Genomic DNA, 57671 nt, shown 5'->3' on the forward strand with positions numbered 1-57671 from the left:
TCGGGATCGGTCTTGCCCATCACGATGAAGATCTTGCAGTTCGGATGCGCGGCGTTCGTGATGAACCACTTGCGGCCGTTGATCACGTACTCGTCACCCACGCGCTCGATGCGCGTCGTGATGTTCGTCGCATCCGACGACGCCACGTCGGGCTCCGTCATCGCGAACGCCGAGCGGATCTCGCCGCGCAGCAGCGGCTTCAGCCACTGTTCGCGCTGCTCGGGCGACGCGAACATGTGCAGCAGCTCCATGTTTCCGGTGTCCGGCGCGTTGCAGTTGAACACCTCCGATGCCCAGCTCACGCGCCCCATGATCTCGGCGAGCGGCGCATATTCGAGGTTCGTCAGCCCCATGCCAGGCTCGCTGGCGTTCAGGTGCGGCAGGAACAGGTTCCACAGCCCTTCCGCTTTCGCGCGCGCCTTCAGGTCCTCCATGAACGACACCGGGTAGCGACCCGCGTGCACCTCGTGGTGCCACTGGCGGATGCGCGGCACGATGTGTTCGTCCATGAACGCGCCCAAACGGCCGCGCAATTCTTCTACTTCCGGGGTGTAGCCAAAATCCATGATCGACTCCGTTCGGTCAGAAAACCGAGACACCACCGTCGACAGCGGCGGCCAGTCCGGTCAAACAAGCACATTTACGGACGAGATACCGACATCGCCGTGACAATGTCCTCCAGTCAGCCGAAGCACCTGAGCAGCGAGCCCTGCACAAGGGGCATCGTCACTACTCGCGAGCTTCGACATCTGCTTTCATTGCGGTATCAGATCGTCAGGCCGCCGTCGACGACGATGCATTCGCCGCTCGTATAGCTCGCCGCATCTGACACGAGGTAAAGCACAGTGCCTGCCATCTCGCATGGCTCCGCGTGGCGGCCCAGCGGGATCTTCGCCAGCCAGCCTCCATAGATATCCTTGTCCTCAAACAACGCACCAGCGAATTTCGTCTTCGTGAGCCCCGGCAGCAGCGCGTTCACGCGAATGCCGAACGACCCGCACTCCTTCGCGAACGCCTTCGTCATGTTGACGACCGCGGCCTTCGTGATCGAATAGATGCCCTGCCGGTCGCCCGGCTGTAGCGCGTTCACCGACGCCGTGTTGACGATCGCGCCGCCGCCGTTCGCCTTCATCAGCTTGCCGGCCTCGACCGACATGAAGAAGTAGCCGCGGATGTTCACGTCGACCGTCTTCTCGTACGCGGCGAGATCGGTATCGAGGATGTGCCCGAAATACGGGTTCGCGGCTGCGTTGTTCACGAGGATGTCGAGCCGCCCGTGCTTGCCGCGGATGTGCTCGAACGTCGCTGCGATATCCTCGAGCCGGCCGACGTGGCATGCCAGTGCTTCAGCGCGGCCACCAGCCGCAACGATTGCGTCCGCCACCGCCTGGCAGTCGTCAAGTTTGCGGCTCGACACGATCACGTGCGCGCCCTGCTCCGCGAGCAGCTTCGCGATTTCCTCGCCGATGCCGCGGCTCGCCCCCGTCACCAGTGCGATCTTGCCGGTCAGGTCGAACAGATTCGTTGCCATGTTTCACTCCTCCATTGATATACATGCGGCGCGTGCCGCTTCGGTTTGTTTCAGCGCTGCGTGTCGATCACTCGCACGGCCTCGTCAGCCAGCGACCTGGTCATGTCGCCGACCTGCAGTGCCTTTGAATTCGATGCGTTGCCCTGGAGGGCGCGAGCTTTCACTCCCTGCGCGATCGCCGCAAACCGGAAAAAGCTGAATGCCAGATAGAAATTCCAATCTCGGATCGGTTCGATTCCGCGCAGCTCACAATAGCGCGCGACGATCGCCGCTTCGTCAGGAATGCCGAGTTCGGCGCGGTCGTGCCCGGTTAGTCCGGGAACCAAGCCGTCGGACGGCAATCGTAGGCACATGCAAAAGTAGGCGAGATCCGCGAGCGGATTGCCGAGCGTCGACAATTCCCAGTCGAGCACAGCCCTCACGCGATAGCCGTCTCGCGCGAACATCAGGTTGTCGATCCGGAAGTCGCCGTGGACCAGCGCCGGCCGGCCCGTGCCGTCAGGGCATGCCTTCGGCAGCCAATCGATCAGCGTCTCCATCGCGTCGAGGCGTTCCATCTCTGCCGCGCGGTATTGCTTCGTCCACACACCGATCTGGCGCTCGAAGTAGTTTCCCGGGCGACCGTAGTCGGCAAGACCGACCGCGTTGACGTCAACGTCGTGCAGCGCAGCCATCGTCTGCAGCACCACGTCGTAGCAGGTCGCACGATCATCCTTCGGCAGATCCGGCAGCGCGGGATCCCAGAAAATCCGACCGTCCTCGAAGCTCATCACGTAGAACATGCTGCCGATCACGTCGCGGTCTTCGCACAGGTGATACGGACGCGCGACCGGCACCGCAGTGCCCGACAGCGAGGTCAACACCCAGAACTCGCGATCCACCGCGTGTGCGGACTTCAGCAGTTCACCCGGCGGCTGGCATCGCAGCACGTAGTGGCCGCTGCGCGCGGTCAGTCGGAAGGTCGGATTCGACTGGCCGCCGGCGAACTTGTTCGCTTCAACGGGACCTTCGAAACCTGGAACATGGTCTTCCAGATAGCGCACCAGCCTGTTGATATCGAGTTGCTGTGCCGTGTTCGTCATTATTCCGATCATTCAGTATTGTGAGTCAACCATAGGTCCGAATCGTGCTCGCCGGGAACGGCGTTCCCATCGCAACTCTCCATGCCGAAAGACGTCCGGCTGCTCATCACCAGATTGAGTTTGGCCATTGCAGCCGTGTTTTAAGGAATACTTATCATATCGATCGAGCTACTTTTTCTGAAATTTATTTTATGAATCTCACGGCATTCATGAAGCGAATCCTACGCGGCCAAATCAAGATTGTTGGGTCACGGAACTTCATCATGCTCCGGCGTTTTTCTCGCTACCGCAATTCTATCGGCGTTTTTGGCGCACTCCAGTGTGCAGTAGCGCGTAATACAGTTCGGCTGCGAAACACGACCACGTAAGAAGAGCCAGGAAAATAAAATTGAAAACGACGTTCGTCTCCTCACCGGGAAAAATAACAGGAGGCCCGCCAGCATCGATGGCTTGTATCATCGGATAGGTGATCGAAGAAGCCTCAAACTCCTTGATGAGGCTGGCCAATGCGCAGTGAATACAACACCTCCCGACCGGGTGAGCCTTCGCTCAAATCGCACACGTCAGTTCCGGTACGACGCTGAACAGATCGCCGACGAGGCCGTAGTCGGCCACGCTGAAGATCGGCGCTTCCGGATCCTTGTTGATCGCGACGATCACCTTCGAATCCTTCATGCCGGCCAGGTGCTGGATCGCACCCGAGATGCCGACCGCGATGTACAGCTGCGGCGCGACGATCTTGCCGGTCTGGCCGACCTGGTAGTCGTTCGGCACGTAGCCTGCGTCGACTGCCGCGCGCGATGCGCCCAGTGCCGCGCTCAGCTTGTCCGCCAGCGGCTCCAGTACCTTCGTGTAGTTTTCGCCGCTGCCCAGACCGCGGCCACCCGACACGATGATCTTCGCGCTGGTGAGTTCCGGACGGTCCAGCTTCGTTACCTCACGGCTCACGAACTGTGACTTGGCGGCATCGGCTGCCGCTTCGATTTTCTCGACCGACGCGCTGCCGCCTGCCGCTGCCACCGGATCGAAACCCGTCGCACGCACCGTAATGACCTTGATCGGGTCGCTCGACTGCACCGTCGCAATCGCATTACCCGCGTAGATCGGACGCTCGAACGTGTCGGGGCTGACCACCCTGATGATGTCCGAGACCTGCGCTACGTCCAGCAACGCAGCCACGCGCGGCGCGATGTTCTTGCCGTAGGCAGTCGCCGGCGCCAGGATGTGCGTGTATCCCTCGCCTGCCGTTACAACCAGTGCCACCACCTGCGCCGCCACGTTCTCCGCCAAGCCGTCGCCCAGGTGCGCCGCATCGGCGTGCAGCACCTTCTTCACGCCGACGATTTGCGCCGCTTGCTGCGCTGCCGCACCGGCGTTCGCGCCCGCGACCAACACGTGCACGTCGTCGCCACAGTGGAGCGCCGCCGTGACGGTATTCAGCGTCGCTGCCTTGATCGATTGATTGCCTCCCAAGGGGGCTTCCTTTGGGGCGTCAGGTTCTGCAATAACCAGAATGCTCATGTCGTCTCTCCTCCCTCTCACAGTACCTTCACTTCGTTTTTCAGCTTCTCTACCAGTGTCGCCACGTCCGGCACCTTCACGCCGGCCGCACGCTTCGGCGGCTCGACAACCTTCAGCGTCTTCAGGCGCGGGCTCACGTCAACGCCCAGGTCCGCCGGCCGCACCGTCTCCAGCGGCTTCTTCTTCGCCTTCATGATGTCGGGCAGCGTCACGTAGCGCGGCTCATTGAGGCGCAGGTCGGTCGTCACCACCGCCGGCAGCGACAGCGAAACCGTCTCCAGGCCGCCGTCGACTTCGCGCGTGACCTGTGCGCGGCCATCGGCCACCGCCAGCTTCGAAGCGAACGTCGCCTGCGGCAGCGTCGCGAGCGCGGCGAGCATCTGGCCCGTCTGGTTCGAATCGTCGTCGATCGCCTGCTTGCCGAGGATCACCAGTTGCGGCTGCTCCTTGTCGACCAGCGCCTTCAAGAGCTTGGCCACCGCCAGCGGCTGCAGTTCCTCGTCGGACTCGACCAGGATCGCGCGGTCCGCGCCGATCGCCAGCGCCGTGCGCAGCGTCTCCTGCACCTGCGCCACGCCGGCGGAGACAGCGATCACTTCGCTCGCCACGCCCGCTTCCTTCAACCGTACCGCCTCCTCGACCGCGATCTCGTCGAAGGGATTGATGCTCATTTTGATGTTCGCAACATTGACGCCCGAGCAGTCTGTCTTGACGCGAACTTTCACATTGGCATCCACTACACGCTTCACCGCTACCAACACCTTCATTGCCCCTCCAGATTCAATCTCATAGCTCTGTCCATTCGGACACAAAGGCATACCAACCGGATTGCCGATGTGTCCGCCCGACGCATCAATTTCAAGAGTTGCCCAACATAGGTCGTGTTGCATACAACTGATAGAACAGAAAGACTGAGTATTCCCCTGCACCTTGTGGTTGATGCTGCTGCGTTCCTGTTGCAGCGTCGCTCAGTAGACACCTTCGCCACTCCGGTCTCGTTTGTGCACCAGATTTAGATCGAAAGCCCTCCCGAAACTTCGATCGCTTCCCCATTGATAAAGCTCGCATCGTCGGACGCAAGGAATGCATAGACGTTTGCGATTTCTTTTGGCGAGCCCAGACGCCGCTGCCAGCAGTTGGAACGAAATCCGTCAAGAACCTTCTCGGGCATCGTTTTCAGAATGTCCGTCTCGATAAAGCCCGGGCACACGGCATTCACGCGGATCCCTTTCGGCCCGAGTTCTCGCGCCCAGGTTTTCGTAAATCCGACTACACCGAACTTGCTAGCCGCGTAGTTCGTCTGCCCGAAATTGCCATAGATACCAACCACGCTCGACGCGTTCAGGATGACCCCGGACTGCTGCTCAAGCATTGCACCGATCACCGCCTGCGTGCAGTTGAACACCCCTTTGAGGTTGACATCGATCACCCGGTCAAACTGCTCTTCGGTCATGCGCGTGACCTTCGCGTCCAGCGTGATGCCCGCGTTGTTGACCAGAATGTCGATGCGACCAAACTTTTCCACGACATCCGCGGCCAAGGCCTCGATACCCACGCGGTCGGTAACGTCCAACGAATAGCCTGCGGCCTTATAGCCCTCTGACCTCAGGCTGCTGGCTTCTTGCTCCACTGCCTCCGTCGCGCGGTCGCAAAGAATCACCGTAGCGCCTTCGCTTGCGAACTTGCGCGCAGTCGCCTGCCCAATACCCGCGGCCGCGCCCGTGATGACGGCCACCTTGTCTTTCAGCTTCATGACTTCAACATTCCTAAGAAATTGCCGGACGCATAGTCCAGCGGCTACAAGCTGGGCCAGTCAGGCCCTTACATCCAATTCAGTACGTGGCCGCCATCGACGTCGATCACCGAGCCAGTCATATGGCTACCGGCATCAGACGCCAGCAGCATGGTCGCCCCGTCGAGCTGTTCAACCTCGCCGATCTTGCGCATCGGGATACGCCTGATCAGGTTCTCGTCCAGCCCCTTCTCTTCGAAAGACGCATGCATCTCCGCCCTGAAGTTTCCGGGGCGAAGTGCGTCGACCTGAAGCCCCCTTCCTGCAAGTTCGAGCGCCATGAACTGCGTCAAACTGATCAGCGCCGCTTTGGAGGCTCCATAACTGGTCATGTATGCACCCGCACGCAAGCCGTCAATGTTTTGGTTCAAGGCTCGCCAGGTAGCTGGCGATTGCCTTGCGGTCTTCTGCTGTGGTGCCGTCCGCAAGGCGCTTCATCATGCCGGTCGGTTCGCTACGGGTGCCGGAGGCAAACGCGTCGAACTGGGCCAGGATGTAGTCGTAGCCTTGGCCGGCCAAGCGCGGAAACTGGTCGTGCCCCATCAGTTGCGCCCCGTGACATGCCGCGCAATTCCCGCCCGTCACCAATTGCTGCCCCTTTTCGCGCAATTGCGCATCAGGCTTGAAGTAGCGGTTTGCGATGGGCGAAACCTTGGAGAAATAGTTCGCCAGGTCCTTGATTTGCGCGTTGTCCATGGTCATCGACAACGGTCCCATGTTCGGACTGCGTCGCGCGCCGCTCGCAAAATTGTGGAGTTGGGTTTCCAAATAGGCAGCAGGCTGCCCCGCCAGGCTCGGATAGCCCTGATGGAGTGAATTGCCTTTGACGCCATGGCACATGGAGCAGGCATCGTTCACGTGCGGCCACGGGCCTCCGTCAGCCTCATACGCCTTGGCTGATGTGTCGATATAGCGATCCAGACGATGAAGATCGAGCAGACCCGGGCCAAAGACGACAAGCGCCACAGCAGCGGCAATGGCGGCAACGCTAATCAAAATGAGTTTCTTCATGTCCTTCCCCTCACGCCCGACGCAGTGCATTGAGCACCTGCAGAGCCGCTTGGTGACCGGAGCGCACCGCGCCATCCATGTAGCCGGCCCAGATCTCTGCCGTCTCAGTGCCTGACCAGATCAGGTTGCCGCACGGTGGGCGCAGTGCTTCACCGTGGGCGCTCCAGAAGCCGGGCGGAATGGCTGAGATGCAGGTGATCGTCCAGGGATCGCCCCGGCCCCAGTCATGATCGTGATAGGCCACCGGCGACAGGGCTTCACGGCCCCATGCCCGGGCGTAGAACTCGGTCAGGATTGACTTTGCGGCGTCCGGCTCCGACGGAAGCTGTGCATTTGCGACGAAGGCGTTGATGACTCCGATTTCACCGCCCGGAGGCGAGTTGTCGAAGGCCCAGATCACGGGCCCGTTGATCTGGATGATGTGACCATTCAGACCTTTCTCACGCCAGAACGGACGGCGGTAGACTATGGCCACCTTGCGTGCGGGTGAGTGCGCGGGCCATGCGCGTTGCAACGCGGCGCGCTTCTCCGGCAGTGGTGGGTCAAACTGCACCTGGTTACACAGGGCTGGATGGATGGCCATGATGACTTTGCGAGCGCGCACTTCGCCGTGGTCGGTATGCAGCGTGACGACATCGCTGTCCCAACCGGAAATCTGGCGCACCGGCGTCGACAGGCGCATCTTGTCACCCAATTGCTTCGCCATCTTGATACTGAGAATTTGCGAACCGCCGACGAAGCGGGTTTCCTGCGCGCTGTGCTTGATGCTGTCGAGCTGCGAGTAGTCGCGATCCGCTGAATTGATCATCGACAGAAAATGCAGGAGCCCCATCTTGGCCGGGGCCGTGCCGCCGGAAAGGGTGATGCTTGCGTTCCAACCGACTTGGTCTTCGGGCTTGATGTTCTGCTTTCCGAGCCAGTCACCGACCGAGAGCTTGTCCAGCTCACGGACTCTCGGCGATTTCCAAGGGGCGCCCGAAGGCACATCGCGCGACAACTGGCTGAGCTTTGCGCTGACCGCCTCATCGGTACCGAAGGTCCCCTTCAGATCGACCGCCACGAGGCCATCGCCACCCAGAATGACGGTCTTGCCCTCGTAGTAGCTCGGAAACGTGTCGACCTCCAGTTGGCGGGCGAGATCCGCCACGGCGGTCTGACCTGGCCCGATCCACTGGCCGCCGACCTCGGAAACGTAGCCGCCTTCGATGTTGTAGTTGAGCGTGCGCCCACCTACTCGGTCTCGCGCCTCCAGGACTACGAAGGAGTTGCAACCCGCCAGCTGCAGGTCGCGCGCGGCCGTCAAGCCCGCCAGCCCAGCGCCGATGATGGCGACATCAAGCACGCCGTCAGGTGTCTGTCCAGCCTTGGCGGTACCAGCATCGGCTTCCCGGGCGCCCAGAGCCAGACCGCCTGCGGCCGCCGCAACGCCAGCGTATTTCAGCCATTGCCTGCGCGGCAGGTTGGCCGGTGTGTCGGGGTGAGATTTCTCTGACATGGTGTTTACGTAACTGCGATGAATGGGTTGATGCTTCGAGTGCCTCATTGCACTTCGATCCCGAACCTGCGGACACGTCGGCCGCCGCGGATGCGTCGATGCTGCCTGACAGCCCAGACCAGATCGCGCAACGTCTGCTGATCAGCCTTCTGCACAGCGGCCGTGCACCGTTCCAGCACGTCGTTCTCCGGAAACAACATCAGCTCAGCCGCGCTGCCCAGCACTAAGGCAATCTCATACGGCGAACGCGTCATCAGGGCGTGTCGCAACAAGCTGGACAGACGCCGCTCAACGACAGAGCCATCTGCCAGCCGATCGTGGGCCGCATCCTTGCGAATGCTCTCCACTGACGCCCGGATGAAGTGGAGCATTTCCTTTGCGGTAGGCTGCCGCCCCCAAGACCCAGCCGTAGTGCCGGAACATGTCGTCATGACAACGTCTCCCATGCGAATACTGTGTCCGTCGCGGCTCGGTAGCTTCTTGATTGATGCTGCAGCCTGTACCCACTCCCGGCGCTTACTCCTTGGTCCAGCCGTTCTGATAAAGCTCTCCGGCAAGCACGCCCAGGCGCGACGTGAGGATGTAGTTCTCACCGTCCTCGATCAGCGCGGAGCGCACATCACGGAAGATTTTCTCGATCGGGAATTCGCGCGTCGTGCCGTTGCCGCCGAAAAGCTGAAACGCCTCGTGGGTGATCTTCATCGCCTCTTCTGTGACGCTCACCTTGGCCTGTGCGGTCGCATAAGGGTGGCTCACCGGCGACATACGCGAATACGCGAGGCTGCGGCGTGCGATCGCACGCGCCATCTCCAGCCGGCGCAGCATCTCGCCGACGCGCAAGTGCGTCATCTGGTGATCCATTAGCAGCGCGCCGCCTTGTTTGCGTTGGTGGCAGTAGTCGAGCGCCAGCTCAAACGCCGAACGCGCCACGCCGACGAAGGTCTGGCACATGTGCGTGCCGGCATACGACCACGTCGACGCCAGGTTGCCGAGATAGTCATCCTTCAGCGCAATGGCGAAGCGCTTCGGCACCTTGACGTTGTCGAAATAGATCTCCCCTTGTGGCAACGAACGCTGGCCGATTTTGTCGAGCGGCTTACCTCGCGAGACCCCCGGCAGATCGAGTGGAATGATTATCCCGATACCATTGGTAAACGTGCTGTGCTCGCCAGTGCCGTAAAACCCGTCGCCATAGTCGGCCGCCATGTAGGCGAGCGCGACCTGTGCCACCGCCCCGTTCGACACCCACGCCGAACTCTGGCCGTTGATGACGATTTCATCGGTGCCGACCTTCGCGGTGACGTTGCCGACCGGCTGCTTTCCGCCAGCGCTGAGTTCCTGGCGATACAGAATTGCAGCATCGGAGCCGCGGTCGGGCTGCGTATTCATCCAGCAGCCAACCTTGCCGGCACACATTTCGATCAGTTCCTGGTTACCGACCGTCTGGGCCATCATCATCGGCATGCTCGCGGCGCCAATCGAAATGGCGAAGCCCGCATCGCCCCAACCGAGTTCCTCGCCAATGATCGACTCGATGCGAATCGCGGCTTCGGGCGGGAACTGCGCGATTAGTTGCGGATCGAGCCCGAGCTTGGCGGCCTCAATAATCGCCGTCCAGTACGGAGACCCTGGGGCGATCGCTTCCTCCGGCGTCATGCGATCGAGCTCCCGGCCAATCGGGCGCAGTACATCGCGCGCAAAGCGATGGACTGTGCTCTGGATCGCGCTTTCCTCTTCACTCAACGGCGTCTCGAAACCGGTCAGGCCGACCGACGGCAACTCCACGTTTTTCTTCAGGCGAATCATGATGTGCTCCTCCATTCCTTTTTCAGTTAAAGCGCCCGCCTTCAGGCTGCAGCGTCGCGCACCTTTCGGTTCAACCAATCGTCCATCGCGGCTGCACCACCCAGTGCCCCGTTAAGGACACACCATCGGAACGGTTCGGGTAATGTCGAGGGCGTCTCGTGGCGCACCGCCGCGAGCAGCGGGGGCTCGGTTCCGCGAATCCGTTGGGCAATCAGGTGGCCGACCATGGACTGGGAGGCCACGCCATGCCCGGAGCACCCAGCGGCGTAGTAAATGTTCTGGTTCGCCCCGGTGGTGCCGACCACCGGAAGCGCATCGCCGGCAAAGCTGATATAGCCGCTCCAACACGCCCGCACAGCGATGTCTTTCAAGGTCGGGAAGCGGTCGCGCAGAGCGATCCTCAACTCGCGATACTGATCGTAGTCCGGCACGTTCGGCGTCCTTGATCCGTACGGATAGTGAAGTCGCTTGGTGGTGACCAGAAGCGTATTGTTCGCCGTCAAGCGATGGCTTTCCATGGTCCAGTGCGCCGTCACGATGCCTTCACGCCCGGGCCAGCCCAGCGACTTCAGTTGCGCGGGGGAAAGCGGTTCGGTCTCGATGGCCGACACCCGCAAGGGGACCACCTTGTCCGCGAGAAGACCAAGCTGCGGGGTATAGCCGTTCGTGGCGAACATCAGCACCGGAGCGCTCGCGCTACCCCGTGGCGTCTTCACCTTGATCACGGGACCTTCGGTGTAAGACAGCAGCGGCGTGTTTTCATAAATCTTGACGCCTGCGCGAAGCGCGGCACGCCGCAGACCCATCACGTACTTGCCTGGATTGAGCGTGCCTCCACGCGGGGTGTACTCACCAAACAGAAACGCCGGCGGAATGCCCCGCGCACGCATCTGGGCCTCGCCCCAAAATTCTGACTTGGCGCCAAATTCCGCGCTGGCGCGTACGCCCTCGCGCACCTTCTCTTCCTGCGACGGATGAATCCCTGCGCGAATCAACCCGGAGGGGTTGTAGTCGCAGTCAATCCCGTGCTCCTTGAGCTTGCCTTCAACAAAGGGGACGGCATCTTCGTAATAGCGGACGATCTCCTTCGCACGCTCCTTGCCGACGTCCTTGAGAAACAGGTCGTATTCGAGCGCTACACCGCCGCCCAGGTAGCCGGCGTTGCGGCCGCTCGCCCCGAAGCCGGCAAATTCACGCTCCAGGACGATCACTTTCGCGCCCTGCTTGGCGAGCTCGAGTGCGGCGGAAAGGCCAGCGAAGCCGGCGCCGACAATCACGACATCGGCGCTGACGTTGCCCTCGAGCGCCGGCTGCATGTCTTCGGGCTTTTCCACCCATCCGCCAAGCGCCCGATACTTTTCCAGGTCGGCTGCCTCTCTGCCGTCCGCAGCCGGCTCCGTGCGCGCACTTTGCATTGCCGCCGCAGCTGGTACAACGACGGCCGCGGCTGCCGCACCCTTCACGAAATTGCGCCGGGTGATCCCGGAATGGCCGGTCTGCCCGTCCGGCTTGGTATCGAGACCCTTGCTCATTTCTGCCTCCCTCAATCCTTTTCAAAACATGAACAGCAAACGCGGCCTCTTCGATGCCTTGCTACCACCGCCGTTTTCCTGAATCGCATGACCGGCGCGTACCCCTGGCGTGCGCCGGCCTGAGGGTCCCATCAGAGTCCGAGGTACGTCCCGACGTCGCCAACGTTCGCTTGCCACAAACCGATTGAACCGACGGGGTACTGCGAGCGGAAACCGAGTACGCGCTGCACACGTTCGGGCAACCCGCGTACCGTCTCAATATCAACGAGGAGCGGAACAGCTTCTTCCGGGGTGAGAAAACCCGGGATCAGAGGAATGGTCACGCCGCGGCGATAGAAGTCCTTGGTGCGATTCGCTCCACCACCGTGTACCAACTTGCCTGTGTACAAGACAGCGTCGCCGGCCTTCATCTCCACAGGAATCGTCATTTCCTGCGTGCCACGGTCAGCGTAGTCCGGCCATTTGTGACTGCCCGGAATCACTCGCGTAGCACCGTTCTCGTCGGTGAAGTCGGTCAGGGCCACGAGGAAGTTGATAACGACCTCCGGTGCTTGAGCGCCCATCTTGAGGAAATGGGTCCAGCCCTCGAGGTCGCGGTGCAGCGGTTGCGCTCGGCTGTCCGGGCCAATCTCGATCACCTGGGCGGTCGTCAACCAGCAGGTACCGGACTCTTCCTGGAAAATCGCATCACCCATGGCGTGAAAGACGTCAATATCCAGGATTTCCTCGCGGAATGTCCTGCTTATCTTGGCCAAAGCAGTCAGTCGCTTGGTATTCACGCCATGAAATTCAGTCATGATTTCATATTCGTCATTCTTGCAGCCCGGCGAGAGCTTTTGCATCTCGACTTCGATATCGTCGTTAAACGATCTAACCTGTGCCTCAGTCAGATAATTCTTGAGGATGACACACCCGTCTTCCTGAAAAATTGCATGAATGTCTTCAACCGATGACGTGCTCGGCACCGTTTTAATAACAGATTTCGCTACGTTGCTCATTTTGTATTCCTCCAAAAATTGGTATCACTGACGATACAAACAGATAACGATTTACAAAAAAATAATTGGGATCAAACCTGCCTTCAAAAACCGTTCACATCTAGAACCTAACTCTTCGTGCAATTTACGCTCGCACCAAACCCCCACGCCTCAAATCACCCCGCTCCAATGCGCAATAGGCGTAATAGATTGAAGTCGAGAAATATCCCCACGTGAGCAGCGCGAGAAATGGGAAGTTCAATACCAAATTGGTTTCATCCCCTGGTATTTTGTAAAAATCGTAGATGCAAGCAATCACCAAAGAAGTCACCAGCGCCACAAACGTGCTCAAAGCCTGAAATGACTCGCCAATTTCCATCAACTTGACGATGAAATAGACGAGATGCCCCGATAACCAAATCCACATCACCACATAGAAGTAAGGAAGAATCCCGACCATGAAATCGGCCGTCACCAATACAATCCCACCAAGAATTGCACCTGTGACCAGCAGGATGTCTTGAACCACCGACAGCTTGCGCTTCCGAGTGACATCCATCAAACCAGCAACTGCAACAACCGGCAAACCGAATCCTCTGGAAAACGCATCCAGGAAATGCATGACCTCATACGAAACGTGCGAATTAGTCAGCAAAAACACGATAACGTTTAAGCCGGAAATCCCCAGGGCAAGCCATTCCAGCCCAACAAGATAGTTTCGCTTTATCAAAAACTTCATGCCATAAATGAGTGAAGCAAACGCAAATACCGAACAGGAAAACAAAATGCAATAGAGTCTAAGATTCATGATCAATCTCCGGCGAGTATCAGAATTCCGATTTGAAACGACGCGTTCTGGGAAATCGTGTGTCGGTGCTCGTCATATCGGTTCACTGCTCCGCTCGGTCAGCGATGGACCGCGCCTTGCTGTTCACCCGATCGTCCAGAAGGTTCGCCATGCTCAATGCGCCATTGACGAAGCACCATCTAACCGGCTCGGGCAGCGTCGATGGGGTCTCGTGGCGTAGCGCCGAAAGCAGAGGGGGCTCAGTTCCGCGAATCCGCTCGGCGAGCAGATGCCCCATCAAGGATTGCGTGCCGAGGCCGTGTCCGGAACATCCTGCGGAATAGAAGATGTTCTGCTGAGCCCCGGTTTCACCCACCACGGGTAGCGCATCATTGGCGAAGCTGACGTAGCCGCTCCAGCACGCCCGGATAGCGAGATCTCTCAACGTCGGGAACCGGTCATGCAGTGCCTTCACCAGCTCGCGATAGGCCGTGTTATCCGGCACATTGGGTGTTCGCGAACCGTAGACGTAACGGAGGCGCTTTGTCGTGAGCACGAGCGTGTTGCGTGCCGTCAAGCGATGACTTTCCATCGTCCAATGGGCTGTCACCACGCCTTCGCGCCGCGGCCAACCTAAGGCGGCAAGCTGTGGCGCGGACAGAGGCTCGGTCTCGATCGCCGACACGCGCAGCGGAATCACCTTGTCTCCGAGCAGGCCAAGCTGCGGTGTGTACGCGTTGGTGGCGAGCACCAGGAATGGAGCGCTCGCGCTGCCGCGTGCCGTTCTTACCTTAACAATCGGACCCTGGTCGTAGGACAAAAGCGCCGTGTCTTCGTAAATCCTCACACCAGCCTTAAGCGCGGCACGCCGCAACCCCATCACATACTTTCCTGGGTCCAGCGTGCCCCCTGTTGGGACGTGGTACCCAAATAGAAACGCAGGCGGGATTCCACGCGCGCGCATGCCGGCTTCGTCCAGAAATACCGCAGGAGAGCCGAGTTCGATACCCAGTTGCATGGTCTTGCGGACATGCTTCTCCTGTGATGGGTGGACGCCTGCCCGGATCAATCCGGATGCGTTGTAGTCGCAGTCGATGTCGTATTCGCGCAGCTTTCGTTCGACGTACCTAACACCTTCGTCGTAGAACCCGACAATCGCCTTCGCCCGCTCGAGACCCACGCGTTTCACGAACAGGTCGTATTCAAGTCCCTGGCCACCCGCGAGGTAGCCAGCGTTTCGACCGCTTGCACCGAAACCGGCGAACTCACGCTCGAGGACGATCACGTTCGCCCCTTGCGCGGCAAGCTCCAACGCGGTGGACAAACCGGCGAAGCCAGCGCCAACAACGATCACGTCAGCGTTGACATCGCCCTCCAGCGGGGGTTGGAGATCAACCGGCTTTTCCACCCACATGCCGATCGGGCGATACTTCCTCAGCGCAGCGGTGACTCTCGCCTGTGCCATCGGACTGTCGGACGGCGCTTCTGCCCCCTTGTCCAAGGGGCGCGAATTCACTCCAGTGAATTCCTCCGCCCAGCTCTGCTTTGCATTCGCTTCAATCATCGCTGCCTCCGTCAAGGCTTGCTCAAGATGTGCACGGCGAGCGCGGCCTCTTCGATACCTTGCAGCCCACCGCCGTTTTCCTGAATCGCATGGCGGGCACCCCACACTTGGCGTGCTCCCGCCTCTCCACGCAATTGCGTCACCAGTTCATGGAGCTGGCCGATGCCCGTCGCGCCCAGCGGGTGCCCTTTCGATTCGAGGCCGCCAGAGGTATTGATGGGGATCCGCCCACCGATCGTGAAATCGCCGCGTTCAGCAGCCAGACCGCCCTGACCGAGCTTCGCCAGCCCGAGGTTTTCCGCCTGGATGATCTCGCCCATTGCCGATGCGTCGTGCACCTCGGCCACATCCATGTCCTCAGGGCTCAGGCCGGCCTGCTCATAGGCTTGCAGAGCGGCCAGGCGGCCGATGTTCTTTTCCGGCTCGTCGATGCCCCGATGCGTGAAGCTGCGAATCACGCTTGCGGCGACTTTGATGCAACGGCTGCGATCGGCACCAATGCGCCGCAGTCCCTCTTCGGTACAGAGGATCGCTGCAGCCGCACCGTCCGTAACCGGCGCACACATCGGCAGCGTGATCGGATAGGTGATCGGCGGCGCCGCAAGCACCTCGTCAATGGTGAAGGGCTTACGGAACTGCGACAGCGGGTTGTGTACCGAATGCCCGTGGTTCTTTGCCGAGACGGCGGCGATCTGGCGTTGCGTCGTGCCGTATGTCTTCATGTGATACCGGCACAGCGCGGCATAGATCGACATGAAGCGGCTGTAGGGCCGGTCGGACTCGGAGCCACTAGGCGGCTCGACGCCCTCGCCTAACTTCACCAGGTTCGCGAAGTTTTCGTCGACGCGCGACACATCCCACCCGCCCTCGAACAGCGCGAACGACTTCGCCTTGTCCGGAACGTTCATCTTCTCCGCGCCGATCGCCAATGCCACGTCGCATGTGCCGGCTTTCAGGCTCTGCACCGCCAAATGCACAGCGGTGCTGCCCGATGCGCAGGCATTCTCGACGTTGAACACCGGAATGCCCTCGAGCCCGATCTTGCTGAACACAACCTGGCCCGGGATCGATATTTGCCCCTGCAGGTGTCCATTCGTAACGCCCGAGTAATACGCCGCGCCGATCGCGTCGGTATTGCAGCCTGCGTCATGCAAAGCGCCGCGCAGCGCCTCGCCGGCCAGATCGTCGATGCTGCGCTCGATGTGCCGACCGAACACGGTCATGGCGATACCGACAATGTAGATGTTGTTCATGGTGTGTCGCTCGTAGAAGGCCTGTTAGATCTTGCGTTGCTGGCCTTGCCAGTACTGCTCGCGCAGATCTTTCTTCAGCACCTTGCCGACGGTGCTGCGCGGCAGCGCGGCGACAAAGTCCACACTCTTCGGCGCCTTGACGGAACCGAGCCTGTCCTTGCACAGCGCGACGAGTTCCTCGGCGCTCACGTTTTGGCCGACGTTAAGCTCGACGACCGCCTTCACCGCCTCGCCCCACTTGTCGTCGGGCACGCCGATCACCGCGCAGTCCTGCACCGCCGGGTGCGCCCAGATGACCTGTTCGACTTCGCTCGGGTACACGTTGAAGCCGCCGCTGATGATCATGTCTTTCTTGCGGTCCGTGATGTGCAGGTAGCCCTCGGCATCCAGGTGGCCGATGTCGCCGGTGTGCAACCAGCCGTCGACGATGGTCTCCGCAGTCTTGTCCGGTGCCTTGAAATAGCCCTTCATGATGAGATCGCCGCGCACGCAGATTTCACCGGTCTCGCCTTGCGGCAGCAGTTCGCCCCGATCGTTCAGGATCTCGACGCGGATCAGCGGGTTCGGACGGCCGACCGAAGACAGCCGCTCATCCGACGCAATCTTTCCGTCGACGAAATGCTCGGTTGGCGTCAAGTACGAAATCGACGCTGCGGCCTCCGTCTGCCCGTAACCGCCGGCCATGACGGGGCCGAATACCTCGATCGCGCGCTTGAGCTTCTCCACCGACATCGGCGCTGCGCCGTAGAGGAAGTACTTGAGCGACGAGAAATCCTGCTGCTCGATGCCCGGGATATCGAGCAGGCGGTAGATGACTGTCGGCGGCAGGAAGAATTCGGTGACTCGATGCTTGGCAATGGCGGCCAGCAGCAGCACGGGATCCGGTTTGGTCAGTACGACCACCGTGCCACCGCGTGCGGTACAGGGCAGAGACAACATACCCGCGGTATGCGTCATCGGCGCCGCGGCAAGGTTCACCGGACGCTGCGTGCCATACGGGAACGCGATCATGAACTGGGCGAAGTACGTCTGGAACGCGCGGTGCGAGTTCATCACGCCCTTCGGTGCGCCGGTCGTGCCACCGGTGGCCGACAGCGTGACGATGTCGTCCATGTCGTAATCGACACGCGGCATCGTCGTCGGCTGGCTTGCGCTCCACGTTGCAAGCGACGGAGCCCATGGTAGCTCGGCATCGATGCACACCCAGAGCTTCACCTTTGGCAAGCTGGCGCGCAGCTCTCCGATGATCGACGCGAAGGCTTGGGTGAAGAACAGCGCCTCGCAGTCGAACGCGTCGAGCACGTACTGGTTCTCGGCAGGTGCGTTGCGCCCGTTGACGGGGATGTACACCATGCCCGCGCGCCACATGCCGAGCGTGCAGCCCCAACCGATCACGTCGTTGTCCGCCCATACTGCGGCCTTCGCTTCCTTCTCGAACCCGCTGGCAAGCAGCCCGTTCGCAATACGGCAAGAAAGCTCACCGATCTCCCGGAACGAGAAGCTTCGCTCATCCTGGACATAAGCGATGCCGTTGGGGTTGATGCGCCACCCACGGTCGAAAAAATCAATGATTGCCATTTACGTATTCCTTTGAATCCATGCCAGGTCGATGACGGGGTGATCCATGCCTTCCGTGTACGGGTTGAACCAGCCCCGCAGTGCCCTTGCGTGTACGGTTACAGCTGCGAGATCGTTGCGCGCGCCAGACCGCGTTGCTCGAGGAAGCCGAGCAAGTACCGGTGGCCGAACGCCTTCGAGCCAGATGCAAAACCGACCTTGGCGGTATCGCCATCGAGGAGCTTGATGGCGCCGGCGGCATGAAGCGCTCCGGTGGCGATGTACGGCGTGATGCCGTGCAGCGTTGCGCGCACCGCTGCGAGCTGGCCACGGCTGATCGCGAAGTCGACCGTGCGATGCAGCGACGTGCGCTCGCGCGGCGGCATGGCTGGCGTGGTCGAATCGACGAGCTGCTTGAGCACCGCTTCCTGTTGCTCGCGCGGCAAGTGCGCGTACTCGGCATCCCACTTCTGGCCGAGCGCATGCACCATCTGCATCGCGTTGTTGTCGTAGAAGCCCACGCACGAGATGCAACTGCGCACGCGCGCGTCTTGCTCGAAGTACACCGGCAGCGACGTACCGCCCCACGGCAGCGCAAACACGGGCTGCAGGAAATCCGGGGAGGAGACGTTGAACGAAGCGTGCTTGTCATGCGGCACCAGCTTCTTTTCCCACAGGTAGCACGCTTCCTGGCGGTAGCCACCGAAGATGGTCGCAGTGGAGCCCACGCTCACACCGGCGCCCGCCCCACGTGGGCCGCGCGCCAACGTAGCCGTCTCCAGTGCATCGACGCCCGGCGTCTCGAGCGCCAGCTCGGCAGCGATTTCTGCGAACGAGTACATGTACGCATTCGACGGCGACACCAGCAAGCCTGCCTGCCGGTACAACTCGCCAAACTGCTCACGTACCTGACGCATGTAGTGCTGCTCGCCGGTGGTGTCGAGGTAGTGACAGCCAGCCTTGAGTGCCGCCTCCACCGCAACCAGTCCGAAATCGAAGAACGGCCCGACGGTGGCACACACAACTTTGGCGCCACGGAATGCATTCACGAGCGCGTCGACGTTATGTTCCGCCTCGATGATTTCGTAGTTCGCCGACTCAAGGCGCACAACGCGCTGCGCCATCATTTCCTTCGTCCGGGCAGCGTTGCGTGCCACGGCAGTGAACGGAATGTTCTGGTCGATCAGCCAGTCCATGATCAGCATGCCGGTGTAACCGCTTGCGCCATAGACGACGACGGGGTGCTTTGCCATGATTTGTCTCCTGATAGTTCGGTTGTTGAGAGTTGATTCAATTCATCGCGATTTGGTACAGGGATCCACTTCGCACGTCAGATTCCGAAGCGTGTCCACCGTGATTCGAGAGCACGAACATCTCAATTCATGAAGGACACCGAATAAACAATGTGTCATGATGAAAAACTAATGGCGCAGTAATCGACTGAGTTTTCGATGGCGTACTCTGCCGCTTCCGCTAGTTGTCTCCGCTAGTATTGATGTGCTGGTGAGACTTGAACCAAGGGGCGTTCAATGCTCTGTCAGCACCCCCTCACGCGCAAACAAGATCGTTTTTCCTACCGCGTTCATCAGAGATGCAGTCAGCGTCGCGCGATCCTCGCGCTGCGTAACATCGAACGACGCGCCGTCCGCCTTCTGCTGCAGCACCAGACCGTCGAGCCCGACGCCGGCCAGGCGACCGTCATTGACGAACAGTTCGGTGATCGAGCTTTTCGTGCCTGAACTCACCGGCGCCCAGCTCCCCCCTCCGTCCGTGCTCTGGAACATGCTTCCCAGCAATCCGGCCACGACCACCTTCCCGTCCGGCAGCACCACGCCTGTCCACAGCGTGCCCTTGCCGCCCGTCTCGCCATACGTCCAGTTCGCTCCGCCGTCGGTCGACTTCAGCACCGTCCCCTGCTCCGACACGATGTACAGCGCGTTCTTCCCGTCCGAGAAGATGTGGTACAGGTTCCGGTCCGCCTTCCCGCCACCCGGAGGCTTAGGCAGCGTCTGCTTGTTCCACGTCTTGCCACCGTCGTGCGTCACCAGCATCAGCGACCACAGGCCGACTGCAATCCCGTCCTGCGAGCTCGTGAAAATGACGGAGAACAGCGGCTGGTCGACCGACGTGTCCATGCGCTGCTTCTGCCAGGTTTCCCCACCGTCGCTGGTCGCGAGAATCGTGCCCCATTGACCGACCGCCCAGCCGTGGTGCTCATCGGTAAACCTGACGGCCGACAGCGTTGCCGAGTTCGGCACGGCATGGGCTTGCCGGAACGACTTGCCGTCGTCGTCCGACAGCAGGACAAGGCCGTGCTCACCCACGGCGACGATGCGCTTTCCGGCGCGCGTCGCATCCATCAGCATCATGTGGGTCGGCGCGGCCCACGCATGTGCCGGCACCGCGGCCCAGTCAGCCACGGTTCCTGGTGGTTGTGCGAGCGCGGTCGCAGCTGCGCAGAGCGCGGTACAGGCAACGAGAATCTTGATCATGGTTGCATCTCTGTTGTGGTGTGCACGGACGTCAGTGGTTGAACAGGTCGGCCCAACCCGCCTTCGCCTCGCCGATTGCGACGGTCGACGACTCGGTCGATGTCTCCGCGGCCGAGGCCTGCCGTGTGAATCTGTCGTCGTTCAACGACTGTGCGATGTTCGATTCGCCGACGGCAACCGCGCGTGCACCCGCGAGTTTTGCAGTGGTCAGGGGCGTCTGGTTCGGCCCGGCCCCGTTCACGATCGGCCCATGGAATCGGACCAACGCCGCTACGGCTGCGCAAAGTACGGTACAAACAACGAATGTCTTGATCATGGTGGAATCTCCGTCGGGCGGTGCGCGAGCGTCAGTGGCTGAGCAAGCCCGGCGCACGCGCCGGCTTGCGACGCGGGAACCAGCGCTCCAGCACCGAGGCCAGCGCCGGCAGCGCCGTCATCGCCATCACCAGGTTGACGATGAACATGAACGCGAGCAGCTTGCCCATGTCCGCCTGGAACTTGAGCGCCGAGAAGCTCCACGTCGCCACGCCGATCGCCAGAGTGATCGCCGTAAAGATCGTCGCCACGCATTCGAACTCGAGCGCACGCTCCATCGCCTTGAGGATCGGATCGCCCTCGGCCAGGTGTCGCTGCAGCCGGTTGTAGATGTACAGCGCGTAGTCCACGCCGATGCCCACCGCCAGCACCATCACCGGCAAGGTCGCCACCGTCAGGCCGATCTTGAGTTCCTTCATGAACCAGTAGCCGATGAAGGTAGCCACCGCCAGCGGCACGCAGCAGGCCAGCATCGCGCGCCAGTCGCGGTACGCGAGGAACACGAGGGTCACGATGGCCGCGTACACGTACAGCATCATCGGCAACTCGCTCCTCTCCACCTCTTCATTGGTGGCTGCCAATACCCCTGCATTGCCCGCCGCGAGGCGGATGTTGATACCCGGGAACGGATGCGACGCGCGGTACTGCTTGATATCGTTGAGAACCCGGTTGATCGTCGTCGCCTTGTGATCGGTCAGGTACAGGTGGACGGCAGTCATGCTGCAATCGGCCGTCATGAAGCCCTTCAGGCGCGACACATCGACCGACACCGCGCCGTAGTTCTCGGGGTCGATCGGGACGACGTTCATCTTGGGATAGTCTTCGTTGTAGCCCGCGTTGTAGGTGCGCAGCATCGCCGAGTAGGACTGTACGGACACCACGCCCGGTTCGGTGCGCATGGCGGAGGTGAATTCGTTCTCGTACAACCCGACGGCCGGGTTGTCGCACGCCTTGCCGTTCGACTCGATGGCCACCGAGAGCCAGTCGAGGCCCATGTCGTAGTTGCCAGCGATCGACGTCGCATCCCGGTTGAACCGCGCTTCTTCACGCAACTCCGGTGCGCCCGGCTGCAGCGTGCCGATCACGCGGTCGCGGCTCTGCCAGACGGCAAGTCCGAAGACCATCAACGTGATCAAAAGCGTGACGCCTGCGAGCTTCGGCTGGGCCACCCGCGACAACGGTCGCAGGAACGCCGAGCGCCAGGCGCTTCGCTTGAGCGCGCGCTCGGCGTACGCCTGGCTGAAGTTGAAGCACGATGCGGCAACCGGCAGCAGGATCAGGTTGGTGACGATCTTGTAGGCCACGCCCAGCGACGCGGTGATCGCCAGCTCGCGCACCATCGGAATCGGAATCAGCAGCAGCGTGACGAACGACACGAACGCGGTGACGAGTGCCAGCACACCCGGGATCAGCAGGCCACTGAAGCTGTGGCGCGCGGCATCGTACGAGCTGTTCCCGCGAGCGATCTCGCGCACGATGAAGTTGACCTGCTGCACGCCGTGCGACACGCCGATGGCGAACACCAGGAACGGCACCAGCACCGCGAGCGGATCCAGACCGAAGCCCAGCAGCCTCAACGTGCCGAACTGCCAGACCAGCGACGTCAGCGAGCAGACGATCAACAGCACCGTGAAGCGCACCGAATGGCAGTACCAATACACCGCCAGCGCGGTCAGCAGCAGCGCGATCGCGCAGAAGCCCAGCACGGCCGTGGCGCCATCGGCAATGTCGCCGATCTGCTTGGCGAAGCCGATGATCTGGACTTCGTAGCCGGCGTCTTCGAACGGTTTGCGGATCTTGTCTTCGAGCGTATGGTTGAACGCCACGTAGTCGAGCACTTTGCCCGCGCTATCCCGTTCGTTCAGCTCGGCGGTGATCATCGCGCTGTCTTCGTTGTGCGAGACGAGCGTACCGACGTACCCCCCCAACGTCGTCGCGCGACGAATGTTCGCAACGACCTCGGGCGTCAGTTGATCCGGTGTGATGCTGCCCGAGATGATCGGTTCGGCGCGAAACCCTTCGTCGGTGATCTCGTTGACGAACGCGTTCGGCGTCCACAGCGAGCGCACACCGATCCGGTCCACGTTCGGCAGATACGTGACCGCCTGGGTCACCTTGTACAGGCGCGTCAGCCCTTCCGGCGTCCAGATGGAACCCTTCCTGGCGCGCACCACCACCGTGATCCGGTTTGCGCCGAGCAAATTGGACCGGTACTTCTGGAATGTCCGGATGTATTCATGACCGATCGGCATCTGCTTCTCGAAGCCGGCGTCCATCCGGAGTTGCACGGCGAATACCGCCATCACGACGGTAAACAGGCCGATCACCACAAGCACGATCGCGCGATGGGCGAAGAAGGCCTTTTCCAGCCTGCTGACAAGACGATTGAGCACAACGTTACCCCTTCAAGTATTCCGGCGGCGCGCGATGCGCGCCGTCTCTCACCGGTTCATGCGTCAGAAATTCCGGGTGACGAACATCCCGACGAAATTGCGATCCGCGTATGGCTGCCCCACCGTGTTGTGCCCGCCGAAGAATGCCGAAAAGTTGATGCCCGCCTGCCAGACGGTCGGATTCTGGTTGAACAGCACATAGACGTTCACCGACTTCGCGCCCTGCAGGTAGTTGCCGGTGAACGTCGGTGTATAGCCGTAGAGTCCGGTGGAGAAGGTCACCCCGGGTGTCACCTGCCAGCCGTGGATCAGCGTGCCGTCATAGGTCCAGTTGAAATCGATCGTCGCGCCGACCGAACTCGCCGTGCCCTGCGCTGCCACGATCGGATAGCCGAGCCCCGAGTTGTTGTTCAGCCACGCCAGATAACCGGCGGCAGGTACCTGCGTGATAGTCTGTCCGTTGATCGTGCGCGTGACGCCGTTGGCATTCAGGCCCGGGTAATGGATCCACGTCAGTTCCCATGTCAACGTGGCCGAATCCGCGCCGAGCAGCTTCAGGAACGGATACCCGCTGCGCGTGAGCGCAAGCAGGCCGTTGATGTCGAGCTGGAATTTCTTCTTGTCGGCCCACTGCTGGCAGTCGATGCCCGACACTCCATTCGTATTCAGGTCGAGCGGACCTCCGGCGCCGAAGCAGCTCGACAGCGCCACCGCGTCTCGCGGGCGATACGACAGCTCGGCGCCGATCGCCCAATCGCCGAGCGCGAAGTTGGTGCTGGCGCCGAAGAGCTGGCGGTTGCCGAGATACGACCATTGCGCGACCCCATTCGCCGTCGACGTCAGCACCGGCGCCTTGTCGATATAGTTGACGTAATACAGCGCGAAGTTCGCACCGAGGGAAGCGGGCGCGAAGCCGAATTTCACACCGAATTGCGGCCGGTATTTCGCCGGCAGGTTTGTGGTGGTCGGAAAACCGATGTCGTTGAGCGGCGGCCCCGCGAATGCGCCATTGACGAGACCGTTCTTGATCGCGTTGAGCGTATCCTGATTGCCTGCCGCTCCCGGCCCGCCGATCGCGTTCGCGATCGTGCCCGCGCTAGGCCCGGCCACGTTCAGGTTGGTCGTGTTGAGCGTGAACGGTTCCGCGCCGCGGCCAAAGCCGTTCGTGGTCGACCAGAATGTTCCAACGGGCGGATAGCGGTTGCCGTTCCACTGAAACTGGTAGTAACCCTCAGTGCTGACCCCGTGCGAGAGATCCGCGGCGAAGCTCACCATCGGTGCCGGAAGCAGACCTTGCTTGAGCTGCGTGCCTGGAATCAGCAGCTTCTGGATATCAAGCGAGTTGGTCGCGTTGATACCGTTCTGCGCGAATATGCTCTCACCCCAGTTGATCACCTGGTTCCCGATCCGCACATGCGCGGGCCGCCCGTTGATCGTGAAATCCTTCTCGCCCCACAGGTCGAGCAGTTGCGCGTTGTACACCACCTGCGCCGCCGCGGTGCTCGACAGCGGCGTTCGCTCGGTGTTCTTCGCCATGAAGTCGTACATGCCGGTGCCGCGCACCATGAACTTCAGCCCTGCGCTCGGCATCTTCAGCAGCAGCTCGCTGGTCGCGCTGATGTAGGTGCTGAACGGCTGCCCCTTGCGGTAGTTCAGGTCACCGTTGTCGCCGAAGCCCCATTGGTTGGTATTGGCCGCCGCACCGCAGCCGTTCGCGTTCGGGTCGCCGGTGAGCGAGCAGCTCGGGCTCTTGGTCCGAATGCCGGCTCCTGCCGTGATATTGCTGACCAACGACCCCTGCACGGCGCCATCGCCCAACGTGAAATCGTACCCGTACGCGGTCGATGTCGCGGCACCCAGCACGGAAATAGAAATTGCAGTATGCCTAGCTATTTTTTTCGCTTTCATGTCTCCACCCCATCTCCAAACTGGATGCCGGCGACGCATCCGTGCGCGCGGGCCCCATTTTTATCTACTCGACACGCGTCAGCGTTCGCTGACCGAGCGCAACGTTTCTGCAGTAAAGAAGTCCGCCTTGAAGCGTGGATCATTGGCTTGCTGAAACCAGCGGAGGTCTTTGCCTTGGCCGATCGACGATGAATCGGTTACATAACGCCCATTGATCAAGTCATATTGCGCGAACGGCTCGTTATCGCAGGTGCCGCCCAGCTCCCACACCGGGATCGGGTAACTCTCGCGTACCCTCCACAGCTTGCCTTGGGCGTCGTAGTCCTCGCCGGCGAGCGCCAACCAGCTATCCTCATCCAGATAGAAGACCTTCTTCGATGCAACGTGGCGCGCTGTGGTCTTGAGCGTCGCCTCCACAACCCAGACGCGGTGCATCTCATAGCGCCGGTTAGCGGCGGCGACGCCATCAGGCCTGATCACGTCGTGCAACTTCTCGTTGAATTTGTACATGCCGAAGACGTTGTACGGCACGATCATTTCTTTCTTGCCGACGAGCTTCCAGTTGAACCGATCGAGGGAGCCAAAGAACATATTGGCTTCATCGATCAGGTACTGGTTTTCGAAACCGATGACCGGCGCATCGTGCGTATAGGCCGGCATGCGGCGCACGCGCCTCTGTCCGGGGAAGTAGTAGAAAGTTTCCGGATCCTTGTTGAAGAATTGGCGCTGAACAAAGGCCTGCCCGGCCAGCGCCGGCGGCGATTGCATCTGGAAGAAGGTGCCGCTGCTGAACTGGTCGACGTCCTGAGGTGTGTGTTTGCCAGACTTGCTCGGCGGGAAATATTGAGTTGCCGTGCTGATTGCATCGATCCATTCGCTGCCCCCCGGACGTGGGGAAACCGTCGTCACCACAGCCGGCCATTCAATGGCTTCGCCCCGGTACCGCATGAGATAGTTCAGAATCGCTTCGGCGCCGTTCTTCGGTTGCGGAAATGCGACCCCTGGAAGATTCGCAGTCTGCAACTGCTCGCCCGTCGAATCGAGCTTAGCCGCCGTGAAGTTCGCCTTGGAGTTCTGCGCGACAAAGTCCGGCACTTGGCATTCGCGATGCGACGGATACACGTCCATCCGGTAGCCCTTCTTCTGTTTGACCAGCGCGATCTGCCCAGGTGTCAGCTTGTCTGCGTACTGGTCGATGTTCGACGCGTCGATCGAGTACAGCAGCTTCTCGTTCTTGTGCTTCCAGAAATCGCCGCGAACCTTGCCCCACTCCCAGCCTGCGTCGGGCGATTGCTTGCCGGCGTAGGCCGCCACCGCGCCGTCCTTGCTCGCGGCGTGTTCAGCACCTTCCGGGGTAAGGTCTTCCGCCGCGACAGCGCTGCCTGCCGAAAGTAACAAGACGGCTGCAATAGCAGACGCAGCTCCAATTTGGTGCTTCTTCATCATCGCCTCCTTCCGATTCCACATTCATTCGCCGATCACGCCGCTGGCTAACGATCGGCACTCCTTACAACACGATCACTGACGATCCGGCTTACCTACTTCCTGATGATTCACATCTCGCCGGATCCCGCAACTGCCATTGCCCGAATTTCAACGCAAAGCTCGGGAAGACCGAGTTGCGTCACGCCGACCGCCGTCCATGCGGGGAAGCGGTTCGGAAAATATTCGTCTTTGACGGCGGAGAACAGCTCAATGTCGGCTTGCAGATTCGTGTGGAAGGTCGTCAGTTCGACGACGTCGGACAGGGTCGCCCCGGCCGCCGCAAGAATCGTCTTCAGGGACTCGAATGCGATTCGGGTCTGTGCCTGCACGTCCTCGCCAACTTTCATCTGTGCGTCGACTCCAACTTGGCCAGACACCCAGATCGTGTCGCCCACACGGGTCGCCGGCGTGAAGTGGTAGGTATCGTGCCAAGCCAGAAACTCGGGAGGAACGATCGATTGCCGTTGAGTACCAGATGCCATGGTGCATATACCTTCGATTAAACGAGTTGATGGACCCTATGGTGCGCGGAATGGATCGGCGCCGTGCACATCGAGGCTCTCTTTTGCCTTCCGCCTCGCAGCCCGCGCCCTTCGATACCCAAGGCACTGCGCATTCGACCGACTATATACGCGCATGCGACCTACAATTAACGCGCCAACAACCTAAGAGTAACGCGTCACCGACCTAACAACAAGGTAAACAAAAATAGGGAAAACACTGACTTGAGTGTCGGGTCGCCCGGAAAGATTCTTGATTTCAAGGGGTAGCCACGCGGCGGCGGCCCACCTGCGGACTGCGAGGTTGAACCGGCACGGGCTTCCAATCGCGATATGCCTGCAGCAGCGCACCGCTTGCCTGGCTACACGATGGTGTATCCTCTTACTAGGTTGCGACCTATAACTTACGATAGATCGAAGTGAATCTCTTTTCTTGAGGGGGAGTCAACGTGCAACAAAAGGCGGTAAGGCGAGCAGCCGTGAGTGACCTTGCCGAGGCAAGATCAGCGACGGGATCGACTGCGCAGGGAAATCGGGAACGGCGCCTTGCACAGATCATTCTTGCGGCGCAGCAAACGTTTCGCGAGGATGGCTATGCCGCGTTTGCTGCACGCAGCGTAGCTGCGCGCGTAGGGATCACATTAGGAAACCTTCAATACTACTTTCGAACGAAAGGGGAGTTGCTGAGCGCGGCACTGATGGCATACGTGTCTCAGAAGATTAACGACTACACCACCATCGCAAACCAGCCGGGCATGAGTGCTCAGCGGCGTTGCTCAGCGCTGGTAGACCGCATTTTTTTCGATATCAACGAAACCGATCTACCGAAGTTCTTGTTTGAAATATGGGCATTCGCCCAGCAAGAACCCTACGCTGCCGAGCTCGTTGATGACATGTATACCGAGCATCGAAGCACCTTCGCGAAGTTGTTATCCGAGATCCACCCGACTTTGACTCACGAAGAGTGTCTTGCCCGTGCATCTGTGATTGTCGTGCAGATGGCAGGGATCATGATATTCGCCTACAACGGCGAAGATTCGGATAAGGACTATGCCGACTGCGTTCGCGTGACAAAGCAGTCTGTAAAAATGATCGTTGACCTTTCGCCAGGAGTACTGGAGAACGACGTAACGCTTCGCGGTTTGCCCAATCTGGAGACTCATGGCACGAACAGTGCGCACGGCGCCATCTTCAATTCTGACAAGGATGGCCAGGACCTGTTCGAGTTGAGCGCGCGACAGACCGGCCAGGATTCGCCTTATTACCGACCAACAGTTCAAGGGAAGCGACGAAAGGTAAAGATCAACGAAATCGTCTCCACTGCCGCGAACCTATTGGCGACGGAAGGATACGTGAACTTTACCCTCGCGGGAGTAGCCAGGGAACTGGGCATCCCGGAATCCGCGCTCCGGAACTACTTTCCAACACATGATGATCTGCTGCGATCGACCACGAGCGCGCTCATGAACGTTTATCAGGACCGGTATGCGGAAATGGGCAAGCCAAGCGACAAGCCTGCGTTGGAGCGACTGTGCGAGATCACGGTTGATGCTTTTGAAGAGGCTCGCGATTCAAGAGTGTGCCGATTCTTGTTCGAAATACTTGCGCTGGCCCAGCACTCGGACATTACGCTGGAACTGACGAAAACGCTCTACTCGGCCTATCGGGCACTCTATGTGGATTTAGTACGCGAGCTTGACGCTTCTGCCACCGCCCGCGAATGCCACGCGCGCGCGACGCTCATCGCAGCTCAGACAGAGGGAGCACCAATTTTGTTTTTCGGTTCAAAGAAGCAACCGTTAGAGGCGAATCGCATTTTCGAGTTGATGAAAGCCGTCACGATACGCGTCGCGCAAGGCAACGTTGGCACCAAGAGAGCGACAGAGAGTGGCCAGAGGAGATCGACGGCCTAGTTGGGGCAGCGAGAGACTTCCGAATCGATACGGTCGACTTGGTCACTGTCATGGATTCCAGGCTCCGGCTAAGCTGACATCCGGCTGCTCGATGCAGGCGCTGCCCGCAATCCGCCTATTGCTGATGTAGAACCCAGCCCGCCCCAAGGTCGACAAAGGCAGGCAAGCCGGCAAGCGAAAACTGCCGGAGGTCACTACCTTCGGAGCGACGCGGCCGTCTGGACAACACAGTCTCAAAGACGGCGAACGTCGCTCTCTGGCCGATTCTGGGCCATCCGCATCGCTCAACGGGCATCCAAGGCGCCTGACGTCCTACCGACCACGAATGTCCGCTCATCTCGTATCCTGGCCCCGTAAAGGCTCACCATCAACCGATGTCGGGACCGATACCGACGCGAGCCGGTGCGATCAGCCGCGCGGCAGACTGGGCCGATGGCAAAGGCTGCCAGCGCCCTGCCTCAATCGACGCGATCAGACGGCACGGGATCGCGCGACGGCTCGACAAGCCGACCTCCCCGCTTCGCCGTGCGCGCGCTCGGAGACAATGGCACGCTGCCGATGATGAGATCGAGCGCATTCGCCTACTGGCCTGATTGGCACGCCAATCGGGCTGGCGTGACAAGCCGGATTCCGGCGATACAGTGAACCGCCATTCGCAACCACTCAAGGACAGTCGCATCAGCTGCGAGCACCCATTCACCACCTGCCGCCTGAGTTCATAACCCAGATCGCGGCACAGCTTGCCCCCCCACATCGGCTCCCTCGACGTGCGCCACCGCTTCGACATGGAGGTTCCGCCAGACAGCACGCCGTCGCACCGTGTCACACTGTGGGTGTAGGCAAAATAGCGCTGATGAAATTGGAAATCTCTCGACATGCTCCCGAAAGCGGCGCCCGCGCGGCAACCCAAGCAGCAACGATCGCAAGCGACTCAAAACCGGATTGCGCAGGCAACCATACACCTGCTGGGTGAAATCGGTGAAGCCGGCCTGACGCATCGCGACGTCGCGAAGTGCGCGGAGGTTTCCCTGGCAGCCACGACTTACCACTATGCGTCGAAATTCGATCTCATCGCTCATGCGTCTTCCGTCATCCTCGAAGACTACGCGGCACGATTTCGCAATTTTGCGTCCCGCCAGGCGGCCCGCACGTCGGATCGACCGACGTTTGAGCAATTCCTCGTCCGCTTATTGCGCAATGCCGCGGGACGGGATCGGCTGCGCACAATCGCCTGGTGCGAGATCATGCTCATCGCCGCACGAAACTCCGATACCCGTGCGCTCGCAAAAAACTGGTACGCGCGCCTGCGCGAGGTCTGGACAGATATTGCGTCGCTCCTCGGCGCAAGCTCCGGACCACTCCACGTCCAGGCTGCGATCGACCGGACAATTGGCCTACTGTTCATCGTCACGGCGCTCGGCCTCACACCTGACGAGGCCGCGGCCTGCTTTACCAGCGGCCTGGACTGTGTCATGCCCGAGCCTCTGTCTGATGTCCCGGCGCCCGCTTTGGAGCGCATATCCAAGCGCGGCAAAGGGCTCGAAACCCGCAAGCAATTGCTCGATGCCGCCATTCGGCTGATGGCGGCCCGCGGTGCCGGCGCAGTGACCGGACATGCGGTTGCCGCCGAGGCCGGCGTCACCCCGGCTCTGCCATCCTACTATTTCAAGCCGGTCGGCACACTGATCGACGCAGCGCGCGAACAACTCTATGAAGCAGCGAAGGCGCGTTATCGCGAAAGTGTGAACGGGATCGACCTCACGGTCGCAACGGCAGACCAGATCGTTGATCTGACCACCGCCGTACTAGTCCGCGAAGTCACACAGTTCAGCGACTTCAACCTTGCCACCCTCGCGATCGAAGTGGAGGCAGCGAGACAGCCAGCGCTGAGACCAATGGTAGGCCGATGGTTCAGCGACCGAAGCCGGGCCTGGCATCGGCTCCTCGCCGGCTTCGACAGCACGGCACCCGCAGCACTTGGGCTGCTCATGTGCGGTCTCTTCACGGGCATGCAAGTCCGCTTGCTGGCAACCGGCGCAGAGATCGCGGCGTTGGGCGACCTGCGACTCGAGTTTCTGGGCGCCCTTGAAGCAATGAACTACCCAAAACCACTCTCCTCGCACAAATCGGTACAAACATTCAAAAATTGATTGACGCGAGCTAGCTGACCACCTAGCATGAACTCAAGTTACCGCCAAAACTCGCGTTTTCCCGTCTGTTAGGCTGGTTCACGGTATCTGTACAACTAGATTGTTTCGACTTTCACAGGACATGATCCGCCGACTCGGCTTCGTCGGCGAAAGTCTTCAGGAAGCGTAGCAACCGGTCGCGCCCGCAACCCGCGTTGGCGCATCTACAGGCCATCTCGGAGTTCATTTCAAGGAAAGCAAGCCATGACGATCAATCTGACTAACCGAGTTGCCATTGTCACGGGGGCCGGTGCGGGCCTCGGACGAGAACATGCACTGCTGCTCGCGCGATTGGGCGCGAAAGTCGTCGTGAACGATCTCGGTAGTGATTTGAATGGCCGTGGCGGATCCGGTACCGCCGCACAGAACGTTGTCGACGAGATCATGGCTGCTGGTGGCGAGGCGATCGCGAATGGTGCGTCGGTTACTGACGTCGACCAAGTACAGCAGATGATTGACCAGACGCTGTCGCGCTGGGGCCGTGTCGATATTCTCGTGAACAACGCAGGCATCCTGCGAGACAAGACCTTCAGCAAGATGACGCTCGACGACTTTCGCGCAGTCATCGAAGTCCATCTGATGGGCTCGGTGAATTGCACGAAGGCCGTATGGGACGTCATGCGAGAGCAGAAATACGGCCGCATTGTGATGACGACGTCGTCGTCGGGCCTGTACGGCAATTTCGGGCAGTCCAACTATGGTGCGGCGAAAATGGCCTTGGTCGGCCTGATGCAAACACTGGCGATCGAGGGGGAACGACATAACATCCGCGTCAACTGTCTCGCGCCTTCTGCTGGCACTCGAATGCTGGAAGGTCTCGTTTCTGCCGACGCTTTCAATGCCCTCTCACCCCGTGCCGTCAGCCCGGCCGTAGCCGTGCTCGCCAGCGATGATGCGCCTACCCGCATGGTGCTTTGCGCGGGCGCAGGCAGCTTCGAGGCTGCACACATTACGCTCACGCCGGGGATCTACCTTGGAACCGGCGAAAATGTGCCGCACACGCTCGCTCAGCGGCTCGACGAGGTAGCCGCCGGCAGCGGTGAATCCGTTCCTGCGTCGGGTGCAGCACAGATCAATATCGAGCTGCGCAAGGCCGGCTTTGTTGAACCGAAAACCAGCGAGCATGAGCATGCGTGACACGATCCGTCCGATTGCGGACGTAACCGGCATCGACCAGGACCACCACGCGCCTGATGCGCAGCATCACGGTCGTGCATCGCTATCGCCGGCGCAATTGTCGGCCCTCGTCGGCGAAGAGCTGGGCGTTTCCAAATCGTTATGCGTCGACCAGGCCTCGATCAACGCCTTCGCCGATGTCACGCATGACTGGCAGCCCATCCATGTCAACGAGGAAATAGCACGCACGGGTCCGTTCGGTAGCACCATCGCTCATGGGTTCCTCACCCTTTCGCTGCTCTCGGCAATGGCGTACGACGTCGTTCCCGTACTCGAAGGCCAACGCACAAGCATCAATTACGGCCTGAACAGTCTGCGCTTCTTGACGCCCGTCCGCAGCGGCGAGCGTGTGCGTGGACGATTCAAATTGAAAGAAGTCGTAGAACGAAGCCCGGGCAGCTATCAGTTGACCGTGGGCGTCACGGTGGAAATCGAGCACCAGCCCAAGCCCGCGCTGGTAGCCGAGTGGGTGATGCTCGTCAACACCTGACAGCAATGGACATCCAGACATCCTGCTTTATCGTCATTTTATTAAGCATTCCTTTTTACTTATACGGTGATGGTCGAGGCTTCGATCAAAAACCGGGCACATTCACAGATCAATGCCATGACCAGCGAGCTCATCCTCTGTCGCCACGACCTGGATTTCATTCTGTTTGACTGGTTGCAAGTCGAATCGCTCACCGTCCGCCCGCGCTTTGCCAGCCAGGACCGGTTCGACTATGCGTCGGTGCTCGACGTCTACGAACTCCTTGCAGCTGACTTATTCGCGCCCCACAACAAGAAGAACGACAGTCAAGAACCCACGTTCGATGGAGAGCGCGTGACCGTCAACCCGGAAGTCGGTATCGCATTGCGTGCGTTTGCCGATGCCGGCCTGATCAGCGCGTCGTTTCCCGCGGAATGGAACGGTATGAGCCTGCCCGCTACCGTCGAGCGGGCAGGCATGGCGTACCTGCTGGCAGCGAATCCTGGCACGGCCGGCTACGCATTTTTAACCATTGCCAACGCGAACCTCCTGATTGCACACGGCGAGCACGAACTGGTGTCCCATTACGTCGAAGCGATGTCGGAAGGTCGCTGCTTCGGCACAATGTGCCTGTCGGAACCGCAAGCCGGCTCGAGTCTCGCGGACATCCGAACCCGCGCAGTGCCAACCGGTGACGGCCGCTACCGACTGTTCGGCAACAAGATGTGGATCTCGGGAGGCGATCACGAGATTACCGAGAATATCGTCCACCTGGTGCTTGCAAAGATCCCGGACGAGAACGGCCAGTTGCCCGCTGGCGTGCAGGGCATCTCACTGTTCACTGTCCCTCGCAGGCTCGTCGGCAGCGACGGGGCAGCCGGGGAGCGCAACGATATTGCCTTGGCTGGCATCAATCACAAGATGGGCTATCGCGGCACCGTCAACTGCGTGCTGAATTTCGGCGAAGGCCGCTTCCGTCCAGAAGGTGAAGCCGGTGCGCTTGGCGAACTCGTGGGCGAACCCGGCAAGGGGCTCGCCTACATGTTCCACATGATGAATGAGGCGCGCATCTCCGTCGGCCTCGGCGCAGCCGCGCTCGGCTATACCGGCTATCTGCATGCGCGTGACTATGCGAAGACGCGGCTGCAGGGGCGCCCACGCATCGAGCGCGATCCCACGACAGCCCAAGTGCCGATCGTTCGTCACGCCGATGTGCGTCGCATGCTGCTTGCCCAGAAGGCGTATGCATCGGGAGCACTGGCGTTGTGCCTGTACGCGGCTCGCCTCAGCGACGATCTTCATTCACTGGACGACACCCGCGCCTGCGCGAATGCGCAAGACCTACTCGACCTGCTCACGCCGATCGTGAAAAGCTGGTCTTCCCAATGGGGGCTCGCGGCCAATGATCTGGCGATCCAGGTGCATGGTGGATACGGTTACACGCGTGAATACAACGTCGAGCAGTTCTATCGGGACAATCGGCTGAACCCGATTCACGAAGGCACCTTCGGCATCCAGGCACTCGACCTGCTTGGCCGAAAGACCCGCCAAAACGGTGGGGCGGCCATGGTACTGCTTGGCGAGAGGATTGCGCATACCGTAGCGCGGGCGCAGGCGAGTAGGTCACTGCAGCGGCACGCCCTCACGCTCGAAGCTGCGTGGTCTCGAATCCGCATGGTGACGGGCGCGCTGCACGCCATCGACAACAGCGAACTGCAGCTCGCCAATGCTGCGCCCTACCTCGAAGCATTCGGCCACGTCGTAGTCGGCTGGCTGTGGCTCGACCAGGCGGTTGCCGTAAACGCGCTGGCGTCCGATGTGCAAGCAAGCGACTTCCATCGCGGCAAGCTCGCCGCCTGCGATTATTTTTTCGGTTGGGAGATGCCCAAAGTTTCCGCATGGCTCGCGGTGCTGGACCCCGTCGAGACGACCCCGCTGAACACGCCCGTGGAATGGCTCTGAGCGGCGCCGCCGCACTGTTATCCGCATGGCCAGGTTCGCCGTTTTCCATTCGACCAAGGACGCATCATGATCGACGCAGTCATCGTTTCCACCGCCCGCACGCCGATCGGCAAAGCTTATCGCGGCGCATTCAACGCCACGCGCTCGCCCACGCTGCTGGGGCACGCGATCCGGCACGCGGTATTGCGTGCCGGCATCGAGCCCGACCGTATCGAGGATGCCGTGATCGGCTCCGTGCTCAACGCCGGCACGGCCGGCGGTAATCTCGCCCGGCATGGCGTGTTGGCAGCCGGGCTTCCCGCTTCGGTGGGGGCGCAGACACTCGACCGGCAATGCGCGTCCGGCCTGATGGCAATTGCCACCGCTGCCAAGCAGATCGTCTGCGACGGCATGCAGGTTGTCGTCGCGGGCGGGCAGGAAAACATCTCGGCAGTGCAGGCCCGCTACTTCGAGTGGGTGAGCGCAGAGCGGGACCCCAACGTGGTGTCCGCGCAGCCGGCGGCCTATATGCCGATGCTGGAAACCGCCGAGTTCGTCGCGCGCAAGTACGGTATCTCGCGAGACGCACAGGACCAGTACGCGCTCGAGTCGCAACAGCGCACCGCCGAGGCCCAGGCAGAAGGCCGCTTTGCGGACGAGATCGTGCCGATCACTACGCAGATGTCGGTCATCGACAAGGTCACCGGGCAGACGTCGCTCAAGGAGATCACGCTCGCACGCGACGAAGGCAATCGTCCCGGTACGACGCTCGCCTCGCTCGGCGAGCTGGCGCCCGTTATGCAGGGCGGCGTCGTCACTGCCGGCAATGCCAGCCAACTGTCAGACGGCGCCAGTGCCTGCGTGTTGATGAACGGCAAAACGGCGCAACAGCTCGGCCTCGAACCGCTAGGCGTTTATCGAGGAATGACCGTTGTCGGTAACGCGCCGGAAGAAATGGGCATCGGTCCCGTGTACGCGATTCCCAAGCTGCTGAAGCTGCACGGACTGACGGTGCAGGATATCGGCCTGTGGGAGCTCAACGAAGCGTTCGCTTGCCAAGTGCTGTACTGCCGCGACAAGCTCGGCATCGATCCGATGCTGTACAACGTGAACGGCGGCAGCATAGCGATTGGGCACCCGTACGGCATGACGGGGGCCCGGCTGGTCGGCCACGCGCTGATTGAAGGCAAACGACGCGGCGCGCGTTATGTAGTCGTGTCGATGTGTGTCGGCGGCGGCATGGGGGCTGCCGGATTGTTCGAAGTGGCCTGACGCGTCTATTCGTAACACGCCTGGCTTTCGGTTTTGCCAGCCTATCCGGGCCTGCAGCGGACTATCGGGCGTGTATTGAGCAATGTTCGGCGCATTCACTCCGCGGGCAGCTGCCGCGCGCGTGGACGCCACAACCACAATAATTTCCCGGTGCAGGCCCTCGCCTCTCACCGCTCTGAATGTGGCCGCTCACAATTGAGCTTCAACACCGCCTGAGACGAAGCCCGCCTCTCCAGCAACCCGCCCGGATCGAAGCCCCCGAGCCCGCGTGTGACGCAATGCCCAATGAACCGCGCGTCGGAGCGTCGTTCGCTCGCGCCAGAAATACAGGGGCGTCGAAACGGTAACGGCACCGTCTTTCGATCGCTGCAGTGGGAGCGCTCAGTTCCCTATGGGAGTGCCGCGCACGCGGGGGCTTCCTCCACGTCCCGAAATGAAGGGTAACATAGCCCTGACTATGTTACCCTTCATTCCGTCGGACCTCGCCATGGAATCAGCCAGTTCGGCGAAGAGCACAGTGGTGTGCTTTCACTACACAACTACCCACTTCTAAGCCGCTTCCTAAAGTTTCTACGTAGAAACTGTCGAAATCGGCGTCCACGCACGCACCACGGGTTGCTGCGCCAGCCTGCAGGTTCATCCGTGCGTACCAGGCGCTCGGCGCATTCGCCATCGCAGGCAGACAACGCTTGGGTATCAGTCCGACTCGATCGGCAGGGCGAAGGCCTGCATGCTGTCCCTGCTCCAGCGCTTCAAGGAAGCGATGGGCAGGCACTGCAGCAAGTTGCTCGTCATGGACAAGACGCAACGGTTCGAATGCAGTCCGCTCAGCGTCCGTTAAGGCCCACGCGCCCCACTCTACCCGCGCAACGCATTGCGCGAGGGCGGAATCCGCGCAGCGATATAGTTCGGCATTGCAGCCCGCACGCAGGTGCGAGCATATTGGACAGCGTGGCGATCGACTCAACGTCGCCGCATCCGCCACATAGCGCTGCAAACGCGAGATGGTGCTTGAGCGACAAGCGGCGGACTTGGTCGGCGGGAAGTGGGGGCAATTGCGCTTCGTCATCGCGCGGCGCACGGGACAGTGTTTTCGCATTAATCAACGGCCCAAACAACAGAACGAGCGGTCCAGCGGGTATCGCTGACGCTACAGAAAAGCACCTGACAGTGACTGGGCCGATGTGTCGCACGCCGCGTTGTCGTCCGACGAGCGTTGCGCGTCACTGCGGCCCGACCAGCTCATGCGGCCGCGATCGGAACAAGCACGGCGCCTGTCGCGCGCACGCATGATTGCCCGGCCGCATTCATGATGGATCCGTCGAGGTCGAGCAAACGTCCGTTACGGTGGGGCCGAATGGCCGAAACTTCCCATGCGAGATTGATCCGCTCGTCCGGAAAGACCGGCAGCAACAATTCGAACTGGAAGCGCACACCGACCACCTCGCCTTTTCGGGCGAAGTGCGACGCCGCGAGTCCCATCAGCAATGCGACGGTATAGGTCCCACTGACAATGGGTCGTCCAAAGCGCGTAGCCGCCGCGTAGGCCCCGTCGTGGTGTACGGGGTTGTCGTCTCCGCACGCAAGCGCAAAGGCTCGAGCCTCACTGTCGCGACAAACATGGTTGCGTGAACACCGATACCCGATTTCAATCGCCGAGGTGTCGCGTCTCATCTGCATGGATCGAAGTCAAAGATTGGTTTCAAACACGTCCGCCGCGAGCCCGGTGGACGAAGCCGCAGTCCTCGATGAAACCCATGGCGGCGACGCACGCCATGGTGGACTACACGCCCGACAAAGCCGTAATCGCTTCCCGGCTTCCAACCAGCTCCCGAAGCCGGAATTTCTGGATCTTTCCCGTGCCGGTCTTGGGCAGTACCCCGTAGACGACACGAACGGGGCATTTGTAGTGGGCAAGCCGTTCTCGGCAAAAGCTAATGATCTCGGCTTCGGCCGGAACCACGACGCCAGGCTTCAACTCGATGAAGGCGCACGGCGATTCACCCCATTTGGCATCGGGCTGAGCGACTACGGCCGCAATCAGCACCGCCGGATGTCGATGAAGAACATCTTCTACCTCGACCGAAGAAATGTTCTCTCCACCCGAGATAATGACGTCTTTCGAGCGGTCGGTAATCTGGATATAGCCATCCGGATGCACCACGGCGACGTCGCCCGTATGGAACCACTCGCCGCTGAACGCAGCCGCAGTAGCGGCCTCGTTCTTGAGGTACCCCTTCATCACGACATTGCCGCGAATCAGCAGTTCGCCTTGCGTCTTGCCGTCCCAAGGCACGGATGCACCGCTACCCTGATCCGCGACCCTGAGCCCCTCCAGGCCGGCCGCGCGACTTCCCTGTCTCGCCATGCGGTGCGCCTTGTCGTCCGACGACAGGTCGCTCCAGGCCGGCTCGACGAAACAGCTCACGGGCGTACCCGACGCTTCGGTGATGCCGTAGACGTGCTCCACATCGAAGCCCATCTCCGACACCGCCTTCAGTACAGCCGCCGGCGGAGGCGAACCTGCGGTTCGCACACGAACCGTATGCGGCACCGGCAAGCGCTCCGATTCGGGCGAACTGGCCAACGACGCAAGCACGATGGGCGCCGCGCAGAAGTGGTCGACTCGGTGCTGCCGCACGGCCTTGAAGATGTTAGAGGCAGTCACCTTTCGCAGGCAAACATGCGTGCCCGCCGCCGCCGTGACGGCCCATGCGAAACACCACCCGTTCGCATGAAACAACGGAAGTGTCCAGAGGTAGACGGGGCGGCGCGGCATGCCCCAATCAGTCAGTTGAAGCATGCTCATCAGATAGGCGCCGCGGTGGCTCGGGACCACACCCTTGGGGTCGGAAGTCGTTCCCGATGTGTAGTTCAGCGCGATTGCATCCCACTCGTCCGACGGCCAGACGCCGGGAAATTCCGGATCGCCTTCGGCCAGGAACGCCTCGTATTCGATTTCCCCGATCGGGTCTCCCGACGTCGCCTCGATATCGGCAATATCAATGATCAGTGGCCTGTTCTCGAGCTGTTCAAGCGCGCTTGCCGCCAACGAAGAAAACTCGCGGTCCACCAGCAGGATCTTGCATTCGCCATGACGCAAGATGAACCGAACGCCGTCTGCATCGAGCCGGCAGTTGATCGCGTTTAGAACAGCCCCGGACAGCGGGACGCCGTGATGCGCCTCGATCATTGCCGGCGTGTTCGGCGCGAGGATGGATACCGTATCCCCACGCTGGACACCGCGCCTGACCAGTGCGCTGGCAAGACGGCGGCATCGCGCCCTCGTCTCTCGCCACGATTGCGTCGACTCTCCATGAATGATGGCAATGTGATCGGGGTACTGGTCCGCGCATCGGTCAAGAAAATGAAGCGGTGTGAGCGGCACGTGATTCGCCTGCGTGCGCTCCAGCCCCTTTTCATAGATGTTTTCGCTCATTTCCATGTCTCCTCATCGGTTTATGACTGCGCGTCGGTGGACGTATTCCGCCCTTGACCTGCCGAAGCAGTCTAGAGAAGGTTCGGTACTCGAAATGTCACCCCCGAGACATTCCCACGGGCCTCGCCGATTTCAACGAAGCGAGACGCCGATTGTCTTGCGCAAGACATTGGTGTCGCGCGTAGATGGCTACTCTCGTCGTGTGGACGTGCGGTTCGCACGACTGGATAGCGAGGTCATGGATGGAACGAGCAGCAGCACCGCCGCAGGAACTGTCGTCGATCAGATCGGCGGTCGAATGGGCAATTGCGACGCGCCGCAGCGTCAGGGCTTATCTTCCGACGCCGGTGCCCGACGCGACCATCACGGCAATTCTTGATGTGGCCCGCTACGCCGCGACTGGCGTGAACATTCAACCGTGGAAGGTCCACGTCGTCACCGGCGCGGCTCGAGACCGCGTATGCAACGCGATCGCGAAAGTCGACGCCGATCCGTCGCTGGCGGACATGCACGCCGACGAGTGGAACTACTACCCGAACGAATGGGTGTCTCCATACATCGACAGACGGCGCGCGCTTGGATGGACGCTATATGGGTTGCTCGGCATCCGGAAGGACGATAAACCGAGGATGCACGAACAGCACGGGCGCAACTACCAATTCTTCGATGCGCCCGTCGGGTTGTTCTTCACCATCGACCGCGTGATGCAGCAGGGCAGCCTGCTCGACTACGGCATGTTCCTGCAGAACATCATGATCGTCGCGCGCACCTACGGCATCAGCACGTGCCCGCAGGCCGCGTTCATGAAGTATCACAAGATCATCGAGGAGGAACTGGCCCTCGGGTCCGACGAAATGTTCCTGATCGGAATGAGCATGGGCTACGCGGACGAAAGCCGTATTGAAAACACCTTGGTATCCGACAGGGCACCGTCTTCCTCTTTCACCGTCCATCACACCACCTGAGCCCGCCGGCAGAGCAGTCGTCGCTTGCAGTACCCAATATCCACAAGGAAATGGAGGAGACAATGCGTCACGAAATCGATGTCGAGAAAGTTGTGCACGGTGCAAGATTCTCCCGCTTTCATGGCTTGATCCTGTTCTGGTGTGGCCTGATCCTGGTTCTCGATGGCTACGATCTCGCCGTCGTCGGCGCGGCGCTCCCGTCGATCATGAAAGATATGGGCGTCAACGCGGCAAAGGCCGGCTTCATGGCAAGTTCGGCACTGTTCGGCATGATGTTCGGCGCCATTTATCTCGGAACGCTGGCCGACAAGATCGGTCGTCCGGTTTCCCTCTGCGCGTGCATCGGGTTATTCAGTACATTTACCGCTGCGGCAGGCCTCACGCATGATCCCGTGTCCTTCAGCATCACGCGGTTTCTGGCCGGCCTCGGAATCGGCGGCGTCCTGCCGATCGTCACCGCGCAGATGGGCGAATTCGCACCGCGCGCCATCCGGGCACGCCTCGTCACGATCGTGTTTGCCGGCTATTCGATCGGCGGGATTCTCGTCGCGTTGACGGGCAAGCAGATGATCGAATCCTATGGCTGGCAATCGGTCTTCTTTCTCGCGGCGACACCGGTGCTGCTCATCCCGTTCATCCTGATGACGATGCCCGATTCCCTCGCGTTCCTGGTGCGTAAAAATCGTGCCGCGAAGCTAGAAGCGACGATCCGCAAGATCGCGCCGGACGTGCGGCTTCAACCCGGCGACCGTTTCGTCATGCCGCAGCAGGCTATGAGCAGCACGCCCGTGGCGAGCCTGTTCCGCGATGGCCGCGGATTCAGCACCGTCATGATCTGGATCGCGTTCTTCATGGGGCTCTTCATGGTGTACGCGCTGAGCTCGTGGCTGACGAAACTCATGGCAATGTCGGGCTACAGCCTGGGGTCGGCATTGACGTTCGTACTGGTCTTCAACGTCGGCGCCGTCGCAGGCTCGATCGGCGGAGGCTGGCTTGGTGACAAGTACAACATCAAGTACGTGCTGGTGGCGTTCTACGCCACCGGAGCCGTCTCGCTGGCGCTGATGGGATACACCAGGTCCGCCGAACTGCTGTTCCCGATCGTATTCGTGGTCGGCGGCTCGACGCTCGGCACCCAACTCCTGGCGTACGCGTATGCCGGGGGGTTCTACCCTGCGGTGATCCGGTCGACGGGCGTCGGGTTCGCGTCCGGCGTGGGTCGCCTCGGCGCGATTGCCGCCCCCTTGCTGATCGGCGTGCTGGTCACGATGCGCCTGCCCCTCGAACAGAATTTCCTGGCGATCGCGCTTGCCGGCGTGCTGGGTACCCTCGCGGTCACGATGATCGACCATCGCCGCAGCGCGGTATCACGGCACGATGTGGACGTGGCGCCCACGCGCGTCGATGCGACATCGTCCGCCAGCAGCTAGACGGCTCATTTCCCGCCGGGGGCTGGTCGAAGCAGTTTGCAGCGCGCGTTCAGGCGCCGACGGTGCAGGATCGGCGGCGCGGAACGCTGCAAGCGGGCAGCAGAAGCCGGCGTTCGCGCGGGGCGCCGAGCACGGGCGGCCGCCCCGCGCGCACCGCCCGTGCAGGCAATGCGAGATCACGCAACCGTCACCGGCAATACTGGAGAGCCGGACACGCCACGCAAACAAAACGTGATGATCGCCGTCACGTGGGCGCTGGCCTGCTCGGCGTCGGGCGCGGCGCTGCCGGTGAGCGGGACGACTAGTCCCTCGAACAGACACCCGACGATACAGTCGGCCGACGCCATCGCATCCTGTGCCGGGAACTCGCCGTTCGCCATCCCCTGCTCGATGATCGTCTTGAATACCCTCGCCAGCGCTCTGTGAAAGGTCAAGCGCATTGCCTCGACATCGGGCTCGACGGGTTCGGCGACCAGCGAATAGGCGAGGCGCCGCCCCTGCAACGCTCGGGTGGCGAACGTCCAGACGGCGGCACCGAGACGCTCCGCCGCCGTGCCGTCGCGCATGGCAATGCCGGCGACAACATCGACTTCACGCTGTGCCGTCGTCCTGACCACCTCGACCATCAGGTCCGTCTTCGACGCGAAATAGCGGTACAGCGTGCCGATCGCGATTCCGGCGGCTTCCGCGATCGCATACATCTGCGCGTCGCGAAACCCCACTTCGGCCACCAGATCGCGCGCAGCCTTCACGATCAACGGATGCTTGTCGGCCCCTCTGCGGCGAACGCGAACACGCGCCGGACTAACTGGAATTTCCATTTCATTTACCGTCACATCCGAAGCACCCTCAGCCATCCTGCAGTGCGTCCCTGCACCCCACGATCGTCAACGTTGAATCGTCTGACCGTTGGCGCCCTGTACGTTGCAAATGATACGCCTATGCGGAAAATCACGTACCGGTTCGTGATATGCCGGTACAAATACCTAGCGCGCGCGCCTTGACTGTGAGTATGCCGGAACCTACCCTTAAGCGAATTGCAATTCTATTTAACGGGCCGGCCGGTACATCCTGATCTTGCGAACGGCCCATGCACCACGTGATGCGTGGCGTCGGGCGCCCTTGCGCAACGGCACGCTACTGTTCCGAACGATGAACCAACTTTGTGGCATGCAAACCATCGACGCAAAGCGGGAAGCGGTGCCTCCGGCCGCGGAGATGGCACGGCCTTACGACCGTGAGGATCTCGGCATCCGAAAAACCGACGACGACTCCGGCAAGCCGGCCGCCGTCACCGTCGACGCCTTTCTCGCCCGCTGCTCGTGGTACGCCAATCTGACCGACGGCCAACAGGAAATGGTCAAGCGCGATTGCTTCGACAGGTCCTACACCCCCGGTGCGGTCGCCTGCCACCGGGGCGACGCCGTGGATCATTGGCTCGGTGTGATCGAAGGCATCGTCAAAGTCGATACCGCATCGAAAAAAGGCCGTGTCGTCACGTTCGCGGGCATCCCGGCGGGCTCGTGGTTCGGGGAAGGCAGCGTCCTGAAGGACGAACCTCGCGCCTACTCCGTCACCGCAGTCCGGGACAGCCGGTTGGCCTTCATGCCGCGTGCGACGTTTTTCCAGCTCCTGGAGAACAGTCATACATTCAGCCGCTATGTGATCGACCAGCTCAACGCCCGATGCGGCTACTACATCGGTCTGGTTCAGAACTTGCGGATACAGGAGGCGCCCGCTCGTGTGGCATTTTGCCTGACCGAGCTTTTCAACCGGCAGTTGCATCCCGCCACGACGACGACGCTCGGCTTCTCGCAGGAAGAGATCGGCAGGCTTTCGGGGCTCTCCCGCCAGAACGCCAATCGCGCGCTTCGCACGTTGACCGATGCAGGCCTGATCCTCGCCGAATACGGAGCGGTGCATATTCTGGATCTCGAAGGCTTGAGGGAATTCGCACATTCGGAGGATTGAAATTCCCGAGTGTATTGTTGTTTCGGTACTACCTTCTCCGTCATGATCTCCTCCATAAAGACCTTGTTTCCCTAACGCGCCCGGCGCGACACGTTCATGGCGAAGTACACGTATAGTTCTCCTCGAGCGTCGCGGCCCTTGCATCATTCGCGGGCCCGGTGTAGCGCGGGTACTGCGGATACTGGCACAAGGGTCGCGTGAACGCCACGCTGCCGTCCGTGTTCAGCTTCGATGCAACGAGGTTCCCTGGTGCCGTGCCCTTCGTCACCCACTGATCCAAGGCGGCCACCAGGTTTGTCGAGTCCGCACCCGGGCCCCCCGAGCAATGGTTAACGCCTGGAGCCTGGTAATAGCGAGCGAATGAGCCGACGGCTGATGCCCCCATCGTGTGTTGCAGTTCCTGGTAATACGCCGTTGTCGCACGGTGACTCAACGCCATGTCCGCAGTGCCGTGCCACAGGAGCAGCTTCCCGCCATGGCTGACGAACGGGCTCAAGTCAGCATTCGTCGCGCTATTGAGCGCGGCCATCGTGAACAGTGCCGCCGGGTTCGAATTCCAGTCGTACGCCAGGGAATTCGCGTTCGCGTCATGGGTCAGATACGACTTCACCGTCGCATCCTGAAACAGGAACTGGAGCGAACCGCTACCGTTGCCCGTGGGGCCGGTGAACCACCGCGACCATCCGCCCGGGTCGTCTTCGTTGCCCGTCAGCGCCCAGCCCGGATAGGTATACGTGCCGTTGGCGAAACTCGATGCGCTCGTCCAGGTGTTCGCCGCCGCAATCTGTGCGTCCGACAAGCATGAATCACCGGCATCGGTACCGCTTGGGCAGCGAAGGACAGAAGGGTCGAAATTGCATGCGGATTGATTGGATACCACCCCGTCCACGATCCCGTCTGCCGCATCACATTTGTCGCGAATCGCTTTCGCGAGCAGCGAAATCTTCCCAGGCGTGAACGCCGCTCCGGGTGCGGAAACCGCTTTCACATTGCGATTGAACGCGCCCATGAATGCCGGCCAATCGTATGCCGGTGCGCGGACGACCACACCGTCGAAAAGATCAGGATTTCGCTGGATCGCCATCAATCCCTCACGCCCACCATTGGAACACCCTTCGTAGTAAGACTGGTCTGGCGCTTTGCCATAGATTAGATGCAGCATCTCTTTCGCAGCGGCCGCAGCCGTCGGAACGGAACCTGACCCGAACAGGGATGCCAAAAATGGATCTGTAGCGAACGAGGCATCCGTTACAGAGGAACCGATGTGGCCACCGTTGCTTTGAACGATCGCGTATCCCGCTTTCAAGACTTCCGGCCCGCTCCACAGGAAATTCTGGATCGAACCATCGTAACCGCCGCCGCCTTCATACAGCAGTTTCCCGTTCCAGTTGTCCGGCAGTTGCACCTGCATCGCGAGTTGCGGCGAGATCAGCGCCGATACCTTGCAGTAAGCCGGATCCGCACCTGTCGCCGCCACCATCAATGCATCGGTTACCGACGCACCGCCAGCTGACTTTCCCTTCACCACGTCGCAAGCCTGTTGCGCGGTCAGCAATACCGGCGACGCAGGCGCGTCATCACTTCCACCACAACCCGATATCCCCATCGACGCAATGGCGGCCAGCGTGATCGCCACCACCGGACTTCCTGGCTTCGTTCTCACCTTCGTCTCCTCTTGATTGGAATGGCATCGCGTCACGGTCGAGGACGCAAGGACATGCTGTCTGCGTCGGGCGTCCGCATCTCACGAGTGACTTTTAAACGTGACGTACGCCATTTTTGGAAAAACACCTAACAGAAAGTGGCACGATGTGTCGCACACAATGTTGTTGTGCGACAAGAGTTTGGGGGCCACTTCGTGGACCGGCTGGCTCATTTGGTAGCGCACGGAACAAGCACGGAGCCTGTCTGTCGTGCGTACGCACGATTACTCTCCTCTGGGATGGCGGATTCGATAGCAACGACGCACCCGATGTAGGTGTCCTGGGTCGGAATGACGTTGCCCATATCCATCCGGCCCACCCGCGCCGGGTCGACTTCGCTGCGGCGAAGCAACTCGCGAACCACGGTCACCGCAAGCTGGCTCGGGGGCACGCCAGCAATCGAGCCGCCAAAGGTACCAATCGCGGTACGAGCCGCACCCACCACATAGATTTCGCGCTCCTTCATATTCGTAGCTGTCTGATTCACTGGTTTCTCCGTCAATGTCCGTCGGGAAGCGTATTGGGCGCGGGCGTTGTCGATACGCCCTGTGCCACTGCCGCGGCTTCCTGCGACCGCAGGGCACGCAGATACCCGTCGCGCTGTTGCAAGCGCTCCCAGTACGCTGACACGGCCGGCGTAAACCGCTCGGCCAAGCCAAGGCACTGCGCCAGCATCAGCGCGTAACCAACAGACACGTCGGCAGCGGTAAAGCGCTCGGCACACAGGTATTCCTGCTCGATCAGTCGCGGTTCGAGTGTGCGCAACCTGGCTAGGAACCACTTGGTGTAGTCCTCTGCGACGCCCGGTTGCCTGCGCGACGAGGGCTCGAAGCGCGAATAGCGCAACACAAGCGTCTGCGGAAACGTTAGCGTCGCCTCGCCGAAGTGCAGGTAGTTGAGGTAAGCGCCAAAGTCATCTTCAGATGGCAGGACCTGTAGCGGCGTTGGCGCGTTGCGCGCACACAAGTACTGGCACATCGCTGCCGACTCCGTCATGCGTGTCGATCCGGCCACCAGAAGCGGAATCGTGCCCAGTGGGTTGAGGTCGAGATACGCTCGGGCATGAACACGCGGCGGAAAGGGCAGCATCACCAACTGGTAGTCCAGCAGGAGTTCTTCCATAATCCACAGCGGGCGGAACGACCGCGCGCTCATGCAATGGAACAGAGTGATCATGATGTGACTCGCTTTGCAAGAATGGCGCGCGCAACGCGCGAACGCGATGTTCGTCCCAACGCGACGCTGATCCAGGCCGAGCAGTCCACCAACCGTTCGAGGTCAACGCCCGTTTCGGCTCCAAGACTGTGGAGCAGATAGGCGACATCCTCGGTGGCGACATTGCCCGAGGCGCCCTTCGCGTACGGGCAGCCACCCAGACCGGCAACCGAACTATCGAAGCAGCGCAGCCCAAACTGCCACGAGGCCAACACGTTGGCGATTGCCATGCCGTATGTGTCGTGGTAATGGCCTGCCAGACGAGATACGGGCACCCTATTGGCCACGGCTTCCAACATCCGCTGAACGGAAGCAGGCGTTCCGGCACCGATCGTGTCGCCCATCGACACCTCGTAGCAGCCAAGAGCGATCAGGTCGGCGGCCACTGCCGCCACGGCGGCAGGCTCAATGACCCCGTCATAGGGACAGGCGATCGCGCACGACACGTAGCCGCGCACCCGCACGCCGAGGCGGCGCGCCGCTTCAACGATGGGAACGAAACGCTCGATGGATTCTTTGATCGAGGAGTTGATGTTCTTGCGCGAGAATCCCTCGGATGCTGCGGCGAAGACGGACACTTCGGTCGCACCGGCAGCCACTGCTGCCTCGAAACCCTTCAGGTTCGGTGTCAGGACCGGGTAGCTGACGCCCTCACGCTTGGGCAGGGCAGCCAACAACTCCGCATGGTCCGCCATCTGCGGTACCCATTTTGGCGATACAAACGCTGTAGCCTCGATGTTCCTTAAGCCCGCCCCCGCCAGCCGCTCGATGAACTCGAGCTTAGTGCGGGTAGACACGATACCGGGTTCGTTTTGCAGCCCGTCGCGCGGGCCGACCTCAACAATGCGTACTGCCTTTGTCATGACACGACCTTGAACTCGATCAACTCGACACCATTAGCCACCGGATCGCCAGCGGCGCAATGGAAAGTCTTGACGACACCGCGGGCGCGCGCCACCAAAGTGTGTTCCATCTTCACGGCCTCCATCACCAGCAGCGATGCTGCCCCTTGTTTACCGCGGAATCTAATTCGGCGAGTAACGCGATCACCCTCCCCGGCATCGGAGAACGCGACTCTCCGCCAAACGCGATGCGGCGCGAGAAACAGCGTATGGCTGTCGTTCTCGGCCAGATGATCGGCAACGCCGGAGTGCATACGCGCATCCACCCACATCCTCCGCGCTGAGACCTCACCCGTGGCTGCTTTCACCAGCGGTGGACCACCGAGGAAGATTGTTCCCGGCCCCTTGACGATCACGGCTTCGTCGCTCATCGCCGGCACGTAGGCGCCGCCTGCAGTGCACGAGCCCATCACTACCGATATCTGGGGGGGATGCCCTTAGCGGACACGTTGGCTCGGTTGTAAAAGATGCGCCCGAAATGATCCCGATCGGGAAACACCTCCTCTTGCGGCGGCAAGCAGCCGCCGCCAAGATCGACGAGATAGATACACGGTAGATGGTTTTGCTTAACGATCTCTTGCACGCGGAAGTGCTTCTTCACGGTCATCGGGTAATGTGTGCCCCCCTTGACAGTGGCATTGTTCGCGACGATCACACATTGACGACCTTGGATGCCACCAATGCCGGCGATGACACCAATCGAAGGAGCCTCGTCGTCGTACATGCCCAGCACAGCCAACTGCCCAATTTCCAGAAACGGAGTTCCTGGATCGAGCAGTTGCTCCACGCGCTCACGCGGGAGAAGCTTGCCACGAGCGGTATGCTTCTGCCGCGCCACTTGGCCACCGCCTTGAGAAACCTGCTCGACCTTGCCATTCGACGCTTCTACCAGTCCTCGCACGTGCGCAGCGTTGGCCTGGAAATCCGCCGAGCGGGGGTTGAGTTTGGATGGGACGATTTGCACGACGCTCCTCAACAATCACTGGTCCAGATGTGTCAGTAGCTTAGACAGCCTCCAAACAACGCCGCGCCAAGTTATTTGCAAATCCTGCCAATGGATTGGACAATATGTTAATGAATCCCGCCATCGCAGCAACACCCATCGCGTTCGCTCAGTCAATCATTCGTGCCTATGAACGGTACGGAATAGACCCCCGCAACGCTTTGCGCGCCGCACAAATACAGCCATCAAGCCTGCCTCGAACCGACGTATGCATGACGGCCGATCAGTTGGAGGTGCTTACAGATATCGCGATGCGAGAACTGGATGACGAGGCGCTCGGCTGGTTCTCCCGACGCCTGCCGTGGGGTACTAACGGCATGCTGTGTCGCGCCGCATTGCCGTCAGCCAACTTGCGAGTGGCGTTGTCGCGCTGGTGTCGCCATTACGCGATGCTAATTGACGACATCCGCCTCGAACTTCGCGTTGAAGGTGGAGTTGCACACTTGAACGTCTATGAACGCGCGAACTTGGGACCTCAGCGTGAGTTTTGTTTGGTGAGCACCTTGCGCAATATCCACGGCTTTGCGTGCTGGCTGATCGACTCACGCATTCCACTGACGAGCGCAACATTTCCCTACCCTGAACCCGCATATTCCAAGTCCTATGACCTGATGTTTCGCGGGCGGGTGAGCTTTCAGGAACCACACGCCGGGTTCAGCTTCGATGCCGAATACCTCAAGCTTCCCATACGTCGCGATGACCACGACTTGCGCCAGATGCTGCTACGCCCCCTGCCGCTGATCGTGCTGCAATACCGGCGCGACCGATTGCTATCGCAGCGCCTTCGTGACCTGCTGCGCACACGCAGCCTTGAGCTGTCGAATGCTGATGTATTGGCGTTCGAACTCAATTTGTCGACCCGAAGTCTGTATCGCCATTTGGCCGAGGAAGGCACCTCCCTGCAACACATTAAGGATGAAGTGCGAAGGGATGTCGCCAAGCAACTTTTGACCCGATCGCACAAGTCGCTCAAACAGGTGGCTGCTGCGGCGGGATTTCGCAACGAGGCGAGTTTCAATCGCGCGTTCCGGCGGTGGACCGGCCAGAGCCCAGGCGAGTATAGGCAATCCATGAAGGGCGCATAGAGCAAGCAAGGTCGGGCATAAGGCTGGCACGAATTGCAAATACCTTGGCACTGCGTGTCGCCGACACGGCGTCTAATCTGAAGGCAAAAAACCATGCCGCGAAGGAGACGCACGATGATTCAACTGCCCGGACTCACGTTCGAACTCGGTGAGTCCATCGAGATGCTGCGTGACATGGTCAGCAAGACCACGCATGAGGGCCTGCACGTAGGTGATTTCTACGCGGCGCGCTGGAAGGCCGGCAGCGAGGTGGTGCGCTTCCAGGACGATATCTACAAGTACATCACGCCAGTAGACCTGAAGCAGTGAGTGCCCTGTGCACTTCAAACCATCCTCAATCTCGGAGACACTCCCGCATGTCCACACAGCATCCCGGCACCGAGGCACTGCTCGTGCCCAAAGATGGCCTTTCCCATGTGCGCGGCTCGACCGACGTCCCGCTTGCCGATGTCACGATCGGGCAGTTTCTGAGCGAGACCGTGAGGCGTTTTCCGCAGCGGCCGGCTGTCGTGTTCCGTGAGCAGGGGATTCGCTGGACCTGGCGAGAATTCGCAGACGAGGTCGACGTGCTGGCGGCCGGCCTCGCCGCGCTCGGCATCGAGAAAGGCGATCGCGTCGGGATCTGGTCGCCGAACCGCGTGGAGTGGCTGCTGACGGAATTCGCGACCGCCCGCATCGGCGCGATCCTCGTCAACGTCAATCCCGCCTATCGGCTGGCGGAACTCGAGTATGCGCTAAACAAGTCGGGCTGCAAGGCGATCATCGCCGCCGAACGCTTCAAGACGTCGATGTATCTCGAGATGCTGGGCACGCTCGCGCCCGAGCTTGTCATGGCCGAACCCGGCGATCTGCATGCAGCACGCCTGCCGCATCTGAGGATCGTGATCCGCATGGGAGACGCCGCCACTCCCGGCATGCTCTCGTTCGCCGAGGTCGTCGAAATGGGACGCAAGAGGCTCGACAAAGCGGCGCTCGATGCGCTCGGAGCCGCGCTCGCGCCTCGCGATCCGATCAACATCCAGTTCACGAGTGGCACGACAGGTAATCCGAAAGGGGCCACGCTGACGCACTACAACGTCGTCAACAACGCCCGCTATATCGCGAGGGCAATGCGCTTCATGGAAAACGACGCGCTCTGCATCCCCGTTCCGCTCTATCACTGCTTCGGCATGGTGTTGGGGGTGCTCGCCTGCGTCTCGACGGGTGCGAAGATGGTGTTCCCCGGCGAGGCGTTCGAGCCCGGCGTGGTGCTTGCGGCCGTCGCCGAGGAGCGCTGCACGGCGCTGCACGGCGTGCCGACGATGTTCATCGCCGAGCTCGATCATCCCGATTTCGAGAAATTCGATCTGACGTCGCTGCGCACCGGGATCATGGCTGGCTCCCCGTGCCCGATCGAGACGATGAAGCGCGTCGTCGCCCGCATGCATTTGTCGGAGATCACGATTGCCTACGGCATGACGGAGACGAGCCCCGTCTCGTTCCAGAGCGCCACGACCGACCCGCTCGAGAAACGTACGAGCACTGTCGGCCGGATCCGGCCGCATCTCGCGGCGAAGATCGTGGACCCCGCCGGCGCGATCGTGCCCGTGGGGCAGACGGGAGAGCTCTGCACTAAGGGCTATGCGGTGATGCTCGGCTACTGGGATGACGAGCCGCGCACACGCGAGGCGCTCGTCGACGGCTGGATGCACACGGGCGATCTGGCGACGTTCGACGTCGATGGCTATTGCAACATCGTCGGTCGGCTGAAGGACATGCTGATCCGCGGCGGCGAGAACGTTTATCCGCGCGAGATCGAGGAGCTGTTGTTTCGACATCCAAAGATTCAGAGTGTCCAGGTCTTCGGCGTGCCCGACGAGAAGTACGGCGAGGAGGTGTGCGCGTGGATCGTCGTGCGCCCGAGCGAGCAGTTGAGCGAAGACGAGGTGCGACAATACTGCCGTGAGCAGATCGCGCACTACAAAGTGCCGCGCTATATCCGCTTCGTCGACGAGATGCCAATGACCGTCACGGGCAAGGTGCAGAAGTTTGTCATGCGCGAGCGCATGATCGAGGAGTTGAAGCTGAAGGCCCTGAAGACGGCGTGAGAGAAAAAACGCAGGAAAAAATAAGAGTGGCTGGTGCTTCATCTGCAAGGACTTCCATATGAAATGGATTGGAATGCGACAGATGAAAGGCGCCAGCAGCTCACTTATGATATGTGCGATTCAGAGACATCGTTTCACCTCTTAGGGCACCGCGTTTGTTGCGTGATGACTTTCGGCGAGAATCTTCGAGCAATTGTCAAGACTGGTGTATGCGGGTCGGGCAGCCAGCGCTTGAGGAGCCGGTGTGCTTTCGATCACCGGAGTGTCGTCATTGAAAGGAATGCCCTTCAGAAGCGGTTCGATCTTGCCGACGCCGCGAATCTTCCTCCGGGTCAGCTCGACCGCTTCGATCAGCTTGAACGACCATCGCGAGGAAGATGGAGCGCGACAGACAGTTGCGCTTGCGGCTCGTGAGATGGCGCACCGTCGCGACCATCGATTCAATCGGATTCGTGGTCCGCACGTGCTGCCAATCTTGTGGAACCAGCAGCGCTAGTGCCGTGTCCGCGGATACACCTCTTCAAGCGTCGCCCACATCCCCATCGCGCTGTCGCCGACAGTAAGCAGCGGCGGTGCTTGCAGAGTTCGTTTCTTCAGGTCGAGCAGCAGCTCTTTCCAAGACTTCTTCGATTCGCGATAACCGTCGTTGACACGCGCGGCGACTTGCGCACATAGGACGGCACGATCGTCGAATTGAACTTGATGTCGGAGCCCGAACGATCGTCGTGGACGCCGTTCATCGGCCAACTCAGCGCGTCAAGATGTGCATCGAAACTCCACGTAGAGTCTAGTGCCGAACGAACGTCGAGAAGCAAGCCGATCTACTTGAGAAACCTCTTACCGCCTGCGAACAAGCCATCGCCGATGTTCAGCGCTGTGTCATCCGTCACCGATTCGGCGAGACGCAAAGCGGCGAACTGCGCGCTTTCGTCCTGAAATGCAGCCAGCGCGCCCCGCTCAACTTGTTCGTCCAGACGCTGCGGCGGTCCACGACTGGAGAAACTGGCGTGGCTGGGCCGCTACCAGCGCGTGACGGAGTGCTTCGCCAAAGCCTGCGAGAAGCTGCTGCAAGCGGCCAACGTGCAGGCGGTGGCGGCCGCCTTCGACCTGGGCTGGCACACAGGCAAATCGATCGACAAGATGCGCCAGCGGGCGCGCGTGAGCGAACCCGACTCGTCAACGATCCGCTATCTGGCGATGGACTAGTTCGCGCTACATAAAGGCCATCGCTATGCCACCGTGGTGGTCGAGCCGATCAGCCGGCAAGTGCTCTGGATCGGGCCGGACGCTCGCGGGAGAAGCCGGGCCTTCTTCGAACAGCTTCCCGAAGGCCTCGCCAAGCGTATCGAATCGGTAGAGATCGACATGACCACGGCCCAGGAACTGGAGATCAGGGAACAGCGTCCGCAGGCGGAAATCATCTTCTACCTATACCACGTCGTGGCCAAGTACGGCCGCGAAGTGATCGATCAGGTGCGGGTCGATCAAGCCAATCAACTGCGCCATGACAAGCCGGCCCGCAAGGTTCTGAAATTCAGCCGCTGGCTGTTGCTGCGCAACCGCCACAACCTTAAGCCAGATTAGGCCATGCACCTGAAGGGCTCCTGGCGGCCAATCAGTCGCTCTTATGCGTCTACGTGTTACGCGACGAGTTCAACGGGCTCTGGTTCTACCGAAAGCCGGCCTGGAAGCGATTGTTCGAGCGGGCTCAGCACAGCGGGATCGCTGCCCTGCAAAAGTTCGCCGAGCACTTGCTGGGCTACCGGCACGGAATCGTGACTCGCTGCCGCCATCCGCTCAATACCAGCATCGTTGAAGGCATCAACAATACCATCATGGTCATCAAGCGCCGGGCTTATAGCTACCGCGACGACGAATACTTCTTCCTCAAGATCCGCGCCGCGTTCCCCGGTAGGCCTCGATGAACCCGAGTTGCGGCTGCGATCAGAACGGGGGGCGAAATACTCGGTTCATCGTGTTTGCTCTAGAACGGGATAGTCGATATAGCCTTGGGGGCCGTCGGAATAAAACGTTTCGCGTTCGGGCTCGTTGAGCGGCGCGCCAGCGACGAAGCGTTCTAAAAGGTCGGGATTCGCGAGGTACAGACTACCGAACACGGCGGCGTCAGCATCGCGGCTCACGATCAGCGACGCGGCGCTATCCCGGTCCAGTCCCCCGCCGAGAAGCAACGCACCGTTGAACAGTGGCCGCACCAGCGCGCGGTAGTCAAACGCGCTGCCGGTCCGTGCAAGATGTAGGTACGCGAGCTGCAGCATGCCGACCCGCTCCACGAGGTACTTGTAGGTTTCCTGCGGTGCCGCGTCAGTCACGCTGTTGAAGCCCATTTCCGGCGAAATCTTGATGCCGACGCGATCGCTGCCTGCTTCGTCGATCATCGCGTCCAGCACTTCAACGATGAAGCGTGCGCGATTCTCCGGCGATCCGCCGTAGCGATCGGTGCGCTGATTGGTCCCCGACGACAGGAACTGTTCCGGCAGATAACCAGAGGCCGCATGCAGTTCAACTCCGTCGAATCCAGCCTGCAACGCGTGACGCGTGGCGAGTCGGTACTCGTCAACGATTGCAGCGATCTCGTCGATGTCGAGCGCGTGCGGCACGACGAAGTCCTGCGGCCCTGTCGCGGTGTATGTCTGGCCAACGGCGGCGATCGCAGAAGGCGCGACAGGCGTCGCCCCATCCGGCAGCATGCTCGGATGCGAAACGCGCCCGGTGTGCATCAACTGCAGGAAAATCAGGCCGCCTCGCTCGTGGACCGCCTCGGTGATGCGCGTCCATCCCTCGATCTGCGCAGCGGAATGGATGCCCGGCGTACGAACGTAGCCTTTGCCCATCGGCGATGGAAAAGTCCCTTCGGCGATGATCAGGCCGGCGTCCGCGCGCTGCGCGTAGTATTGCGAGGCGAGCGCGGACGGTACGCCAGTCGTGTCGTCGGCACGCGAGCGCGTCATTGGTGCCATGACCAGCCGGTTGCGCAGTGTATAGCGTCCAATGCGAACGGTTTCGTTGAGTGGATTCATGTCGATTCCTCGAACGGTGAAGGGGTGTCCAGATGGTGATCTGATTCATGAATGGGATAAAGAGCTAAAATTGAAATCACTAATCCACCAATGGAGCAATTGCCGTGGAACTGCTCAGCTACATGCACGCGTTCGTTGAGGTCGCACGAACCAAGAGTTTTCGCCGGGCGGCGGACGCCTTGGATATGCCGAACTCGACGCTGTCACGTCATATTGCGGAGTTGGAGAAGAAGATCGGATTGCGGCTGCTGAATCGCTCGACGCGCAGAGTCGAGCTGACCGACGCGGGCGAGGTGTATTTCAAGCGCTGCCAAAGCATCGTCGAGGAAGCGCGGATCGCGCACGAGTGGCTCCTCGACGTGGCCGAACGTCCGACCGGCACGCTACGTGTATCGATGCCCGCGGACCTCGCCACCGGTTATCTCGCACCGATCATTGCGGATTTCGCGAAAGCGTATCCGCTGATCGCGTTCGAGTTCGATCTGTCGCCGCGCCCTATCGATCTACAGGCGGAGCCCTTCGATCTCGCAATCCGCATCGGTCCGCCGCCCACGGCGCCATCGACGCTCGTCGCACGGCCGATCGCCGTGCTGCCGCGCTATCTGTATGCGTCGCCCGAATATCTGCGCAGCGCTGCGCCGCTCACCCACCCGAACGATCTCGCGCAGCACGTGGTCTGCCTCGTGGAGGGCGTAGGGAAGCAGGGGCGAGCCGAAAGGACGTTCTATCGCGGCGGCGAGTCGGTCGCCGTAATGATCGGTACACGCTTTGCGATGAACAGCGTCGCGCTCAGCCGTGCGCTGGCGATTCAAAGCGTCGGGCTTGCGGTGCTGAACAATGTGCTAGCGCAGCATGATGTCGAGTTGGGGCGCCTCGTTCGCGTGCTCCCCGACTGGAGTCTTGCGCCGGTTCAGGTGCACGCGTTGACCGACACCCGTCTTCTACCGGCGAGAGCGCGACTGTTTATCGATTTCCTGAAGGCGCAATTGAGCGAGCCCTAGACAGGCGCAATGGCCCGTTTCGCCGACCGGAATGACCGCTCACTGGGTGGATCTGACCTCTGAGCATCCAAGCAATGAAGGACGCGAACGACGTTTCATGGCCGACACGAACAAATGAGTCACGCTGACTTGAACTCGGCGATGAACCCGAATTATTACTCGTCACGCCCCCCCGCCAGCAGCCACTTGTAATGGTCAAACCCGATCCAACAGCGTCTGCGGCGTGCAGCCGACCATCAGCGCAATTGATTCGATTGCCGCCCACATCGACGGGTACTCGCTACGCAGCTCGCCCGCGCGGACCAGCGCATAATATCGTCAGTTTATCGGTCCGGCGGGACGCGGTCGGCGATTACTGTGCCAACCCACTAAGATCGACAGTTTCCCCTCGCGCGTATCAATATTTCGATTACTGTCGCGCGAACTGACTACGAACCACTTCGAACTCGCTGGGATTGTGCTGCTTAAGCTGCTGGTAGTAGCCCACACGACTTATCTGATAGCCACCCTGGCTTCGTAGGTCAGCCAATGCTTCGGCCATCTTCAAAGCCATCGTGTTAGGGTTGAGAAGAGCATGGTTTCGTTTCGCACCGGTGTCTCGCAGCCATTTCTCATAACTGGCCGAAATGAGCGTGCAGCCGAAGACACAAGCCTCAGCATTGCTCGCTTCCATCGCTGCGGCAGCTTTCTTTGCGGCATCGACAGCCACTGCCTCAGTGTCTTTAATCATGTCCGACGCGAACCAATCGATACAAGAGACGCTTCGGCAATTTGATTCCTGACCGTAGACCCGCACCATATCTCTCAGATAGGGAACCGCTTTGTGGTGGTCGGTAACTACTACGAAATCGTGGCCATAATATGGCGCAAACAGCATCGTGGCCTCAAGCGGCCCAATAACAGGAATATCAACCAGCTCTCGAGATACGCGCACACCAGGATCGTAGCAACAGCCTACAATGACCGCGTCGAATCCCGACTTCTCGGCCATGATGACTTCATTAAAGACAGCCTCTTCGATAAGATGTTTGCTGTAGTAGTAGTCAATATTCTCCGGGCAATTAGTCGTGTTTGTCACGACGAGTTCCGCATCTTTTCTTAGATATGGGGTCAATGTCTCCGAAATTAGCGCGTTGTATTGTGATGTGCCGAAGGGGTTGATGAAACTTATGCGCATACTCATAGCTATGTTCGGATCCGTTTGATTTTGATCAGGCGAAAACGGGGTGAAGGCTGGGCCTCCACCTTGTTAGCGAGAGCACTTCATTGAATAAATCGGCTTGGCCCCACATCTGCGCTCTTCGGGTCTAATCCATAGGCTTGCATGATCCGAGCAATATCCTTAGTCTTCTGCATATCATCGATATCAGCATTCAAGGCAGCGCTGAGGGCAGCGTTGCCCTTCGAGTACACAAATCCAACTTGTGCCGGCTGGACAGATGCTCGAACGCGAGGATCTCCTGACCCGACGAGGATTTTCATTCCAGGATAACCACCTTTCTTTTGTGCATACAGACCAGTAGCGATACTATCGAGAGCAGCGTCCAGGCGTCCCGCCTGTAAATCTTGGGCCATTGCGACAGGAGTCGGGTAAAGCTTAAGGTTGTCTTTAAACAACGCCTGCAGGTCAGCCGTCCAGTTGTAACCTTGGATAGTGCCTACTTGCTTACCCTTGAGTTGGTCGAACGTCGTGTAACCTTCCTTTGAGTAGATCGCCAATTGGTCGAGGTAGAGTGGATCGCTCATTCCGACAACCTTCACGCGATCGGCGGTCCGATACCACTGAGCCGCCGAAATATCAGCCTTTCCTGTAGTGACGTATTGGATGGCAGAACCAAAGCCGACGGGCAGCGCATTAATTTTCAGACATT

48 protein-coding genes and 3 pseudogenes (1 of these 51 running past the window's edge) are annotated in these 57671 nt (G+C 60.6%); 14 read left to right on the forward strand and 37 right to left on the reverse strand.

Annotated elements, in window-relative coordinates; translation table 11 throughout:
• The 24 genes from DIE06_RS31100 to DIE06_RS31220 all read right to left on the reverse strand — a co-directional run.
• On the reverse strand, nt 1-566 hold a 566-nt coding region (locus tag DIE06_RS31100), incomplete at its 3' end, for an acyl-CoA dehydrogenase family protein (RefSeq protein WP_185733513.1).
• Between the two features lie 200 nt (nt 567-766).
• Nucleotides 767-1531, reverse strand: a complete 765-nt coding sequence (locus tag DIE06_RS31105; protein WP_124664709.1) for an SDR family oxidoreductase — start codon at nt 1529-1531, stop codon at nt 767-769.
• A 50-nt stretch (nt 1532-1581) separates the two neighbouring features.
• Nucleotides 1582-2613 carry a phosphotransferase gene (locus tag DIE06_RS31110; protein ID WP_124664710.1) on the reverse strand — a complete coding sequence of 344 codons (1032 nt, stop codon included), beginning with the start codon at nt 2611-2613 and terminating at the stop codon, nt 1582-1584.
• A gap of 549 nt (nt 2614-3162) precedes the next feature.
• Entirely contained in the window at nt 3163-4134 is a 972-nt protein-coding gene (locus DIE06_RS31120) for an electron transfer flavoprotein subunit alpha/FixB family protein (protein ID WP_124664712.1), read from the reverse strand.
• A 17-nt stretch (nt 4135-4151) separates the two neighbouring features.
• Nucleotides 4152-4901, reverse strand: coding sequence for an electron transfer flavoprotein subunit beta/FixA family protein (locus DIE06_RS31125; RefSeq protein ID WP_124664751.1), 750 nt, complete (start codon nt 4899-4901; stop codon nt 4152-4154).
• Nucleotides 4902-5146: 245 nt separating this feature from the next.
• A complete protein-coding gene (fabG, locus tag DIE06_RS31130; protein WP_124664713.1) occupies nt 5147-5887 on the reverse strand; it encodes a 3-oxoacyl-ACP reductase FabG in 741 nt (246 codons plus the stop codon).
• Nucleotides 5888-5955: 68 nt separating this feature from the next.
• Nucleotides 5956-6297: an SDR family NAD(P)-dependent oxidoreductase gene (locus DIE06_RS31135; protein WP_260433826.1), complete on the reverse strand. Its 342-nt coding sequence runs from the start codon at nt 6295-6297 to the stop codon at nt 5956-5958.
• On the reverse strand, nt 6281-6937 hold the full coding sequence (locus tag DIE06_RS31140) for a c-type cytochrome (protein ID WP_124664714.1): 657 nt from the start codon (nt 6935-6937) through the stop codon (nt 6281-6283). The genes DIE06_RS31135 and DIE06_RS31140 overlap by 17 nt, the downstream gene beginning before the upstream one ends.
• 10 nt (nt 6938-6947) lie before the next feature.
• The gene (locus tag DIE06_RS31145) at nt 6948-8432 is read right to left on the reverse strand and encodes an FAD-dependent oxidoreductase (RefSeq protein ID WP_124664715.1); all 1485 of its coding nucleotides are present in this window, start codon (nt 8430-8432) and stop codon (nt 6948-6950) included.
• Nucleotides 8433-8476: 44 nt separating this feature from the next.
• On the reverse strand, nt 8477-8803 hold the full coding sequence (locus DIE06_RS31150) for a hypothetical protein (RefSeq protein ID WP_260427990.1): 327 nt from the start codon (nt 8801-8803) through the stop codon (nt 8477-8479).
• Between the two features lie 145 nt (nt 8804-8948).
• Nucleotides 8949-10238, reverse strand: coding sequence for an acyl-CoA dehydrogenase family protein (locus DIE06_RS31155; RefSeq protein ID WP_124664717.1), 1290 nt, complete (start codon nt 10236-10238; stop codon nt 8949-8951).
• 41 nt (nt 10239-10279) lie between these two features.
• Nucleotides 10280-11770, reverse strand: a complete 1491-nt coding sequence (locus DIE06_RS31160; protein WP_124664718.1) for an FAD-binding oxidoreductase — start codon at nt 11768-11770, stop codon at nt 10280-10282.
• A 131-nt stretch (nt 11771-11901) separates the two neighbouring features.
• Nucleotides 11902-12768, reverse strand: a complete 867-nt coding sequence (locus tag DIE06_RS31165; RefSeq protein WP_124664719.1) for a phytanoyl-CoA dioxygenase family protein — start codon at nt 12766-12768, stop codon at nt 11902-11904.
• Between the two features lie 124 nt (nt 12769-12892).
• The gene (locus DIE06_RS31170; protein ID WP_124664720.1) at nt 12893-13555 is read right to left on the reverse strand and encodes a hypothetical protein; all 663 of its coding nucleotides are present in this window, start codon (nt 13553-13555) and stop codon (nt 12893-12895) included.
• An 82-nt stretch (nt 13556-13637) separates the two neighbouring features.
• Nucleotides 13638-14999 carry an FAD-binding oxidoreductase gene (locus DIE06_RS31175; protein ID WP_254613858.1) on the reverse strand — a complete coding sequence of 454 codons (1362 nt, stop codon included), beginning with the start codon at nt 14997-14999 and terminating at the stop codon, nt 13638-13640.
• Between the two features lie 110 nt (nt 15000-15109).
• The gene (locus DIE06_RS31180) at nt 15110-16351 is read right to left on the reverse strand and encodes a thiolase family protein (RefSeq protein WP_124664722.1); all 1242 of its coding nucleotides are present in this window, start codon (nt 16349-16351) and stop codon (nt 15110-15112) included.
• Nucleotides 16352-16375: 24 nt separating this feature from the next.
• Nucleotides 16376-17929, reverse strand: a complete 1554-nt coding sequence (locus DIE06_RS31185; protein WP_124664723.1) for a class I adenylate-forming enzyme family protein — start codon at nt 17927-17929, stop codon at nt 16376-16378.
• A 98-nt stretch (nt 17930-18027) separates the two neighbouring features.
• Nucleotides 18028-19161 carry a trans-acting enoyl reductase family protein gene (locus DIE06_RS31190; RefSeq protein ID WP_124664724.1) on the reverse strand — a complete coding sequence of 378 codons (1134 nt, stop codon included), beginning with the start codon at nt 19159-19161 and terminating at the stop codon, nt 18028-18030.
• 273 nt (nt 19162-19434) lie between these two features.
• Entirely contained in the window at nt 19435-20400 is a 966-nt protein-coding gene (locus DIE06_RS31195) for a YCF48-related protein (RefSeq protein WP_124664725.1), read from the reverse strand.
• Between the two features lie 31 nt (nt 20401-20431).
• Nucleotides 20432-20716 (reverse strand): hypothetical protein, encoded by a 285-nt coding sequence (locus DIE06_RS31200; protein ID WP_124664726.1) that lies wholly within the window; start codon nt 20714-20716, stop codon nt 20432-20434.
• A 31-nt stretch (nt 20717-20747) separates the two neighbouring features.
• Nucleotides 20748-23108: an RND family transporter gene (locus tag DIE06_RS31205; RefSeq protein WP_124664727.1), complete on the reverse strand. Its 2361-nt coding sequence runs from the start codon at nt 23106-23108 to the stop codon at nt 20748-20750.
• Between the two features lie 63 nt (nt 23109-23171).
• Nucleotides 23172-25016: a DUF1302 domain-containing protein gene (locus DIE06_RS31210; protein ID WP_124664728.1), complete on the reverse strand. Its 1845-nt coding sequence runs from the start codon at nt 25014-25016 to the stop codon at nt 23172-23174.
• 78 nt (nt 25017-25094) lie between these two features.
• Nucleotides 25095-26462 (reverse strand): DUF1329 domain-containing protein, encoded by a 1368-nt coding sequence (locus tag DIE06_RS31215; RefSeq protein ID WP_124664729.1) that lies wholly within the window; start codon nt 26460-26462, stop codon nt 25095-25097.
• 107 nt (nt 26463-26569) lie between these two features.
• The gene (locus DIE06_RS31220; protein ID WP_107311637.1) at nt 26570-26983 is read right to left on the reverse strand and encodes a RidA family protein; all 414 of its coding nucleotides are present in this window, start codon (nt 26981-26983) and stop codon (nt 26570-26572) included.
• Between the two features lie 497 nt (nt 26984-27480).
• Between DIE06_RS31220 and DIE06_RS31225 the strand changes: the two genes are divergently transcribed.
• From DIE06_RS31225 to DIE06_RS31250, 6 genes are all read left to right on the forward strand, one after another.
• Entirely contained in the window at nt 27481-28914 is a 1434-nt protein-coding gene (locus DIE06_RS31225; RefSeq protein WP_260427991.1) for a TetR/AcrR family transcriptional regulator, read from the forward strand.
• 875 nt (nt 28915-29789) lie between these two features.
• Nucleotides 29790-31064 (forward strand): TetR/AcrR family transcriptional regulator, encoded by a 1275-nt coding sequence (locus tag DIE06_RS31230; RefSeq protein WP_124664731.1) that lies wholly within the window; start codon nt 29790-29792, stop codon nt 31062-31064.
• Nucleotides 31065-31307: 243 nt separating this feature from the next.
• Nucleotides 31308-32240 carry an SDR family NAD(P)-dependent oxidoreductase gene (locus DIE06_RS31235; RefSeq protein WP_124597535.1) on the forward strand — a complete coding sequence of 311 codons (933 nt, stop codon included), beginning with the start codon at nt 31308-31310 and terminating at the stop codon, nt 32238-32240.
• The gene (locus DIE06_RS31240) at nt 32233-32769 is read left to right on the forward strand and encodes a MaoC family dehydratase (protein WP_124664732.1); all 537 of its coding nucleotides are present in this window, start codon (nt 32233-32235) and stop codon (nt 32767-32769) included. The genes DIE06_RS31235 and DIE06_RS31240 overlap by 8 nt, the downstream gene beginning before the upstream one ends.
• A gap of 117 nt (nt 32770-32886) precedes the next feature.
• On the forward strand, nt 32887-34710 hold the full coding sequence (locus DIE06_RS31245; RefSeq protein WP_124664733.1) for an acyl-CoA dehydrogenase: 1824 nt from the start codon (nt 32887-32889) through the stop codon (nt 34708-34710).
• 66 nt (nt 34711-34776) lie between these two features.
• Complete coding sequence (locus DIE06_RS31250; RefSeq protein ID WP_124664734.1) at nt 34777-35961, forward strand: acetyl-CoA C-acyltransferase; 1185 nt, start codon at nt 34777-34779, stop codon at nt 35959-35961.
• Between the two features lie 1242 nt (nt 35962-37203).
• Here DIE06_RS31250 and DIE06_RS31255 read toward each other — a convergent pair.
• Both DIE06_RS31255 and DIE06_RS31260 read right to left on the reverse strand, forming a co-directional pair.
• Nucleotides 37204-37635 (reverse strand): MaoC family dehydratase, encoded by a 432-nt coding sequence (locus DIE06_RS31255; RefSeq protein WP_260433827.1) that lies wholly within the window; start codon nt 37633-37635, stop codon nt 37204-37206.
• A gap of 109 nt (nt 37636-37744) precedes the next feature.
• Entirely contained in the window at nt 37745-39400 is a 1656-nt protein-coding gene (locus tag DIE06_RS31260; RefSeq protein ID WP_124664736.1) for an AMP-binding protein, read from the reverse strand.
• 242 nt (nt 39401-39642) lie between these two features.
• On the opposite strand from DIE06_RS31260, the gene DIE06_RS31265 reads away from it, so the two are divergent.
• Both DIE06_RS31265 and DIE06_RS31270 read left to right on the forward strand, forming a co-directional pair.
• Nucleotides 39643-40365 (forward strand): nitroreductase, encoded by a 723-nt coding sequence (locus DIE06_RS31265; RefSeq protein WP_124664752.1) that lies wholly within the window; start codon nt 39643-39645, stop codon nt 40363-40365.
• A gap of 62 nt (nt 40366-40427) precedes the next feature.
• Complete coding sequence (locus DIE06_RS31270) at nt 40428-41795, forward strand: aromatic acid/H+ symport family MFS transporter (protein WP_124664737.1); 1368 nt, start codon at nt 40428-40430, stop codon at nt 41793-41795.
• A gap of 176 nt (nt 41796-41971) precedes the next feature.
• Here DIE06_RS31270 and DIE06_RS31275 read toward each other — a convergent pair whose 3' ends face one another.
• Nucleotides 41972-42652 (reverse strand): TetR/AcrR family transcriptional regulator, encoded by a 681-nt coding sequence (locus DIE06_RS31275; protein ID WP_260433828.1) that lies wholly within the window; start codon nt 42650-42652, stop codon nt 41972-41974.
• 313 nt (nt 42653-42965) lie between these two features.
• Between DIE06_RS31275 and DIE06_RS31280 the strand changes: the two genes are divergently transcribed.
• The gene (locus tag DIE06_RS31280; RefSeq protein WP_257775850.1) at nt 42966-43766 is read left to right on the forward strand and encodes a Crp/Fnr family transcriptional regulator; all 801 of its coding nucleotides are present in this window, start codon (nt 42966-42968) and stop codon (nt 43764-43766) included.
• Between the two features lie 94 nt (nt 43767-43860).
• On the opposite strand, the gene DIE06_RS31285 is transcribed toward DIE06_RS31280, so the two are convergent.
• The 6 genes and pseudogenes from DIE06_RS31285 to DIE06_RS31305 form a co-directional block, all read right to left on the reverse strand.
• Nucleotides 43861-45429: a tannase/feruloyl esterase family alpha/beta hydrolase gene (locus DIE06_RS31285; RefSeq protein ID WP_260433829.1), complete on the reverse strand. Its 1569-nt coding sequence runs from the start codon at nt 45427-45429 to the stop codon at nt 43861-43863.
• A 209-nt stretch (nt 45430-45638) separates the two neighbouring features.
• Entirely contained in the window at nt 45639-45956 is a 318-nt protein-coding gene (locus DIE06_RS31290) for a hypothetical protein (RefSeq protein ID WP_124664738.1), read from the reverse strand.
• An 11-nt stretch (nt 45957-45967) separates the two neighbouring features.
• Nucleotides 45968-46645 carry a glutathione S-transferase family protein gene (locus DIE06_RS31295; RefSeq protein ID WP_124664739.1) on the reverse strand — a complete coding sequence of 226 codons (678 nt, stop codon included), beginning with the start codon at nt 46643-46645 and terminating at the stop codon, nt 45968-45970.
• On the reverse strand, nt 46642-47547 hold the full coding sequence (locus tag DIE06_RS31300) for a hydroxymethylglutaryl-CoA lyase (RefSeq protein ID WP_124664740.1): 906 nt from the start codon (nt 47545-47547) through the stop codon (nt 46642-46644). The genes DIE06_RS31295 and DIE06_RS31300 overlap by 4 nt, the downstream gene beginning before the upstream one ends.
• Complete coding sequence (locus tag DIE06_RS39215; protein ID WP_260433832.1) at nt 47544-47672, reverse strand: biotin/lipoyl-containing protein; 129 nt, start codon at nt 47670-47672, stop codon at nt 47544-47546. The genes DIE06_RS31300 and DIE06_RS39215 overlap by 4 nt, the downstream gene beginning before the upstream one ends.
• A gap of 108 nt (nt 47673-47780) precedes the next feature.
• Nucleotides 47781-48550: pseudogene (locus DIE06_RS31305) on the reverse strand (carboxyl transferase domain-containing protein); the annotation flags it as partial.
• Nucleotides 48551-48660: 110 nt separating this feature from the next.
• Here DIE06_RS31305 and DIE06_RS31310 point away from each other — a divergent pair.
• From DIE06_RS31310 to DIE06_RS31320, 3 genes are all read left to right on the forward strand, one after another.
• Nucleotides 48661-49674, forward strand: a complete 1014-nt coding sequence (locus DIE06_RS31310) for an AraC family transcriptional regulator (RefSeq protein WP_124664741.1) — start codon at nt 48661-48663, stop codon at nt 49672-49674.
• Nucleotides 49675-49788: 114 nt separating this feature from the next.
• Nucleotides 49789-49983: a hypothetical protein gene (locus tag DIE06_RS31315; protein WP_257775855.1), complete on the forward strand. Its 195-nt coding sequence runs from the start codon at nt 49789-49791 to the stop codon at nt 49981-49983.
• A gap of 47 nt (nt 49984-50030) precedes the next feature.
• The gene (locus DIE06_RS31320) at nt 50031-51761 is read left to right on the forward strand and encodes an AMP-binding protein (RefSeq protein ID WP_124664742.1); all 1731 of its coding nucleotides are present in this window, start codon (nt 50031-50033) and stop codon (nt 51759-51761) included.
• A gap of 495 nt (nt 51762-52256) precedes the next feature.
• Here DIE06_RS31320 and DIE06_RS39620 read toward each other — a convergent pair.
• Nucleotides 52257-52483, reverse strand: a pseudogene (locus tag DIE06_RS39620) (IS256 family transposase); the annotation flags it as partial.
• Nucleotides 52484-52736: 253 nt separating this feature from the next.
• Between DIE06_RS39620 and DIE06_RS31330 the strand changes: the two are divergent.
• A pseudogene (locus tag DIE06_RS31330) lies at nt 52737-53686 on the forward strand (ISL3 family transposase); the annotation flags it as partial.
• Nucleotides 53687-53731: 45 nt separating this feature from the next.
• On the opposite strand, the gene DIE06_RS31335 reads toward DIE06_RS31330, so the two are convergent.
• On the reverse strand, nt 53732-54799 hold the full coding sequence (locus tag DIE06_RS31335) for an alkene reductase (protein ID WP_124664743.1): 1068 nt from the start codon (nt 54797-54799) through the stop codon (nt 53732-53734).
• Nucleotides 54800-54903: 104 nt separating this feature from the next.
• Here DIE06_RS31335 and DIE06_RS31340 point away from each other — a divergent pair, with 104 nt between their 5' ends.
• Complete coding sequence (locus DIE06_RS31340) at nt 54904-55800, forward strand: LysR family transcriptional regulator (protein WP_185733514.1); 897 nt, start codon at nt 54904-54906, stop codon at nt 55798-55800.
• Nucleotides 55801-56209: 409 nt separating this feature from the next.
• On the opposite strand, the gene DIE06_RS31345 is transcribed toward DIE06_RS31340, so the two are convergent.
• Together DIE06_RS31345 and DIE06_RS31350 are read right to left on the reverse strand one after the other, a co-directional pair.
• Complete coding sequence (locus DIE06_RS31345) at nt 56210-56983, reverse strand: aspartate/glutamate racemase family protein (RefSeq protein WP_124664744.1); 774 nt, start codon at nt 56981-56983, stop codon at nt 56210-56212.
• A gap of 80 nt (nt 56984-57063) precedes the next feature.
• A protein-coding gene (locus DIE06_RS31350; protein WP_260433830.1) for an ABC transporter substrate-binding protein crosses the window boundary here: on the reverse strand, nt 57064-57671 show its 3' portion. Its footprint extends 226 nt past the window's final position; 608 of the gene's 834 nt are visible here — the last part of the coding sequence; the start codon falls outside the window, past its right edge; its stop codon occupies nt 57064-57066.

It is taken from the genome of Burkholderia sp. Bp8998 (genome assembly GCF_003854235.1).
In the GTDB taxonomy this organism is placed as follows: domain Bacteria; phylum Pseudomonadota; class Gammaproteobacteria; order Burkholderiales; family Burkholderiaceae; genus Burkholderia.

What these genes read in the sequence shown, in the direction of transcription:
- DIE06_RS31310 (WP_124664741.1), top strand. Translation starts at nt 48,661, where the DNA reads ATGAATCCCGCCATCGCAGCAACACCCATCGCGTTCGCTCAGTCAATC.
- DIE06_RS31240 (WP_124664732.1), top strand. Translation starts at nt 32,233, where the DNA reads ATGCGTGACACGATCCGTCCGATTGCGGACGTAACCGGCATCGACCAG.
- DIE06_RS31170 (WP_124664720.1), bottom strand. Translation starts at nt 13,555, where the DNA reads ATGAATCTTAGACTCTATTGCATTTTGTTTTCCTGTTCGGTATTTGCG.
- DIE06_RS31160 (WP_124664718.1), bottom strand. Translation starts at nt 11,770, where the DNA reads ATGAGCAAGGGTCTCGATACCAAGCCGGACGGGCAGACCGGCCATTCC.
- DIE06_RS31145 (WP_124664715.1), bottom strand. Translation starts at nt 8,432, where the DNA reads ATGTCAGAGAAATCTCACCCCGACACACCGGCCAACCTGCCGCGCAGG.
- DIE06_RS31210 (WP_124664728.1), bottom strand. Translation starts at nt 25,016, where the DNA reads ATGAAAGCGAAAAAAATAGCTAGGCATACTGCAATTTCTATTTCCGTG.
- DIE06_RS31180 (WP_124664722.1), bottom strand. Translation starts at nt 16,351, where the DNA reads ATGAACAACATCTACATTGTCGGTATCGCCATGACCGTGTTCGGTCGG.
- DIE06_RS31185 (WP_124664723.1), bottom strand. Translation starts at nt 17,929, where the DNA reads ATGGCAATCATTGATTTTTTCGACCGTGGGTGGCGCATCAACCCCAAC.
- DIE06_RS31320 (WP_124664742.1), top strand. Translation starts at nt 50,031, where the DNA reads ATGTCCACACAGCATCCCGGCACCGAGGCACTGCTCGTGCCCAAAGAT.
- DIE06_RS31125 (WP_124664751.1), bottom strand. Translation starts at nt 4,901, where the DNA reads ATGAAGGTGTTGGTAGCGGTGAAGCGTGTAGTGGATGCCAATGTGAAA.
- DIE06_RS31335 (WP_124664743.1), bottom strand. Translation starts at nt 54,799, where the DNA reads ATGAATCCACTCAACGAAACCGTTCGCATTGGACGCTATACACTGCGC.
- DIE06_RS31105 (WP_124664709.1), bottom strand. Translation starts at nt 1,531, where the DNA reads ATGGCAACGAATCTGTTCGACCTGACCGGCAAGATCGCACTGGTGACG.
- fabG (WP_124664713.1), bottom strand. Translation starts at nt 5,887, where the DNA reads ATGAAGCTGAAAGACAAGGTGGCCGTCATCACGGGCGCGGCCGCGGGT.
- DIE06_RS31110 (WP_124664710.1), bottom strand. Translation starts at nt 2,613, where the DNA reads ATGACGAACACGGCACAGCAACTCGATATCAACAGGCTGGTGCGCTAT.
- DIE06_RS31200 (WP_124664726.1), bottom strand. Translation starts at nt 20,716, where the DNA reads ATGATCAAGACATTCGTTGTTTGTACCGTACTTTGCGCAGCCGTAGCG.
- DIE06_RS31345 (WP_124664744.1), bottom strand. Translation starts at nt 56,983, where the DNA reads ATGAGTATGCGCATAAGTTTCATCAACCCCTTCGGCACATCACAATAC.
- DIE06_RS31245 (WP_124664733.1), top strand. Translation starts at nt 32,887, where the DNA reads ATGACCAGCGAGCTCATCCTCTGTCGCCACGACCTGGATTTCATTCTG.
- DIE06_RS31275 (WP_260433828.1), bottom strand. Translation starts at nt 42,652, where the DNA reads ATGGCTGAGGGTGCTTCGGATGTGACGGTAAATGAAATGGAAATTCCA.
- DIE06_RS31175 (WP_254613858.1), bottom strand. Translation starts at nt 14,999, where the DNA reads ATGGCACAGGCGAGAGTCACCGCTGCGCTGAGGAAGTATCGCCCGATC.
- DIE06_RS31260 (WP_124664736.1), bottom strand. Translation starts at nt 39,400, where the DNA reads ATGAGCGAAAACATCTATGAAAAGGGGCTGGAGCGCACGCAGGCGAAT.
- DIE06_RS31165 (WP_124664719.1), bottom strand. Translation starts at nt 12,768, where the DNA reads ATGAGCAACGTAGCGAAATCTGTTATTAAAACGGTGCCGAGCACGTCA.
- DIE06_RS31195 (WP_124664725.1), bottom strand. Translation starts at nt 20,400, where the DNA reads ATGATCAAGATTCTCGTTGCCTGTACCGCGCTCTGCGCAGCTGCGACC.
- DIE06_RS31265 (WP_124664752.1), top strand. Translation starts at nt 39,643, where the DNA reads ATGGAACGAGCAGCAGCACCGCCGCAGGAACTGTCGTCGATCAGATCG.
- DIE06_RS39215 (WP_260433832.1), bottom strand. Translation starts at nt 47,672, where the DNA reads ATGGAGGCCGTGAAGATGGAACACACTTTGGTGGCGCGCGCCCGCGGT.
- DIE06_RS31215 (WP_124664729.1), bottom strand. Translation starts at nt 26,462, where the DNA reads ATGATGAAGAAGCACCAAATTGGAGCTGCGTCTGCTATTGCAGCCGTC.
- DIE06_RS31220 (WP_107311637.1), bottom strand. Translation starts at nt 26,983, where the DNA reads ATGGCATCTGGTACTCAACGGCAATCGATCGTTCCTCCCGAGTTTCTG.
- DIE06_RS31140 (WP_124664714.1), bottom strand. Translation starts at nt 6,937, where the DNA reads ATGAAGAAACTCATTTTGATTAGCGTTGCCGCCATTGCCGCTGCTGTG.
- DIE06_RS31190 (WP_124664724.1), bottom strand. Translation starts at nt 19,161, where the DNA reads ATGGCAAAGCACCCCGTCGTCGTCTATGGCGCAAGCGGTTACACCGGC.
- DIE06_RS31295 (WP_124664739.1), bottom strand. Translation starts at nt 46,645, where the DNA reads ATGATCACTCTGTTCCATTGCATGAGCGCGCGGTCGTTCCGCCCGCTG.
- DIE06_RS31155 (WP_124664717.1), bottom strand. Translation starts at nt 10,238, where the DNA reads ATGATTCGCCTGAAGAAAAACGTGGAGTTGCCGTCGGTCGGCCTGACC.
- DIE06_RS31300 (WP_124664740.1), bottom strand. Translation starts at nt 47,547, where the DNA reads ATGACAAAGGCAGTACGCATTGTTGAGGTCGGCCCGCGCGACGGGCTG.
- DIE06_RS31120 (WP_124664712.1), bottom strand. Translation starts at nt 4,134, where the DNA reads ATGAGCATTCTGGTTATTGCAGAACCTGACGCCCCAAAGGAAGCCCCC.
- DIE06_RS31315 (WP_257775855.1), top strand. Translation starts at nt 49,789, where the DNA reads ATGATTCAACTGCCCGGACTCACGTTCGAACTCGGTGAGTCCATCGAG.
- DIE06_RS31150 (WP_260427990.1), bottom strand. Translation starts at nt 8,803, where the DNA reads ATGCTCCACTTCATCCGGGCGTCAGTGGAGAGCATTCGCAAGGATGCG.
- DIE06_RS31270 (WP_124664737.1), top strand. Translation starts at nt 40,428, where the DNA reads ATGCGTCACGAAATCGATGTCGAGAAAGTTGTGCACGGTGCAAGATTC.
- DIE06_RS31280 (WP_257775850.1), top strand. Translation starts at nt 42,966, where the DNA reads ATGCAAACCATCGACGCAAAGCGGGAAGCGGTGCCTCCGGCCGCGGAG.
- DIE06_RS31250 (WP_124664734.1), top strand. Translation starts at nt 34,777, where the DNA reads ATGATCGACGCAGTCATCGTTTCCACCGCCCGCACGCCGATCGGCAAA.
- DIE06_RS31230 (WP_124664731.1), top strand. Translation starts at nt 29,790, where the DNA reads ATGCTCCCGAAAGCGGCGCCCGCGCGGCAACCCAAGCAGCAACGATCG.
- DIE06_RS31235 (WP_124597535.1), top strand. Translation starts at nt 31,308, where the DNA reads ATGACGATCAATCTGACTAACCGAGTTGCCATTGTCACGGGGGCCGGT.
- DIE06_RS31255 (WP_260433827.1), bottom strand. Translation starts at nt 37,635, where the DNA reads ATGAGACGCGACACCTCGGCGATTGAAATCGGGTATCGGTGTTCACGC.